The following is a 57,671-nucleotide window of genomic DNA, read 5'->3' as shown; positions in this document are numbered from 1 at the left end:
TGCGTCCTGGAAATTCAGGAAGATTAGACATCTATTCGAGGGATCTTTATGGTGTTTTTTAAACCACATAGTCACAATAGTTCACATAGGGTGCTTTCATCAGAATGATGACCCCCCAGCAAATTCTTGGTTTTGCTGAAAAAAACTATGTGTCCTATGTGCGCTATGTGGTTAATTCTTTTACGTCCTGGAAATTCATGAAGATTAGACATCCAATAAAAAGGACCACTGGTTTTTTGGCATTTATTTTTTATTTTGGCTCCTGGTAATTCAATGCCGAATACAAACCAAATAACCTGTTAAGCCCATGTCGTTCCCATCCAATTCCAGAAGAGATTTTCTCAAAAAGTCCACCCTCCTCACCGCAGGTATAGGACTCTCCCTTCAGCAGAGCAGCTTCGCAGCAGCCAAAAACCAATTGCCGCGCTGGCGGGGCTTTAATTTGCTGGATTTTTTTAATCCGGATCCGGATAAGGGACGCAAAAGCAAAGACGACTATTTCAAATGGATGGCCGACTGGGGTTTTGACTTTGTCCGCATTCCGATTTCCTATCCCAGTTACCTGGATTTTGACCGCAGCAAGCCCATTACTCCCGAAGAGGTGATGCAATTTGACGAAAGCAGGCTGGAAGAAATTGATACGCTGATCGATAAGTGCCACCAACAAAAGCTGCATGTCAGCCTGAACCTGCACCGGGCACCGGGCTTCTGCATCAATGCCGGGTTTCAAGAACCCTACAATCTCTGGGAAGACGCCAAAGCACTGGATGCTTTCTGTGCCCACTGGGAAATGTGGTCCAGGCGATATAAAAATATCTCTTCCAAAAAGCTAAGTTTTGACCTGGTCAATGAGCCCTTTAAACGGGAAAATCCAAACGATCAGCACTCTCCCGGAGGGCCGGTACCGATAGAAGAATACCGGAAAGTGGCTCAGGCAGCGCTGAATACCATCAAATCGGTCAAAAAAAACCGCCTGGTCATTGCCGATGGAAACGGGGGCGGGGGCATGGCGGTGCCCGAACTGGCGGACCTTGACCTGCACCAGAGTTGCCGGGGTTATTTCCCCATGCACATTTCCCACCACAAGGCCTCCTGGGTGTACAAAGATCCGGATAACCTGAAAGAGCCGGTTTGGCCCGGCATGCACAATGAGAAATATTACAGCAGAGAAGACCTGGAGAAACACTATGCTCCCTGGGTCGCCTTGCTCGAAAAGGGCGTGGGTGTACATTGCGGGGAATTGGGCTGCTACAACAAAACCCCCCACGATGTATTCTTGTCCTGGTTTGAAGACATACTAGATATCCAACATGCCCATGGGATTGGTTTTGGTCTGTGGGAGTTTTCGGGTACTTTTGGGGTATTAAACTCTGGCAGGGAGGATGTGGAATACGAAGATTGGAATGGAGAAAAACTGGACCGTAAATTATTGAACCTACTGATGAAATATGCCTGATATAGCGTTTTGGAAAACAGGTAAAGGAAAGCCGCTGGTTTTGTTGCCGGGTTTTGGTGAAACCAAGGAAATGTGGCAGGAATTTGTGCCTGCAATTAGTGATGCATGTGAAATATGGTGCCCTGATCTACCGGGTATTGGAGAAAGTTCAGCCCTCAAACAGGAATTTTCGCTACAAGATGCAGCACTGGTTTTGGCGGATTGGCTCCGTTTACATGGAATCGAAAATGCCAGCCTGATCGGGCATTCGCTGGGAGGCTATATAGCCCTGGAGATGGCAGCCAAAACAGCTGCAAAACCAAAAGCCCTTGGTTTCTTCCATTCTACAGCCTTTGCAGACAGTCCGGAAAAAAGAGTAAACAGAGACAAGACCGCTGAGTTTATCGAAAAACATGGAGCTCCTACCTTTATTCAGTCCTTTGTGGCCCCCTTGTTTGCAGCGAAAAACCGGGAAACCTGCCAGGCAGAGATTGAAGCGTTGATCCGAAGGGGTAGCCAAAACAGCAAGGAAAGTCTGATCGGCTATACCATGGCCATGAAAAACCGGGCCGACCATATGGCTACATTGGCACAGTTTAAAGGCAACAAACTCATGATCTGTGGTGAGCAGGACCCTGCTGTGCCCCTGGAAGCCAGCCTGAAACACCAGCAGGCAGTTACAGCCTTTCACCAGTTGCCGGATTGCGGGCATATGGGCATGTTTGAAAAACAAGTTGAATCCCAAAGCATAATCAAGGATTTTATGCAGTCCCTCGCTTTCAATAGGTAGCCCTTCCCCCGGATAAATCAAAGATGAAACCTGTGGTAAAACTGGCTTCATCCGAACATATCCAGCAGGCAATGGCGGCAGCTTCTTCCACCGTACCCAGGCGGTGCATGGGGATTTTGGAGGCCATGTATTCCAATTGTTCCGGAGCGGTATCGGCATTCATGGGGGTCCTGATCACTGCCGGTGCCAAACCATTCACCGTGATGCCCGTGGTAGCATACTCCTTCCCCAGCGCTTTTACCAGACCAATCACGCCTGCCTTGGTAGCCGAATACCCGACCATGTTCGGGTTTCCTTCTTTTCCGGCAATGGAGGCAATCAATAATATCCGGCCTTTACCACTTTTTTCCATCCAGGTCAGGGCATACTTGCTGGTTAAAAAAGACCCCTTTAGATTGACACGATAGATTTCATCAAAAGCTGCCGTAGGATAATCGGTGATTTTGGTCTGGGTAGGACCAACAATGCCTGCGGAATTGACCAAAATATCCAGACGACCAAAGTGTTCGACTGTTTCCCTAAAAGCTTTTTCTACCGAAGCTTCTTCGGTAATGTCTACGATGGTGGCTTTTACCGGAATCCCTTTTGCCCGCCATTCGCTTTCCAGGGCTTTCAACCGGGTTTCCTTAATGTCCCATAGCGCAAGGCTGGCTCCCTCTGCAGCCATGCGCGCTGCAATTGCCTTACCTATTCCATCGGCTGCGCCAGTGATCACAGCCACCTGATCGGTATATCTTTTTTTGGTATCCATCAAATTCGTTATTAGGTTTGTTTTTCTAAAATAAGAAAATACTGTGAAATCATCAGAAAAAGCTGCTTTTTTTAAATCAGTTTTACTTTTAAACCGATTACCTCAATGTCGTTTTCCGAAATACCGAATTTACTACGGAGATAGCTTTTGCATAAGTCTATTTTATGCGGTTGATAAAAGAATTAAAAGGTAAAAAAAATTGATTAGTGGGGAATTTTATATTTAATTGGGTAATTCATAGCGAATTCCGTTACCTATCGTTTATTTATGGAAAAAAATCCCAGGGAAGTATCCAAACATGCGGTAGTCAGTGGATGGGTGGACGCCCATGGTGACTATCTATACAGTTGGGCCTATCATAAAACAGGCAACCGTGAGGTAGCGGAGGACCTGGTTCAGGAAGTTTTTCTGGCTGCTGTAAAAAACTTTGAAGGATTCAAAGAAAAGAGCAGTGCCAAAACCTGGCTGCTGAAGATTTTAAACAATAAAATCATCGACCACTACCGGAAGTCTGCCAAAAAAACCGTGCATTTGGATGATCAGGCATTTCAATTTACCGAAACACTTTTTAATGCCCATGGAAACTGGAAAGCCAATGGCCTGGAAGATGCCTGGTCGAACGATACGCACTTATTGGACGACCCTGCCTTTAATGATGTGATGAACGTCTGCATGGAGGATCTCCCTCCCAGATGGCGGCTGGCGGTAATCTCCAAATACATTTTTGATAAAGAAACACTTGAAATCTGTCAGGAACTGGAGATCAGCAAGACTAATTATTGGCAGGTGTTACACAGAGCCAAACTGCTGCTGAAAAAATGCCTCGAAGTCAATTGGTTCGGCGCTAACTGATCCCTTTCCTATGAATCTAGAAAAAATCATGACCAAACTGTTTCTTTCCTGTAAAGAGGCTACTTGTCTGATTGAGAAACAATCGGTATTCCCGCTTACCTTTAAAGAAAAATGCAGGCTCTACGTGCATGTAAAGATGTGTGTGGTGTGTAACCTGTACCGGCACCAAAGTAAAACCATTGAGAAGGCCCTTTCCAAATGGATCAACTCGGAAGGAGCTACCGGAGACCTACTGCCTCCTAAAACGAAAGAACGGATTATTGAAAAAATAAAAGAAGATTAAAATTTTTTGTCAGGAAACACCTGGTTTTCCGACTATTCTATCAGCAATTAAGATAACCAACAATTATCCTGGCTGATGGAAATTTAGTGAACAGACCGTTGCCTTTTTAACGGTCACCCTTTTAAATTTTTTCTCAGTTTCAGGATGGTCCCTTGAATCAATCAAACATGAAACTGAATACCTTTCAACAACAACTTAATCAGGACAGCCCCTATGATTTTTCGGGGTTAAGTGCCATTTTTCTCAACTGCACCTTAAAAAAATCTCCGGAGCAATCCCATACCGAAGGGTTGATTCGAATGAGTCAGGCCATCATGGAAGCCAATGGGATTCGGACAGAAATAATCCGGCCGGTGGATCGCCGGATTGCTTTTGGGGTCTATCCCGACATGACCAACAAGGGCTGGGAGGTGGATGATTGGCCTCCCATTCAGCAAAAGGTAATGGAAGCGGATATTTTGGTCCTGGGCACACCAATTTGGTTGGGAGAAAAATCATCTGTTGCCTCCATGGCCATTGAAAGGCTATATGGGTTTTCGGAAGAAATGAATGAAAAAGGACAGTATGCCTACTATGGAAAAGTGGGTGGTTGCCTGGTGACCGGAAATGAAGATGGTGTCAAGCATTGCGCAATGAATGTCCTCTACTCACTCCAGCACCTAGGGTATACCATTCCTCCGCAAGCCGATGCCGGATGGATCGGCGAGGCCGGGCCCGGGCCCTCGTACCTGGATAAGGGATCCGGCGGACCTGAAAACGACTTCACCAATCGTAATACCACTTTTATGACCTGGAACCTGATGCACCTGGCCCAAATGCTGAAAAAACAAGGTATTCCAGCTTACGGAAACCAGCGAACAACCTGGGATTCCAGAGAGGTGAAAGATCATCCAAATCCAGAATACAGATAATAAAAGACAAACTAAAATATCAAAATCATGAAAAAAAATAGTTGCTATCGTATTGATTGTTCTCGGCCTGGCAATGATTGTCATGGGCATTGGGAATTTTATGATTCCTCCAGCTTTGACCGGGATAGGCTTTATCGCCATTGCATATGTTTTTATTAAAGAAATTCAACACAAAAACTTTGAAAAATAACTCATGAAAAATCTATTGAAATTTTACCTGTTTCTCACTGCTTTCCTATTAGCTGTCAACTGTGTGAAGGCACAGGATGCTACTATACCAAAAAAAGAGGCCAATTTTGATCTTGCACTTGGTATGGGAGAAAACAGCAGTTTTTCTTACGCCTTGTCCTGGAACCAAAGCCACGGCATGTTCTCCTCCAACAAATTTCGACTGGGATATGGTCTGCGATTCTCCGGATTTACCGGTAGTGAACTGAATTACATTACCGCACCGGCAGACCTTACGGGGGATGAGGCCACCATCGATACCCTGCTGATCAGTAATCCCCATACCCTTGGCTTAAGTGCATTGATAAACCTGCAATATCAACTCAGTTCGAAATTTAAGATTGGATTTAATATTGATGCCATTGGATTGGGTTTTGGCAGTACCAGTGATGGCCGGTTTATTTCTTCGGAAAATACCGGACAATACCCCGAAATGGTGAAAGCCAGTCCCAGTTCCTTTAACCTCCTTTTGGTTGGGGATAGAGACCTCGGGCAGCTAAAATCGGAATTTTACGTCGCTTATGCCCTATCAGAAAAAACCTGGCTCAGGGGAGGCATGGACATGACCTTTACCGAATACACCACCAACCAGGAACTTACCAACGCCAACGATCGATTCAGGTACAAGCCCGTACTTGTTTTTCTTGCTGTCTCCTACAACCCCTTTAACTAATCACTAACTCCATTTAAACCTAATTACCATGAAAATATCATTCTTAGTAGTACTTTGGTTTTGGACCCTCAGTCCTCAACCCGGAGACAGCCATGCAATATGGGAAGGAACTCAGGAAGAATCGCATATCAAATTTAACATAAGGAATCTGGGACTAAATGTAGAAGGTGTGTTCGAATCCTTCACCACCCAAGTTGACTATGATAATAATCAGCCTTCAAACAGTCGCTTTTCTGCAGAAATAGCCGTTAGCTCCATCAACACAGGGATTAACAAGCGTGACAACCACCTGAAACAAGAAGAATACTTTCACGTGGAAAAGTATCCAACCATCAGCTTCCAATCCACAAGTGTAAATACTTCAGGCTCAAATAAACTAAAAGTTAAAGGTGACTTAACTATCAAAGGGAAAACACTACCCATTGATTTGGAAGTAAACATTTCGGAATCGGGAGGAAAAACTGCTTTTACCATCTCTGGCCAGTTGGACCGCCGGGATTTTGGGGTAGGTGGCAGTAGTTGGGTCATGTCTGACGATGTGTATTTGGATCTGTATGTAGAAAATTAAGTGGAATTGATGGAAAAAAACCAGGCATTGTATGAATTTTCGGCATTTACCATAAACAGTAAAAGTTATTTGAAATTGGAAAACGATACCTATATGGGCATTTCCCTGCAAGGGCAGTGGCTGCAGCCAGAGTTTCCAGAAAATGAACCCCTATTTGATGATATAAACATCACAAATGGCAGGAGGGGTTATAATTACCTAAGCCTTGGGCCTTCTTTTATGTGGGACAGGAGAGATCATATCCTCTCGCCTTCTGAAGGAAGTTTTCTGGAGTTTACGCCCACATTTGGGTTTGGCCAATCGGACCAGGAACCCATCTATTTTGGATTGGCCAGCCTGGATATACGGGATTATTGGAAACTAAGCGAAAATTCCACCTGGGCCAACCAGTTTGTTGCCCAATTTTCGATGGGTCAGGTTCCTTACCGGGTATTGCCCACCCTGGGAGGCCCCTTTCTGCACAGAGGCTATTATCAGGGAAGGTTCCGGGACAGACACCTGATGATCTTACAGTCTGAGTTTCGCCAGCACATCATCGGAAGGTTTGGGATAGTGGCCTTTGCCTCCGCCGGCCGGGTTTATTCCAATGTAAGCAATGATTTGGTAAAGGACATCCACCTGGCTGCAGGCGGGGGGCTAAGGTTCAGGATCAGCAAAAACGACCGGACCAATGTCCGCTTTGATTATAGTTTCACTCCGGATTCCAACGGCTTTTACATTTATTTCGCGGAATCTTTTTAACTTTCTCTGATGCCCAAACTAACAAACTTTATCACCAAACTTCTACACTGGGAATTTTGGCCCACCTGGATCGTCTATTTTCCGTTATTTTTCTACTACCTTTGGCTATCCTTAAAAGCCAGGAGCCTATTTTTCTTTACCACAGCCAATCCTGATATGGAAAAGGGCGGACTCTACAATTGCAGCAAATACAAACAACTGAAGCACCTTCCTGTTGAACTAAAACCTACGACCCTATTCGTAAAATCCGGATCCAGGCTACCCCTGATACGCGCCAAATTACAGACGCTTGATCTGGACTTTCCTATCATCGCCAAACCAGACAGGGGGGAAAGAGGAAAGGGCGTTGCCCTGCTGAAAAATCTTTCCCAGCTAAAAAAATACATGGAGGATAGCCCAACAGATTTTTTAATCCAGGAATACATCTCAGACCCTTTTGAAGCCGGCCTTTTTTACTATCGATTCCCGGATAAACATTCCGGAAAAATTCCCTCTATTGTGTTGAAAACCTTCCTCTCAGTCACCGGAGATGGTAAATCGACACTAAAGGAACTGATACAGCAAATTCCCAGGGCGCGGCTGGTGGCCAACAAATTGTTGAAAAGAGAAGATGTAAACCCTCAGGAAATATTACCCTCAGGTACAAAAAAATTACTGGAACCCATAGGCAACCATAACAGAGGGACCGAATTTTCTAATGGCAACCAATTTGCCAACCAGGAACTGCTGTATTTTTTTGATGCCTTGAGCTACCATCTCCCCCATTTCCATTATGGGCGCTTTGATCTCAAGGCACCCTCGCTGGAAGATTTCCTCAAGGGCCATGGTATCAAAATTTTGGAGGTGAACGGTGTAAATGCTGAACCAGCACATATTTATGACCCGAAAGGCAAGTACTTAGATGCCATCAATACATTGTTCAGGCATTGGAAAATTATTTTCCTGATCAGCAAAGGAAACCGGCAGGAAGGTTTTTTACCTGCTACATTTGAAATGGCGTTAAAAAATTTCAGAGAATGGAAGCAAAACTAAAATCAACCCTCACATGTCCAAACTGCGGACACCAAAAAGAAGAAACAATGCCTATTGATGCTTGCCAGTATTTTTATGCCTGTGAATCCTGCGGTAAGGTGTTAAAACCCAAGAAAGGTGACTGTTGTGTGTTTTGTAGCTACGGTACTGTAAATTGCCCACCCATGCAGGAAAATGGGGGGCAATGCTGTTGAAACTATTCTTCATTTCAGGCTGTGGACCTATTTATTAAAACGAGAACAATTATTTTTCATACATCCCCATGCTGTTCTTAATATAAGTAAAAGATATATTGCCCATTATATATTTTATGATACCCTATTTTAAAAGATTTTAATATTTAATTTTTTATTTTTAGAAATAGAAACTTCCCGGAAAACAATCTAAACGTATCAATGGCTTAAAACCGGCAAAATTTGTTCATGATTTTGTCAGGATGAGCCGAACTATCCGACTAATAGAATGGAAAGAAAAAATGAATATGTTGATACGGTTTTCCTGGCTATTTACTTTGCTGTTTATCCACTGGTATTCATCAATGGGTCAACAGGTTCTTTTTACCATAGAACGAAGCCTGAACGAGGACCAAATTGTCTACTTTCTTCATCTGAACGAAAATGGGCTGCCTAAAAAAGGTGAGCCGATCAGCCTAAAATGGCTGGACAACGAAAAATCGGGTGGGCTGGTGCCAGTAAACTGGATCAAGAAGAAATTCGGTTATGGTTTAGACATCATACAACAGGAGGAAGATAAGGTGAACTTCAAATTCGTTTCCTATGATAAAAAGGTTTTTACACTGAAAAAAGATGCTTCAGGAAATTACGGCGTTTTTGGGAAAATAAATGATAAGCGAATGAAAATCAGACATATTTATTTAAAAATGGAAGGTGGAACCTTCTGGAATCCAAATATTACAGAAGTAGCCGTAATGGGCTACCATGAATTGGCCAATACCCATGTAAAAGTAACCTTTAACCCCTAAATCCATGCAAGTTGAATGTCAGGAAAATCTCAAAAGTATTTCCGCCTTACTGAGAAGCCTAAATGAGGACCAATATCAATACCCCTCCACTTATTTGTCAGGAGCTACCATTGGGCAGCATATCCGACATATCATTGAGTTTTATACTTGTATTACCAGCGCCTTTACCGAAAATTCTCCGGTAAATTTCGATGCGCGGAAAAGAGATCCTGCTTTGGAGAAACACCCCTTGGAGGCCATTAAGGCCATTGACCGGATCATTGACTACCTGGAAACCCAAAAAATCCTGGGAAATACGGCACTGCTGGCAAATTATACAGTAGATGAATCGGAAACTTGTAGCATTCCCTCTTCTTTCCAGAGAGAATTGGCCTATTGTCTGGAACATAGCATTCACCACCAGGCCCTGATAAAAATCGGTCTTTTAGAACAGGGATTGCCTGAACTTATATGTCCTGATTTTGGGGTGGCCCCATCTACCATCAAATTTCGCATGGCCAATGACAGCTGAAAATGCATAAATACTTTAACCTGGAGTCCCTGGAAGGAAGTTTTCATTTGGCAGATGGAAATGAATTTGAAAAAACGCTAAAAGATACGGAGAACCACCTCAAGTTCTTTTGGAATTTTGGAGCTGTACCTTTAAAATTTGCTATCGATGGACAACAGCTCATGCTGCAGCCCAATCGGGGTTTGGAAAACCTCAAAGGTCAGGATGACTTTAACCTTTGGGGTCTTTGGGACCCCGAAGGTTTTTTCGTCTTCGCTTCGAGTCAGACCTTCGGGGTTGGAAAAACCCCAAAGGTCAGGATGACTTTAACCTTTGGGGTCTTTGGGACCCCGAAGGTTTTTTTCGTCTTCGCTTCGAGTCAGACCTTCGGGGTTGGGAAAACCCCAAAGGTCAGGATGACTTCAACCTTTGGGACCCTGAAGGTTTTTACGTCTACGCTTCGAATCAGACCTTCGGGGTTTGGAAAACCCCAAAGGTCGGGGAATCTATTCATTCAAACTCCAGTCGTAGTCCTTAAAACTGATTTTGGTATTGGGGTCCAGGGGACTATTTGCGTAGCGGTTGATAAATGCTATCAAGCTGCCATTTCTGGTAAAATCCTCCTTAAACCAGGAAAATATACTGGATATTTCATTCCTTTCCAGGTCATTCTGGTTGGGATCGTTGATAAATTCCTTGGTAACCTTCTTCAATTGAACTTCCAGTTTATCTGCGGTAAAAGCGCGGTTTAAAAGCTTGGGGCAGGATACGGACGCACAATTGATGGCAAAGTGAATCCTCGGTTCTTCAAACTCCTTCCTCAGAATTTTATGCTCAATTTCATCGAGACTGGATGGCTTTCCGCCAATTTCAAAAAACTCCAGGTGCCAGACGGTGTTTACCAAAGGGATTTTTAAGGAAGGACCTATATCCTTAATGCTTTCTACCGGATAGTGATCGATGACCAACTTGATGGTAAAGGCGTTGTAGGCATTGATCCAATAAGCGAGTTGCTCTTCTTCTGACCAGAGGCTACGATCCGGGGGACGCTCACTAAGCAGCCGAAGATACTTGTCTAAGTTCTCCTCATCCCTGATAAACCCCTTGTAATCCACCATCCCTTCCTCGTCTACATGTTGCTGCAGCAAGGCATCAAACAGGTCATGGGAGGGCGGTTCGGTATTTTCACCTCCCAGCTGGGAATGACCACAGGAGATGTTAAACAAGAAAAAGACGATTAGAATGACGGATTTCATATGTTTACAATTGTGTTTTCAGCGGTCATATGCCCGCCAGGATGATGCCAGTCGGACAGGGATCTCGCATGTTGGTTAATCATCCCTCCGAGTGTCGCTTGCGTCATGCCTGTCTGCCTCGGGCAGGCTCGATTTCATGTTTGATTTGTAAGATATTCGTTAAGGAATATTTTCTTATTCGGCGGCAACTGAGCGATATGCTATGGATTATGACAGCAAAAATTCAATACACCTTTTTTCCCCTCTCCAGCCACAGACCCCACATTTTATTGTAGGTATGCACCCGATCGGTCTGAATAGTGTCGGGTGTAAAAACCGGATTCTCCTCGTTGACCCAGTGAAAGATCCCTCCATACAAATTGTATACATGTTGGTATCCGGCCGCCTTCAGTTTTTTGCCAATTTCCTGACTTCGGGCCCCAATGGAGCAATAAACCACAATGGTCTCGTCCTTTGAAATTTCGGACACCGCGTCCATCGAAAAAGTTTCGTACCCTACCCATTGGGCTGATTCAAGGTGGCTAACGGTATATTCCTCCCGTTCACGGGTATCCAAAATCACCGCCTCCTCCAGCAAATCTTTCTGCTCGGGATAGACCAGGGGAAAATCCTTGTCATAGGTGGTCTTCAGCAAGGTTTTAAACGGCAGGCTTTGCGAAATTGCTGGAACTGCAAAAAAAGTCCAGATAATAAAACAAATTAACCGTGGAAAGGATGCATTCATGGGTTGATAACACAGGTTTCCAGGCAATAATTTCCCAAAAACAGCAAAATATTACCCTATTGACATCTTTTAGCGGGACATCTACCAGCCAACATAGCCGGGTGCCGATACCCCCTTCATTCGAAGGTATACCAGGCATTGGGCGCGGTGATGGGCCTGGTGATCACGCAGCAGGTAAAAAATATTTTCCTTGGTCATTGAAACGCCCCCGAATTCAATTTCCTCGTTTAACAAGGAACCGGAGGCATTTCGTATCAAATCCAGCACATGGGCATTGGCCTGATCCAGAATTGCCAATACATCTGCTTTATTGAAGCCGGTAGCATCATCTTTACGGTAAAAATTTTTACGATCACCGGTAATGCGTGAAGTCAGCATGCTGATATTATCTGCCACGTGAAGCCATTGCTCCTGAAACGACATGGCACCCTCTGCTGGTCTGAAATCGTAGTTCACTTCCGGCATGGCTTCCGCCACGGCTTTCGAATAGCTTAGGTTTCGTTGCCAGACTCCGGCATACTGTTTTTCAAAATATTCCTGTGCATGTAGATTCGTTCCAGCCATAATCAGTAGCAGTACCATCAATCGAACTACCATATATCATCCTTTTTGTAGCCATGCAATAAACTGAACTTTTGATTAAAATCCAATTGGGATTACCGCAAACCCAAAACTGCGGCAAGATAAACTTCGTTATCCATTACAAAAACATTTGCATGAGAAAGAAAAACACTGCTGGGATAGGTATAATAGTATTCTTGTTAGGAATATGTACCGGATGTTTTTCATTCCGTGAAAGTGACCATTCCCTAAATCACACCATGGCTAAAGCAGGCTTACCCTATAAAATTCACTACGATCCTACCGGTACGCTTAGGTGGCTATTGTATAAAAATGAAAAAGCCGAAGTTCCGCTGTTGCTTTTTATCCATGGGGCACCAGGCTCTTCCTCCTCATTTTTGCCCTACCTGAAAAATGAGCGTTTGCGCGAGGCTTATTCCATCCTGATTGTAGACCGGCCCGGTTACGGCTACTCTTCTTACGGCGATTATCAACCTATACCCATCCAATTCAGCACCATCCAGCATATACTTCGCTATTCTGGGATAGATTCGAATGTGGTTACCATAGGCCATTCTTTTGGCGGTACCATTGCCGGGTATATGGCCATACAAAATCCGGATTGGCTGAAAGGTACCATAATGATCGCCCCAGCAATAGACCCGAAGCAGGAAAAGTACCTATGGTTCGGCAAGCTGGCACTTTATAAAAGCACGCGCTGGCTTACCCCTCGTTCTATACGGGTGGCTGCAGATGAAAAATATAGCCACGAAGATGAACTCAAAACGTTTATCGCAGATTGGGGACGAATTCGCATACCGGTGCTCCATATCCATGGAGATGCCGATGGACTGGTACCCTATGGCAACGTAGCCTTCTCCGAAAATAATATCCCCAATAAATGGCTGGAAATAAAAACCTTCGAAAATAAAGGGCACCTAATCCCGTTTACGGAACACGAATCCATTGTGGACGAAATCATCCGTTTTGTTTCCAGCCTGAAAACAACTTCTGGCGAGTGACTTTTTCTATGTATTAATTCACCAAGTTGGCCAAATCGGTCATGGAAAATGTCGGAAAAATAGACGACAAAGTTCTGGAAAATTTCTTTGAAGCAGGATATTACAAGGAAAAACTGGTGGATAGCATAGTGGCCATTGGCGAAAAAGCCATTACCAACATGCTGCCTAATGTCACCAAGATTCCAATAGATTTTCCTGAAGCCGCTCCTTTGAATTAAAACTGAAAACTTATTAAAAAATTCATTAGTTATACGGCAGATTAATTGGAAAAATGCCATCCTTGCAGGAGCAATAGCAGTACACAGGGAGGAAAGCGATCATGTGGATGATAAAAAAGCCAGGGTCAGTCGTTTTACCCAAAGCCTTGAAATAACCGGAGATGTGGACTAAGCCCAGCGAAAAAGACTTTTGGAAATTGCCAATAAATGTCCGGTACACAGGACTTTAGAAGAGGACATTGTCATCGACACCAGCTTTAAAGACCATCCCAATGAAAAATAAGTGGATCTTATTCCCAAATGTGACCCTTGTCACCTTTTACCATGGTATGAATAGGTAAATTTAGTTAATGAAAAAATTGCTCAGGTTAATTCTGGTCTGCCTCCTTTGTCTTTCCATTATTTATGGCCTGGTAAAGTTAATTATTCACTTAAACACATCATCATGAAAAAGAACATGGGTACTACCGATAGGATTGTCAGAACCATCATTGCACTGGTGGCCATTTACTTGTATTATACAGGAGCCGTAACTGCTACCCTGGGTATAGTTTTAATCGTGGTTGCCGCCATATTCCTGCTGACCAGCCTGGTTAGTTTTTGTCCCTTGTATACCTTATTTGGGCTGAAAACCTGTACCACCAGGGAAGAATAACCCCAGCTCATAAATAACAAGCCAGGGTTATTGGTTGAAGTTTACTTTAACAAGGATTTTCATTCAGGATCCAAAATGCCTTTGATCCTTTCCAGGCTGTCTTCCAGGTGAATCTTGCTCATCCTGTCGGAAGTCCTGGGAATGGCCTGTTCAAGCTGACCTTGTAGGGTTTTGAGGCTTGCCCTTGCCGCCGGGCGGATATCCGACTGGGAAGCATTCAGGGATGCGGCAGATCTCCCGCTGGCATCATCGGTAAGCAATACCTGCAGTCTTTCAATATGGGCCCGTTGCAAACTCCTGCGGCTTACGTCAATGGATTTTCCACCAGGTAATTCCGACCATATTCCTTTTCTCAGATCCTCCATTAGCTCCAGCAGGCCATAGGCCTCCTGACCGTTGATGGCCTCATTCTCCATCACACGGCCCAATCTACCCCATTCCAGAACAGCATTCAGGGTGTTTACCTGCAACTTTCTGATGCGGTCCAGCAGCCCGAAATCTTCAATTCTACTGGTAATGGCAGTATCGCTGAGCCAATCCTGGCTGGCAAACAATTCCCTGTTCAAAAAAGCCATGGCCTCCTTTTGGGTAGTCTTATTTACATGGGTATATACCGGCTCATCCTGTGCGGCAGCTTTATAGATTTCATATACGCCTCCTATATTGGTCTTTACATGACCCATATACCGGTTGAATTGCCCCAATACCTGACCATATAATTCTTCCAAATCACTGTAATCCTTAAATGGCTTGTCTTCATCGGCAGTCCATTCGATCAGGTTTGGCAGTATCCTTTTCAGGTTTTTGATCCCATATTCCGAAGCTTTCATGGCATTATCGCCCAGGTCCTCACTTTGGGTACTGGGATCATAGGCATTGCCCTGCCTGCCATATCTAAAAACAGGATCACCCTTTTTCTCTACAATCCACTGGTCCAGAATAGCCTGCTCCTCTTCAGGCGTATTGGCTTCGGGAATAGGCCTGTAACCCCAGCCTACTGCAAATTTATCATAAGGGCCTACTTCGGGGTACAAATGCACCCCCTCATCCTCTGGCTGAGCAATATAATTGAAACGGGCATAATCCATGATGGATGGGGCGGTTCCATATTCGGCCGTAAACGTTGCCGAGCGCAGGGAATCTACCGGATAAGCAAAGGAAGAAGCAAAATTATGGGGCAATCCGAGCGTATGTCCGACCTCATGTGCCGATACAAAACGGATCAGGCGGCCCATCACCTCATCCTTAAATTCTGTACCTCTTGCCTCCGGATTGATGGCAGCCGTCTGAACAAAAAACCAGTTGCGCAGCAGGTTCATCACATTGTGGTACCAGCCTATATCCGATTCAATGATTTCACCAGAACGGGGATCTGATACATGTGGACCATAGGCATTTTGTATGTCTGAGGCAAAGTACCGGATTACCGAGTACCGGGCATCTTCAGGATGCCAATCCGGATCTTCCTCCTTACTAGGGGCATCTTTGGCTACAATGGCATTTTTAAATCCTGCTTCTTCAAAAGCCACATTCCAATCCTCAACTCCTGCCTTGAGATAGGGTACCCATTTTCGGGGAGTGGCTGGATCAATGTAATAGACAATTTGCTTTTTGGGTTCAACCAATTCACCGGCTTTGAATTTCTCCAGGTCTTCCTCCTTTACCTCAAGCCGCCAACGATCCAGATAGGTCCTTTTTCTCGCCTTTTGGGCATCTAATCCATAATCTGTAACCCCTGTGCTGAACCAGCCTACCCGTCGGTCTGCCAAACGCTGCATCATGGGCTCCTCCGGCAACAATACCATACTGCTGTTCATTTCTACGGTTATCAATCCCGTGCTGGCATTGGAAGGAGGCTCGGAAGCAGCATAAGTAAGCACATATCTTGCCTCTATATTGGTGGGATAGGTACTTATTCGTTCCAGGTAGGTCCGGTCTGTATCCAGTCTGGATACTTTATACTGCTTCCGACGGCTATTTTGCAAGCCCAGTGCCTGAACATCCTTCGAAAAAAGATCGGTTACTTCAATTACCCAACCTTTGTCATCCTTACCCCTTGCCTCCACATCAAAGCGATAAAGAATGGGTTCCAGGTTGGAATTCCTAACTGCATCATAAATCGGCAGGGAGTCAGCGGCGGTGTTGGAATAGGAAACCACCTTGAGTAAAATGTTCTTGTCGTTTTTGTCCCAGCGCAACATTTGGGTATTGGTCCTTTCACCTCCATAGCCGATTCCCGTGGCCGTTTTGGCGATAGTAGTAACCATCAACATCTCCCTTCCCAGCAAATCTTCCGGAATTTCATAATAGTATTTACCTTCTACATTATGAACGATAAAAAGACCACTTTTTGAAATGGCCTTATCAGTAATGACATCACTGTATGGCTTTAAACCATCTTTCGTTTTAGGCTTTTCCTCCTCTTTTTCGGCTTCCTTTTTGTCCTTTTTCTTAAAAATCCATTGTGCCTGGGCCTGATCTGCTAAAATAAGGTTTAAGCCCAGGGCTGCACAAATCAACAAAAAAAAGGAGATCCTGAAATTCGGGATATGTTTCTTCATTATAATTTGATTTAATTGAATGCCGAAATTAAAGTTTTAAATTGAAACCAATACTAAATTTTTACCAGAAATAAATCCGAATACCTTAAACCATAAGGATAGATAATGGTTAGATCTTCGAACATGTTTGAAAACCACATTATAATCGTAGGAGGAGGTTTATCAGGTCTTACTGCTGCCTATCTTTTGGCCAGGCAGGGCAGGAGTGTGTTGGTAATTGAAAAAAAGGCTTATCCCTTCCACCGGGTCTGTGGGGAGTACGTTTCCAATGAAGTAAAGGATTTTTTGGTCAAAGAGGGGTTATTTCCATTCGAGCATTATCCAGCCAGCATCAATCATTTCAGGTTAAGTGCAGTAAATGGTGATCAAGCAGACTTCCCTTTGGAACTGGGTGGCTTTGGCATCAGCAGGTATATTCTCGACAACCATTTCTACCAAAAATGTCTGGGGGAAGGGGTAAAATTTCTCCAAAAAACCCAGGTAACAGCTATTCAATTCTTACCTGAAAAACAACACTTCATGGTGGAAACCAGTGAAGGGTCATCACTTCCCGCAGCCTTTGTACTGGGAGCATATGGAAAAAGGTCAAGAATTGACAAGCAACTCAACAGAGATTTTGTCCAGCAAAGAAGTCCGTACATCGGGGTCAAATACCATATAGAAATAGCCGATCAGGAAGACCATATAGTAGCCCTTCACAATTACAATGGGGGTTATCTGGGGATCAATAAGATTGAAAATGGCCGTTTTAACCTTTGCTACCTGGGCAGCAGGGAACAACTCAAGGCTACGGGCAGTATAGGGGCCATGGAAGAAAAACATTTATTTGCCAATCCCCATATCCGGGAAATATTTAAAAAAGCTCATTTTTTATGGGACAGGCCTGAAGTCATCAATGAAATCAGCTTTGCGACCAAAGCTCCGGTAGAAAACAACATCCTGATGCTTGGAGATGCCGCAGGCATGATTACCCCACTTTGTGGTAATGGTATGGCCATAGCCATACACACGGGCAAACTGGCTGCAGATGCCTTCCTGAAGCACAATAAATTAGCAGACATTCAGCAATCCTATCAAAAAAATTGGAAAGCTTTTTTCCAGTCCCGTCTAAGATTGGGCAGGAATGTTCAAAAACTTTTCGGTGCCCCTGTGGTATCTTCCCTCGCTGTTGGTCTGCTGAAAAACTCCTCTTTTCTTTCCAAAAGACTAATTCGCCAAACCCACGGAAACCCTATCCGGTAAAAAGAAACCCCAAAAGGTAACCTTTTGCCTTTTGGGGTTGGAAAAATCAATCCTACCTGGGATTATCAAAACCGGATGGAAACACCGCCCAGAAAATTGGTGCCCGCCATGGGATAATAGTAGTTTTCAGTTACCAGTTCCCTGCCATTGGCCCCTTCATTTGGTACAAAATAGCTAAAAGTATACCCATTTGGTTCGTACAATTCATTGAAAACATTGTTCACCTTTAATGAGAAATTCAATTCCCTAACCCATCCGGGGGACCAGTTATAGGACAGCCTGAGGTCAGTGGTCCAGAAAGGGTCAAGACTTCTGTCTTCTTTTTGTGTATTGTCCAGGTACTGCCGGCCCACATATTTGTTAAGCAGACTGATTTCCATATTTTCCAGAGGCCTGAAATCGATGATAGCACTACTCACCAGGCCAGGGGAAAAGGCAATATCCGTGTCCGAATAGGTGGTGCTTTCCTGACCTGCGAAACCCCAATTTTCATCATATACGTCATTGTATTCTGTAAAGGAATCGATCTTGTTTCTGCTCAGGGCAATGTTTCCACCAAGGGTCCATCGGGGCGCCACCACCACTGCGGCATCCAGCTCTATACCGGCCCTGTAGCTACTAGCCACATTTTCACGGATATATGCCCCAACATCATTTAGCTGACCTGTAAGTACCAGCTGATCCTTGTAACCCATATAATAAAGGTTGGCACTGTACTGATACCTGGTCTTATTTACCCTGAGTCCTGCCTCCACATTATTCAATTTTTCCGGTCTGGGGATTTCAGTCAAGGGGGAATCCGTAAAATCCGCACGTACTGGCTCACGATTGGCCACTGCATAGGAAGCATAAAGGGTTTTCCCATTTCCTGTTTCATAGGATATCCCCAATTTGGGATTGAAGAAGTTATAATCCTGGCTACCAGAGATATCCCTGAGATCACTGTTTATCCCGTTAAAGCGGTAATAAATATTCCGCCATTGAAGGTCTGCAAACAGGTACAGCCTGTCTTGTACTTCGTAGGTAGTTTTCAGATACAGGTTACGGTCATCTTTTACCGCTACATTGTCATAATACCTGTCTCTGATGTTGGTACCACCAGTGACTCCCATCCAGATGATTTCGCCAAAATGGTCCCCATCATACCGGTTGGCTCCCCCACCCACAATGGCATCCAACTTGCCATCAGTGGAAACGTAGTTGAGCGAAAAAACGGCTCCATAAAAATCATTGTCCAGCCATCTTCTACGAATGATATCGGTACTGTTGATCAGCTCATTGCCAATGGATATGGGCTCAATCCCATAATTATCTGGCAGGTTGTCGTCAGGTCTGAACTGTTCGTAGTATCCCTGGCCCTGAGTGTAGTGCAGCGCAAAGTTGGCTTTCATGTTGCTTCCCCAATTCCCCGCGTAAATGAATTGGTAATGGTCTTGCTGGTAATTATCCGTTTCATTTTCATAGGTATAACCATTGTAGGTGCGGTTGCTCTTAAGCAGGTTTTCGGGCACACCATTCCATGCCTGATAGGTTTGTTCCGATCCGGAGAAAACATTGACCTTGAATACATGGTCATCGCCAAAATATCCTCCCGAAACGAAATAAGACTTCAGATCGGAAAATGCACGGTCTATATACCCATCGGAAGAAATTCTGGAAAGCCTTGCATCCACAGCCCATCTATCGTTGATCAGGCCTGAACCTGCCTTGACCGTATGCTTTCTGGTATTGAAGGAGCCAAAGGAGTGGTCTGTTTCTGCATAGGCTTCCTCCTTTTTGGTATCGGTTTGGATATTGAGGCTGGCACCAAAAGTAGCCGCACCATTGGTAGAGGTACCCACTCCTCTTTGAATCTGTATGTTTTCTACGGAAGAGGCAAAATCGGGCATATTGACCCAGAACACACCATGAGATTCTGCATCGTTTAGGGGAATACCATTCACGGTAACATTGATTCTGGTCTGGTCAGTGCCCCGGATCCGCAAACCTGTATATCCCACACCGGCTCCGGCATCTGAATGGGTTACAATGGAAGGGGTATAATTGAGCAGCAAAGGCAAATCCTGGCCGAGGTTGTTTTTTGACAGTGCTTCTTTGTCTATCATCTGGAAGGTAGTAGGAGTGGTGGCCGATGCCCGGGTACCTGTCACGATAAATTCCTCGGTGGTCAGGGTCTGGGGAATCAGGCGGATGAGAAGCGATTTTCCGGAAGAAACCGGGACAGTAAGTCTGTGGGTCTGGTACCCTACAAAAGTTACCCTTAAGGTGTAATTCTCTTTATTCAAACCCTCCAGACTAAATTGCCCTTCCCTGTCAGCGACAGTACCCTTTTCTATTTCTTCGATATAAACATTGGCACCAGGAAGGGGCATGCCATTATCGGCATCAACTATTACCCCTTCAATATGGTCTTGGGCCTGGGCCCAATGGCTTAGCAACAGAAAAACGGCTGCCAGGTACATTCGAAACATAACTTAAATTGTTTTCTTCGGTTAAACATGAAAGGAATAAAGGGGTATTCCTTCTTTTAGTTGTTTACCCAATAGCATTACGTACGATTAGCTATTTCTCATTTCCCTTCGCCGGCACTACCCGGATCAGGTAATATGGGTATGATCTCAGCCCGTGATATTGGGGCACCCCTAATGATCTATTGACAAATGTAAGCGGTAATAATGGAATTGGCAAGCCTGCCAGGAGAAGTTAGGCTTTACCCAGAACCCTCAAGTGTCTGAAATGAGACAAAAAGGCCCATCGGAGTTTCTCATGCTCCAGATAATTGATGTTATAATCCTTACAGGCCTGCTTGATGATTTTGCTGATTGCCGGGTAATGGATATGTGAAATTTTGGGAAAAAGGTGGTGCTCCACCTGATAATTGAGGCCTCCCAAAAACCAGGTCAACAATTTATATCCCGTAGCAAAATTGGCTGTGGTACGGATTTGATGGATCATCCATTCGTCTTCCAGGCTATTGGTAGCCGGAGAGGGTACAGGAAAGGCAGTTTCTTCCAGGCTATGCGCCAATTGAAAAACCATGGTCAGTAAAAGACCGGCAAATAAACTGTAGACCAAAAACCCAACTATCCACTGACTCCACCCCATCATGTACACAGGAATAGCTACAAATAATATCAAATGAATGGCTTTAAAGCTCCAGAAGCTAATGTGGTCAGAAAGTTTCATCTTCTGAATAGGAACCATGCCCACTTTTCTGGTCACATATTTTTTATAATCGGTAAAAAATACCCAATACAAATACAATAATGCATAAGTTAAGGGGAAATAATAATGCTGGAAACGGTGAATTTTGAATTTCTTCTGACTCGGCGAAAGCCTTAAAAAAGACCCGGCATTCAGATCATCATCCACCCCTTCCACATTGGTATAAGAATGGTGTACCACATTGTGTTTGGTTTTCCACATGAACACATTTGCACCAAGAAAATTGATGGAAATGCCAGCCATTTTATTAATCCAGGCTTTATCACTGAAGCTGCCATGGGCGCCATCATGCATGACATTGAAACCAATAAAAGCCGTCAAAGCGCCTAAAACCAAACATTCCACCAAGGCAATGGCCCAATGGGGTGTAAAGAAAACCAGATGGACATATAAAAAGATAAACGACAAAACCATGACCCCTGCTTTTAAGTAAAGTGGACTGTTTCCAGAGCGGGGTAATTTCTTGTTTATGAAGTAGTCTCCAACCCTTTTTTTCAGGTCCTGATGAAAGGAAATGGTAGACTTGGAAAATTTTGGCGTTGCCATATATTATTATTTAAATTGTAATCGGGTGATTGTGAGTGTATGGAAAGTACAGAGGTGGGGCTGGGTGAAAATAAACCTAGATAGGCCTATGGACACAATTCCTTGTAAGGTAAACAATTAATCTGGCACAATCAATCAAATTCAACAGTATTTATCAGGTGCATCATATCCTTTTTGATGTATTCGATGATTGGTGCGAGGGAATCATTTTTTACGGCTGTCCTGAAATACAAGGCTCCACGCAGAAAGTGCTGGGTAGAGTCAGTTACAAAAAACTGAAATTGGGTAGGTACTTCACCGCTTAGTTCGGCGACCAAACCAGTATACCCTGTAGGAGTTCTGACTATCCCTTCATCAATACCATAAGCTTTTATCTGATGTTTGAAAGTCAAGTTAAGGGCATCGTCGAGGTACGATTTGAGTTTTTCCTTTTTTCCTTCTATGGCTTTATAAGTAAGGTGTACTCTGGCATTAAGAGAAGTATAATGCAGGTTTATCCAATTTTTTTCTGCCAAATTAAAGGAGTCAGGTTCGATTTGCAGGTGCCTGGAATGCTCAAAAGAATAGGGAAGATCCATATCCAATGACTCAAACTCATGGTCGGGAAGGTCTATCCGATTATACCCTTTGGGTTTGGGAATAAAATCTTCACCACAGGCACTGAACAGCAAAATGACCATGAAAAACCAACAGATGCTCCTTGCAGGCTTAGGGCCATATTTTTCCAGGAACCTCATTTTTCCCTAATCCAGGTTACTTTTTCAGAAATTGGATTTCGTCTGCCCTCAGGCCAGCGGTCGGAAGCGGGCTTGGCCACATAGAAAAACCCCATCAGCATGTCTTCCTCTGCCAGGCCAAAAAAAGGTTTGGCTTCGGGCCAGAAAGTGGGACCACCAGTACCCCAATAAGCCGCCAGACCATGGGCACTTGCAGTCAGGTACATGTTTTGAACTGCCATCGACACGGCCGCTACTTCTTCCATTTCAGGAAGGTTGGCCCTCAAATCCTTCTTCATGCAAATGGCAATGATGTGGGATGCCTTCAGGGGGTTTTCCCTGAACTTGTTGTAGGTGGCGGCTATAAATTTACCGGATTTCTCACTTCGCTCTTTGTAAAGGTTCGATTGAAATTCAGCAAGTTTGTGCAAGCCTTCACCGGAAAAAACCACAAATCTCCAGGGCTCTGTCAGCTTGTGCGTTGGGGCCCAATTGGCATTTTCCAACATTTCCAAAATGATGTGCTCATCAACAGGGTCATTTTCCTTAAACTGGGCCACAAACTGTGACCTCCTGTTCCTGATGATTTTATTGACTTCTTCTATATTAAATATGGGTCTGTTATTCATAATCATTCTAAATGCTAATACTTTAAACCAACCTTTATTCCTCCATAAAAGTTTCTTGTCGCCGCAGGCTGAAAATACCTGCCACCAAAAGGATTCAGGTCATTGCCCAGACTGTAACTGGCATTCGATAGGTTTTCCACCCCGGCGAAAACTTCTACATCCAACCTGGCACTTGCGCTACCCCTCCATCCGGTCCTTGCATTCATCAGGTGATAGGCCTCCTGATAGACCGTATTCGCATCATTGAGCGGTATATCATCCACAAATTGATGGGTAAAATTAAGGTAAAACCCAGGCCTGGTCCGCAGATCCACCTGATTAACCAGGGTATGGGGGGCAACTCCAGTCAGGTCATTTCCGGAATAGTCATTTTCGCCCTGTACGAAATCTGCAAATGTAAAATAATGTCCTGCAAATGTATGGGTAAGTTTCAGTTCTTGTACAAAAGCCAATTGATTCCGAATCAGGGCATAATCCACCAATACTTCAATTCCCTTTTGATCGGTAGCACCTGCATTCCGAAACAAGACTACTCCCTGTTCGTTGGTAAAAGTGGTGATGGTTTCATCCAGTTTGAAATAAAAAGCAGAAGCATCTACATTTACCCTACCCTGATTGAAGCTGGAGCGATAACCTATCTCATAGTTGATCCCCTTTTCTGCTTCCAAATTCAGGTTAATGGTGCCTTCGTTGGTCCTGACCTCATCAATGGTCGGGGGAGAAAATCCCGAACTGATACTGGCATGCAGTGCGGCTGTGGGGTTTAATTTTGCGGATAAGGCGATCCTGGGAACGATTACCGGATCAAAGGTGCGCCTGGCCGTGGAAGGCATCCCATTGATCGCATCAATATTTCTGGCAATATCAAACCTGGAAAAATTTTCGCTGAGGCCCAGTGTCATCAAAAACCTGTCTGAAAGTTCTGCTTCTATCTGCTGAAAAAGGAATGCGGTGGTGGTAAGCAATTCATCACTAAACCGGACCGTGTCGGCCTGTCCGCCCCTGTTGCCAAAATTCTGGGCCGCAGTTTTGGAAAACTGGTACTCTCCCCCGCCAATAAGTCTCACTGGAACAGGGCCCCAGGTAGCATCATAGGTAAAGCTGGACCTGCCGCCATAGCTAAACTGAGTCTCCTTTTTATAATCCAGGTTAAATGGATTTTCAAAATCTACTGTATTGATATAAATTGAAGTTTTATTGCTGAAGTTTGGGTTGAATTGGTAATCGTGCGACAAAATACCATACATGGACTGCTGATCAATGGATGCATTTTGGGCAGCCGATCCGGGTCTCGCCTGACGGGGATTTTCTTCCACCTGGGCCGCTGTCAGCGCACCCGGCAATTCGTAATAAAGGTCGGAATATAACAACTGTGTGGTCAATCTTTGCTTATCAGATGGCTTGAAATGGCCGGTCAGCTGAAGTACTTCTCTATCCATGGCGGTATGATCGCGGTAGCCATCTGCTTTTTGTTTGACGTAGGCCACTTTGATCCCACCCTCTTCCATTTGCTGGTCTACTCCTATACGGTACCGAACCATGCCAAAATCGCCGAAAGAAAGATCTGTACTGATTTTATTTTCTGTTACCTCCTGATCACTACTGAAACTGATCACTCCCCCGTTACCTGCGCCATAAATGCTTCCGGCAGGTCCCTTGATGATTTCCGTATTCTGGATGTTGGAGAGATCCAGCATGTTGAGGGGGGTGGTTCCATCTGCTGCTGTAAAAGGCATACCATTCCAGTAGACCTTAACATTTCTAACACCAAAAGGAGCACGCAGGGAACTTCCACGTATTGAGATCCTATAGCTGGCAGGAGCCCTTTCTTCTACCCTGATACCAGGTTTGGTATTAAAGGCATGGACCAAAGAAGTTTCATTGAACCGATACAAATCGGATTCACTAACCCTGGCAATCCCTGCGGCCTGTTCTAAAAGTGGTCTTTCAGAATCAAAAGAACTCACCACCACCTCTGTCAGTGAATTCTCGGCCCGCTGCAAAGAAACGGTCAACAGGCCGGAAACAGGAACCAACACCCGCCGGCTCTCAAAGGCCACATGACTCAATTGCATTTCTGTAGGTTTATCCAGGCTGAGGCTGATACTTCCATCCCCATCAGCTACATAATTTTGCTGGTTATTTCCTCTCAGAGAGGCAAAAGGAACAGGCTCCTGGGATTGGGCATCGAGAACTTTGATCGTGGTCTGAGCCTGAATGATCCATGGCAATAAAAATAAAAGAATAAAGGTTACGGTTCTAAGCATCAATTTTAGATTTTAACATTGATTATATGGAATGTCAAAATTACCCCATTTTCGCTTTAATCCACCACCGATAAAAAAAACCTGTGGCGCTTAATCAAAAAATCAATAACTTGTCGACACAATTTCAATTAATCTACCAATAACGATGGATAGAAGATCAGCCATGAAGCAATTGGCGGTCCTCACAGGAGGTGTAATCATGATACCATCCTGCGATTTCAGCGAGGAAGCCATTTTGCAAGCCTATCAAAACCTAAACATTACCGCTTCCCAAAAAGCGCTGTTGACAAGGGTCACCAATACCATTTTCCCCGGGACTACCTTGAAAAGGGCGGAAGAGATTCAACTTCAGGATTTCGTGCTTGTCATGTGCAATGATTGTCTCAAAGAAAACCAACAGCAAAGCTTTGTATTGGGTTTGAAACAATGGGATGATTTCACTAAACAAAATTTTGGCCAAGCCTTCTCAAAAATGGATCAGAATGAAGCAGCGGATGCGATCCGGGAGACCATGAGCTTGGAAGCCGCTCCAGAGTCTGATGCCGCCCTCCTGGGGAGGTTTCTGGCCATCACCAAACAATTTGCACTGCAGGGCTACCTGAGTTCGGAATACTTTATGAAGGAGATCAAACCTTATGAATTGGTTCCCGCCCGTTTTTTCGGAAGCAAAAAGATTGAAAACGCATAAAAAGAAACATACGCCATGGCGAATTTGAATATAAAAAGCAAACAAGAAAATACCTATGATGCCATCGTGATCGGATCCGGCATGAGTGGAGGCTGGGCAGCCAAGGAGCTTTGTGAAAAAGGGCTGAAAACCCTGGTACTGGAAAGGGGAAGGGAAGTAAAACATGTACAGGATTACCCCACCACCAACATGATGCCCTGGGAATTTGAACACCGGGGCAATATCCCGGAGGCTGTCAAAAAGGAAAACCCGGTAGTCAGTCGCTGTTATGCGTTCCGGGAAGATGCCCAGCATTTTTTTGTCAAAGATACCGAACATCCCTATGTCCAGGAAAAGCCTTTTGACTGGATCAGGGGCTATCAAACCGGTGGAAAATCCCTGCTTTGGGCCCGGCAGGTGCAGCGTTGGAGCGATTTTGATTTTGAAGGCCCCGCCAGGGATGGTTTTGCCGTTGACTGGCCTATCCGGTATAAGGATATCGCTCCCTGGTACAGCCATGTAGAAAAATTTATCGGTGTTTCTGGTAACAGGGACGGTAAACCAAATTTGCCAGATGGTGAGTTTTTACCTCCTTTTGAACTCACGGCGGGGGAGCAGTACTTTAAGGATTTCCTCCGGGAAAATTATCCGGAAAGGGAAATCATTGTGGCCAGGTGTGCCCACATTACAGGTAACCAGGAGTTTTATGCCAAGCAGGGAAGGGCACTTTGCCAGAATCGCACCCTTTGCCAAAGAGGCTGTCCCTTTGGAGGCTACTTTAGCAGCAATTCCTCTACCTTGCCCTGGGCCGCCAAGACGGGTAACCTGAGCATGCAACACCACGCTGTGGTACATTCCATCATTTACGATGAGGATAAAGGAAAAGCGACGGGGGTACGGGTAATAGATGCACAAACCAAAGAGACTACCGAATACTATGCTGATGTCATCTTTGTAAATGCCAGTGCCCTGAACACCAACCTGATATTGCTCAACTCCACATCAAACCGCTTCCCCAATGGTCTGGGCAATGACAGCGGCGTACTCGGCAAATACGTGGCATTCCATAACTATCGGGCAGGAATTTCAGGCGAATATGATGGGCTGAAGGAGTTTACTACCGAAGGAAGAAGGCCTACATCCGGTTATTTCCCCCGCTTCAGAAACGTTTACAAACAGGAAACTGATTTCCTCAGAGGCTATGCGGCAGGCTTCAGTGCCAACCGCAGCATGATCAATGACTACTCCGGAATTGGTGATGAACTGGAAAAAGCCATGACCCGGGAAAAATATGGCCCATGGAGGGTAGGATCACACATGATGGGAGAAACCATTCCCAAGGAGGAAAGCCAGGTTAGTTTGGATCCCAACCTTAAAGATGCCTGGGGAATTCCCCAGCTGAAAATATCCATGGATTACGATGCCAATGATGAGGCGATGATCAAGGATTACCTGGAACAAATGACCGAAATGTTTGAGGCGGCGGGCTTTACCAATATCCGCACCCGCGACGACAAGCGGGCACCCGGCTTGGACATACACGAAATGGGAGGAGCGAGAATGGGAAAAGATCCCAAAACCTCGGTCCTGAACGAGTGGAACCAGATCCACAGCTGCCCCAATGTATATGTAACGGATGGAGCCTGTATGACCTCCACAAGTACGCAAAACCCCTCTCTGACCTACATGGCTTTTGCTGCCCGTGCAGTGGATCATGCAGTGAAGAACCTGGGATAGGGAGCTGCCATAAAATCAGGTTTCAAGCCCGTACTGTGTTTATTCGGACAGGAGAAGGTTTTAAAATCCAATCGCTTTTAAGTACCTTCGTTTTTTCAATCATCAACCAGCAAACATGGAAATATCAGGAAAAATCATTCAGGCACTAGAAGAGCAATCAGGCAATGGCAGGAATGGGACCTGGCGAAAAAGGGATTATATCATGGAAACCCCGGGTCAGTATCCAAAAAAAGTCTGCCTTACCGTTTGGGGCGATAAAATTGACCAGTTTAATATACAGGAAGGCAGCGAACTCACCGCCAGCATAGAAGTGGAAAGCAGGGAATACAATGGAAGATGGTATACAGATGTGAAGGTTTGGCGGGTAAACAGTCAGGAAAATAACAATGGAGGAGGAGGAGGAGCTGCAGCTGGTACCCAGAAAAATGACCAGCCCGATGTCAGCACCTTTAGCGATGACAGCGAAGGAGATATTTTGCCTTTTTAAAAATTCGACAAGAGCTTTCCTCATGGATTGACCAAAACAAATCTGTAGATTTTTTGGTCAATCCATTGCAGGATTTGCACCCATTATCAATAGATAAGTTGCTAAATATTTAATGTCCTTTATGGGCATTAATGGACCAATCCTTGATTTGGCAGGGGTTCGAAATTCTATTTTTTGCCGGATGGTGGCACCTTCTTTCATCCTCTTTTTTTAGACTTTAGCTCAGCAATTAGGGAAAAACAGGCAAAACCCAAACAAATTGCTGTGAGTTAGGAGTGTTCTGGTGCAGTTGACAGATTTATGTATTTTTTGATTATATTTAATGTATACTGCTCAATGAGAATACATTATGTCCTTAAGCCTGTCCTTTAGATCCAATTTTACCTCCGAAGTAGTATTGTGCCGGCGAAACGGTTTCTCTAGTTTCCGAATGCCGCCATTCCTTGTATCATTAAAAACTAATTCTTTAACAAATCTCCAATATCATTATGAAAAAGCTATTCAAACCCGCCAGTCTGCTATTTAGCTTGCTTTCCCTTGTTGTCTTCTTTTTGATTGGAATGTTGTATGCAGGTTGGATTGATGCGGGAAAGGGCCAGGGTTTGGCCGGTGGGGCCATAGTATTGGGCTGGGGGGTGATTTTTGCTTTGATCGCTTTTGTGGTCTCTTTTTTCTTGACCTACCGCATTGTACACAAAAAAATAATTGTTCTAAACTGGGTTTTGTTCGCCCTTCTGCTTGCAGGCTATGGTATCATCCATTACAACTATGTACAAAGGGAAAAATCAAAGGAAAAAAATGACATTCCCCCAATGGAAAAACCAAATGCGCCCAGCAAAACAACGGATCCGGCAAGTATGTTGACTTCATTTAATACCGTTAAGGAGGAAAAAAAGTTAAGCCCGCAAAATATGGAATCCATTACCGGAATGGGTTTTTTTTCGCCTGATTTTTATGAAAACCAGGTCCTTTATTTTTACAGCGAGCCAAATTTAGAAAAACCCATTCAAGAGCATGCAGTATATGACAGCATCACTTTCCGGCAAAATCAACACCGGCAATTTGAAATCGCCACAGCACCCCCCTGGCTGGTTCCGGATATCATGAAGTTGGATTATGACATGCTTTATTTCAAAATCAGCAGTGTCAGCGATGAATGGGTGGAGATAGTGGTGAATGCCCAAAATGGGCAAACTGCTTATATCAGTAAATATGCTGGGAATGTGGTGTATTGGCCTGACTTTTTACTCTCTGTAAATTCTGTAGAATTCCTCCCGGGTTCGGAAGAAAAAGTCAGGGCCCGTCCGTTTTCTGCTTCGGGAATTATCCGAACCCCCTACGAATTTATGAAGCCCTTTAAAATAAAAGAGGACTGGGCAGAAGTCTTTCTGCTGGATGGGGGGTTTCAAAGGGTTGGCAAAGGCTGGATACAATGGAAGAAAGGAGATAAATTACTCGTCCAATTTAATTTATTGAGTTAAAATTACAGCCCGATGATTAAAAATGAGCGATGGTAAATAGTACGAAAAAATTCATACCTATTAATTACTCTTCCTCAATGCATGGAAAGTAATCCTTATATAGGCTGTCCTGTTTCTCTGCCAACAGGACATTTCTAAATAAGAAAATCAAATAACAGGCCGGAGAAAAAATAAAGAAATTCGATAAACCTAAAGGAAAACCATCAAAATAATTGAGGAAAATTTAGTAATGTTTATCTCAAAAATCATGAAAAATGGACAAGGTTGAAATCTGGCAAGGAATAATAATCGGTGCCGTTGGCGGTGCCATCGCAGGATTGGTCATTTGGCTGGCTGAATTGTCGCGCCAGAAATACCTGAAATATTGCCATACAAAACGGGTATTGAAATGGCTGGAAGAAAACACAAAACCAAAACATTCGGAGGTATGGCGTTCCACAAGAGCCATAGCAAGTCATAACAATCTACCGGAAGACAGGATCCGTTTTATTTGCAGCCATTCTGACAAAATTCAACTGAATACAAAAGACGGAAACGAATCAAAAGAACTTTGGAAACTAAAGCAATTATGAAACTCCAATTCGATCCCATCAAGATTACCAAAAGCAAGCAACCCCATTGTTGTCTTTCTTGACGGGCAGCCTTTAAGCAGTAGTGAATTGGATTTCACTTTAACGCAAGACAGTTTAAGCCTCACTGAAAAAGGAGTTGGGAACAATATCGTGCTGATGGATAAACAAACCCTGAAAAACGTACAAGAACGATTAAAGATCAAATGCGGAGCAGCCCATTTTGACCGATTTGGAGAAACCATCTATTAATCGGGAACAAATGTGGAAGATTTGCTTTGACAACGTCAATTTTCTTGATTATTTTCAACACTCATCTTAAAATTCCTCCTTGTCGATAACCTAACAATTCACCATGACCTACCTTTTCCGATTTTTCCTTTTATACTTTGTGACCCATGTCAGTCATGCACAGGGCACCTATACCCACCAACCCCCAATCGAAGCCCGGGCTGTTAATCTTTTACATGAAGGACAATTACGTTTCAAAGACCTCAACAAAAACAAGCAACTGGATGGCTATGAGGATTGGCGCCTGCCGGTGGAAAAGCGGATCGAAAACCTGCTTGGCCTGATGAACTTGGAAGAAAAGGTGGGCATGCTGCTGATCAATACGCTGAATGCAGGAGAATACGGAGAAATGACAGCACAGGCAGTCCAATTCATAGAAGATGAAAAAATGACCCGCTTTGTATTAAGGAATGCGCTAAAGGAAAAGCCAAACCGATCCGCTGCAGGCAACTCTTTTGGTGGTGTGGAGATCAGTCCCTTTGAGGCTGCGCAGTTTACCAATTCCATCCAGGAACTGGCAGAAAATACACGGCTTGGCATACCCGTTGTTTTTAAGTCCAATGCCAGAAACCATGTGGACTTTGATGCCAGGGCGGGAATAAATGTTTCCTCCGGGTCTTTTTCCGGCTGGCCCAAAGAAAGTGGTTTGGCAGCGACAAGGGATATGGCATTGATTGCTGACTTTGCCAAAATCATGGCCAAAGAATGGACTGCCGTTGGCCTGCGTGGCATGTATGGCTATATGGCTGACCTGTCTACCGAACCACGCTGGTACAGGGTGCATGAAACCTTCACCGAAGACAGTGAGTTGGCCTCCAATATCATTTCGGTATTGGTCAAAAACCTGCAGGGCGAATCCCTGAATGCCAATAGCGTTGCCCTGACCATCAAGCATTTTCCCGGTGGAGGTCCACAGGAAGGAGGAGGAGATCCCCATTACGATTTTGGGAAAAACCAGGCCTATCCATCGGATAATTTTGACTATCACCTGGCACCCTTTCAGGCGGCTATCGAGGCAGGCGCATCATCCATCATGGCCTATTATGGCATTCCTGTAGGCCAACCCTACATGCCCAACGATGTAGGAATGGCCTTCTCAAAGGGAATCCTTACGGATTTATTGAGGGATAGACTTGGATTCAAAGGTTATATCAACTCTGATACCGGCATCATTGGTGATCGGGCCTGGGGTCTGGAAGACAAAAGCATAGAGGAGCAAATCCTCATTGCAATTGAGGCAGGTACAGATGTGCTTTCCGGATTCAACGACAATAAACAATTATTGGGCATGGTTCAATCCGGGAAACTTTCAGAAAGCAGGGTGGATCTTTCTGTAGAAAGGTTATTAAGGGAACAATTCGAATTGGGATTGTTTGAAAATCCTTACGTGGACCCCAACCGGGCGGCTTACCTGCTGGGGAATCCGGCACACCAAAGGAAAGCCGATATCGCCCAGAGAAAATCGATCGTACTGCTGCAAAACAAAATGAACTTGCCCCTGGCAATGCCTGAGAAAGGTGACTCACTCGTGGTATATACCATGGGTGTCAATCATGAAGTCTTTGCTGACCCAACATGGGCAGCCATCAAGGCAGTTTCAGGTGATCAGCAGGATGAAAATGACGGCGTTGTGCAAATCAGCGATGATATTGACTATGCCATCATCCGGGTAAATGTTTCGAATAGCGGCAGAGAAAGCGGACGTCGCTTTGGAGGTGCAGCTCCCGAAGAACTCGATTTGCTGTCATTTTCAGCTATGGAGGGATCCACATCCTGGGAAATCAGCCCTTCTTTGACTGAAATAAAAGGTATTATGGATATGGTTGGTCCTGAAAATACGGTTTTGGCCATTGATTTCCGGCAGCCCTATGTGCTGGATGAAAATTGTGGTTTTCTCAATGCAGGCGCAATTCTGGCTACTTTTGGCGTCAATGATGCTGCCCTGCTTGATATACTGACCGGAAAATTCAAGCCTGCGGGAAAGCTTCCCTTTGCCCTGGCCAATAAGCCGGAGGCAATTGTCAATCAGGCTCCCGATGCTCCGGGATATCCTGAAAAGGACACCCTCTATCCTTTTGGGTTTGGCTTGACTTATTGAAATGATTTTACTGGAAAAAATAAAATAAACGCAGGTATCCTTACAAAAACCACCAAACTTTCTCTTTCTCTAAAACCAGGCCCAAAATTAATGCATAAAAAAATGACATGATAAGCCGTTCCCTACTTCTCTTTTTTGTTTTTCTGTTGTTTTCTGTCACAGGGACCCATGCCCAAAGCGATTCTTTGTTGGTAAAAAACAACCAATACCTGATTGGAGAAATCAAATCTATGGAAAGGGGTGTTTTGGTAATCGAAACACCTTATAGTAAATCAGATTTCAGGGTGAAGTGGGGAGAAATTCTGGCCATCTATTCTGAAAGACTATTCATTACCTCGAGCAAGTCAAGCAATAGGATCTACGGGAAAATCAGCAGTCCGGAAACAGGGTTTTTGAAAATTATTTCTATAGCTAAAGATGAATATATTTTTCCTGTAGCAGATATTTTGTACATCAAGTCGGTCAACAGGGGATTTCTCGACAGGTTAAGTGCAAGTGTGGATTTTGGCTTTACCCTGACCAGGGCCAGAAATCAAAGGCAATTCTCTGCCCGAAGCCATCTTGGTTACATTGCTCAAAAGTGGTCCTTTGATGCGGCTTTTAATAAACTGGTAACTGCACAAGATGAAATAGAAGACATTAACCGAGGTGACGGAAACCTGACGGCCATATATTTTCCAAGGCGGAATTGGTTTGCCTTGAATAGGTTAGAGTACTTGTACAATACGGAGCAAGCCCTTGATTTGAGGTTCAATACACTGTTTGGGGCAGGAAGGGATTTTTTTAAATCCAACACCCTTTACTGGAGGGTTTTTGGCGGTCTGGCATTCAATAATGAGAATTTTTCAGGAGAGTCTATGGACCGGAGGAGTGCTGAAGCATGGGTTGCCTCTGAATTGAATATTTTCGATATGGGTGATGTAAGCCTGCTTAGCAATATTTTTGTTTACCCAAGCCTAACGGAAAAGGACAGGGTAAGAATTGATTACAGGTTGGACCTCAAATATGACATGCCATTGGATTTTTATATCAAGACGGGCATGACTTTGAATTACGACAATCAGCCATTTCAATCTTCCCGTTCAGTGGATTATATATGGCAAACAACCCTGGGATGGAGTTGGTAATGGGGAGAAATTAAGCATCAGAAATGATTTATCTTGGATAATTTGACGGATTCACAATTGGAATAAACGGAATATTAGATAATAAGGGCATGATTAATGCTGAATGAAAATATTACCTGAATAGCAGGTAACATTTATTTTTTTTGAAATGATAAGAAGAAAAAGTGCCCAATTAAAAAAGCCTGGAATATTTAAGATCGTCCATTTACCCGGGCTTTTTTGGAAAGCGGCCAAGATCTGGAATGACAACAATCCCTGGAGACTAGGGGCTGTGGTGGCCTACTATGCTGTATTGTCTCTTCCGGGATTACTGATCATCATTATCAATACCGTGGGAGCTTTCTGGGGAAAAGAGATCGTTGAAGGGCAAATTACAGGAGAAATTTCAGAAGCTTTAGGTGCAGATGCAGCCTATGCAGTAATTGCCATCATAGAGAACACTCAAAAAGATGGAAGGACCTTATTTGCTACCATTTTTGGAATTGCGGTGTTGGTATTTGGTGCTACAGGCGTATTTTACCAGCTTCAGATATCTATGAATGAAATTTGGGGGGTGAAAATTGATCCTAAAGCCGGATACTGGAAAATTATCAAAGACCGGGCTTTGAGTTTGGCATTTGTCATGGCCATTGCTTTTTTATTGATCATTAGTTTTGTAATTTCTACCGCACTGACTTTGGTCAGTACCTACCTGGCTCGTTTATGGGAACCCGGATACGTGGAAATTGCTTATGTATTGGAGTTTTTGTTTTCCACAGGTGTCCTGGGAGGCTTGTTTGTTTTGATTTTTAAATTTATGCCCGACATGAGAGTCCGCTGGCAGTCGGTTTGGCTGGGAGGATTTATCACGGCCTTTCTTTTTAACCTGGGTAAAATTCTGCTGAGCCTTTATTTTGGAATTGCAGAGCCCGGATCTACTTATGGAGCGGCAGGCTCTGTGGTTCTGGTTTTATTATGGGTATCCTACTCCTGCCTGATCTTGTTTTATGGGGCAGCATTTACGCGGGTTTATGCTGAAAAGTATGGTCCAAAACTGCATCCTGAGGACCATGCCATGATTGTGGAAAACAAGGAAGTGATCATTGAGAGGGGAAGAAAAAGTTCGTGATTAAAGCAAAATAAGCTTTCAAAATTGATTGGCAGTAATGAAATAAAGGACCATAAAAATAGCAGCATTTTAAATGCCCACCAAGAGGGTTTTATTATGGGAGTGGATTATTAATCAGGAGGAGTTTTCTGGCTTTTGTTCAATTTTTTATACCCATACTGGTTTTGATAAATTCATTCAATTTCAGGTTATTGGAAATATCCCAGCTTGTTAAAGGTCTTTTTGGGATTGCACCGGGCCGAAGAAACCGGATTGCAAGAAAGATGCATTTCCAATCGGGTTCCATTCTCAATTAATTTCAGGTCAGCCGATGTCTCAGCGTAAGGACTCACAGGACTAAGTTGATCCAATTGCCCATAAAAAGTGCCTCCAACATGGAGCAGGCGTTTGCTTTCCCGCATCATTAAACGCCTCCCTTCCAGCAGGTAAATACCTTCTGCATAGTGCCTGTAACCCAGCATCACATTGGTTTCTGGATCCCGATAACCCATCCAGTGCTCATAGGCACCATTATCGTAAAAATTAATGGTCTCTTCTTGTAACAATTGACTGTCCTGGTTTTCGAGGTCAAATCGTTCTATCCAGGTACCCGTCAGTGCCCCTGGGAGAATGGGGGCTTCCGAATCTGTACAGGCAATATGAAAAAGGAAAAAAGCTAGCATCGGATACGCAATTGCAGATTTCATGGGAGGTATTGTTATAGTTATACAGAAAAGACGGATAAATTTCCCCTTTTGTCCCATTTCTATGGTGAAAATTCAATTCCCCTAAAAAAACCACTAATATATATGGAAATATAAAGGCTATAAAATACGACCTATTCCCCCAAAATTTCCCTCCAGCCCTTTTGTTCTACTTCCTCTGCACTGTCTTCCACCTTTGCCTTCATGGACCTTTTGAAAGCTTCCATGCGATTTCCCACCGTCTCATCAAAAGCCCCTACGATGGAAGCAGCCAGGATACCGGCATTCTTTGCCCCATTCAGTGCTACTGTGGCTACCGGAATACCGGAGGGCATCTGAAGAATTGAAAGAATACTGTCCCAGCCATCGATGGAATTGGAGGACTTTACAGGCACCCCAATTACTGGCAGGGTGGTCAGGGATGCCACCATTCCCGGGAGATGGGCTGCTCCCCCTGCCCCGGCTATAATTACCTTAATGCCTTTTTCCCTTGCCTTTCCGGCATAATCGATCATCCGATCCGGTGTTCTGTGGGCCGAAACGATCGTTAGCTCGTAACCAACTTCGATCTCCTCTAAAAATTTCGCTGCTTCTGCCATGACTGGAAGATCCGACTGGCTGCCCATGATAATGCCTACCTTGATATCGCTCATGCTTTAATTTTAATTAATTCTTTTATTCGCTGAGCTTTCTCTCTCAGCTTTTTCATGTCTTCTTCCAACACCGTCACATGTCCCATTTTGCGAAAAGGTTTGGTCAGTTTTTTTCCATAAAGATGCAGGTACACCCCTTTTTCCTGAATCGCTTCATCCAATCCCTCCACTAGTACTTCGCCTGTAAACCCGGCTTCACCCAGTAAATTGACCATTGCTGCTGCACTCCGAATACCGGTATGCCCCAAAGGCATGCCCATCACCGCCCGAAGATGCTGTTCAAACTGAGAGGTGAAATTTGCTTCTATGGTGTGGTGCCCGCTATTGTGTGGGCGGGGGGCAATCTCGTTGACAAGAATTTCCCCGCTTTTGGTAACAAACATTTCCACTGCCAACAAGCCTACCATACCCAACTTCTCGATCACCTCGATGGCCAGGTCCTGCGCCTTATTGTCTGTTTCAGGAGAAATGGTTGCCGGTGAAAATAAAAATTCAACCAAATTGTGTTCGGGATGGAAGGCACATTCCACAGAAGGGAAGGTTTTTACTTCTCCCTGTTCATTTCTGGCGACTATCACAGCCAACTCCTTGTCAAAATCCACAAACTTTTCGAGTAAACCCGGCGCATCAAAGGCCTTGTCCAGTTCAGCGGTCTCCCGGATGAGCTGTACGCCACGACCGTCGTAGCCCTCTTTCCCCAATTTATGCACCGCAGGCAAAAACTCCACATGTTGCCTCACATCTTCTTTGTCATCGGTCAGCAAAAATGGGGCTGTGGGAATACCGTGGTCCAGGTAAAATTGCTTTTGTTTCCTTTTATCCTGAATCATTTCGATGATATGGGGCTGGGGAAAGACATTTTTACCTTCCTTCTCCAGTTGATAAAGGGCCCGGGTGTTGACGTGTTCAATTTCTATGGAAACCACATCACATGCCTTTCCAAAGTCATAAACAGTCTGGTAGTCCTTCAAATCTCCCTGAACAAAATGGTTGCATAGGTTTTTACAGGGAGCGTTTGCATCAGGATCAAGAATATGAATGTTCAGGTTGTAATTGATCCCGGATTGAATGAGCATCCTGCCCAATTGCCCTCCACCCAAAATACCTAAGGTTTGTTGCTGGTAATTTATGTGCACGATATTGCTGGTTTACTATCTATTGAAAGCAAAAATAGGTATAATATACGATTGGAAACAAAAAAAGCCGCCCATTTGGGCAGCCTTTACTTAAATATTATGAATACGGCTATACAGATCTTCCACCTATTAGGCGAAACAAAACCGCAATCACTGCCAAGACCAATAGTATATGAATCAGTCCACCTACGCTATAAACAAATGCTCCAAAAATCCACCCTATAACAAGGATGATGGCAATCAAATATAATAAAGAACTCATAGTGGTGTTGGTTAAATTAATTTATATATTTTATACATAAATTACCAAAATGTATGCCAAAAAAATTAACCGGTTATTTTTCGCCTGTTTCAATAGATCTTTATACCCATTAGTTCCATAAGTTTTTGAGCGTTAAAATTTGGGCAGGGTCCTCGTTTGATGGTATAATCAAAAACAATTTTGTCCTGCTGAATATCATGGTGAAAACTATAGTTGACCAATGAAGGCATGCGGTTTTCCAATTCGCTCAATTCTATGTCATGTGTGGAAATGATGCCTTTGGATGCACTTTGAGCCAGCTGTCGTATCAATGCCTCACTACCCGTGATCCTATCCGAGGTGTTGGTACCTTTTAATATTTCATCCAAAAGGTAAAATATGGGCGTACCATTGGCAGCATGATCCAGTAATCCTTTGATCCTGGCCAGCTCGGCATAAAAAGAACTCACACTTTCACCCAGGCTATCCGTATTTCTCATGCTGGTATACAATTGAAAAGGGCCGCATATAAAGGTTTCCGCAAAAGGGGGTACGCCCATTCCAGCCAATACCAAATTGATGCCCACTGTGCGCATGAATGTAGTCTTTCCGGACATGTTGGACCCTGTGAGTAAGACTACTTGCTCCTTTTCATTTAGGGAAAAATCATTGGCAATACAGGTCTCTGGTTTAATCAAAGGATGTTTTACCGCTTTCATGGTCAACACTTTCTCCCTTGACCAGCTGGCAGGGTTGGTCAGCTTCTCCTCTTGTATAAAAGAAGCCAAAGAGACCAGGGCTTCCCAATTCTCAAAATTTTCTTCCCAGTCTTTCATGCTTTTTCCTACCTTTTCTTTCCAACTGGCCAGACGGTAAAGCAGATAAAAATCTGTCCAGAAAAACACATTGAAAATCAGGTACATTAAATTGGTTCTGTTCTGAATCAAGAATGTCAGGCTTTCCAGTTGTTTCAAAGCCTCGGAAGCAAAAAATCCATGACTTTTTACCGGCTCCTGATAGGTTTGCAACAAAGGATGGTCAAAGCTCTCTTCCTCCAACAAACCAGCCCATGCCTGGAAAGTCTTCAGGTCACTGTCATTGGGCATGGCTTTCATGGCCTTCATCAGGGGTTTGAAAACCAGGCTCAATACGCCCAGTCCGATCAAAATAAACAAACTCAGGTAGGCAGCAGGGATATACCCAAACAAGACCCCAATCAAGACCAGTAATCCCGAAATCGGTCCCAGGATCATTGGCAGGAGATAAACAGGCCTCCAGGTAACCTGACTTTTCAGCCATTGATAGAACAGTTCCTTGGATTTTTCCTGCTTCAGAAAAGCTTTTCCCAGTGCTTCAAAGACAACAAGAAATTTTCCTTTTTTACTCAATTCCATCAAAGCCTCCTGTTTTCTCCCTGCCTCCTCCCGCGGCAGCGCAAATCTCATCCATTGAGCAAGTTTCTTGCTTCCTCCTTTGCTTACGGTATGATTGATCAATTGAAAAAGGGAATGCTCACCAAAGAGGTCAAGATCACTTGAAAAGGGATGTCTCGGATCTATAAATTTGGACCCGGAATCGAAGCCTGACAATTCCCTCTCCTTCCGTTTCTGTTTCATGTCGGCAATTTCCTTTACTGCCAGATAAAAACCTTCCACATCTTTTTGGTGATTAAATTGAAGGATAAGCCAAACAAAAAGAATACTCAAGGGTATAAAAAACAAAACGGTCCAATGGGCTTCAGCAATTCCCACCACCAGGACTGTTCCCATCAGAAAAAATAAAATCAACCTGCCTATGGAAAGTAGTAGTATTCTATTTCGGGCCAATTCCAGAGATTTGTCCGGATCGGTAAGCTCAAATGAAGTATTCATGTATGCTGTTGGTTCATGGATCAGGGGCCAAAGATAAAATTAATTTTTGGGCTTACAGATAAGCCTTCAAAAACAAGACTTAGTCGCTTTTATGCGTTGGCCATTTACCCCTAATCAGACCTCATGATTTCACGTAAAACTGAAAGGTCAAAAATACTGAAAAGCCATAACAGTAATTTTTAAACATTAAATTACACATTATTAACAAAAAATAGCACCAACAAATCGGAATAACCAATAATATTAATTCAAGCTGCATTTTTTAATTTGGAAAACACACTTTTAAGTGGATTTTTGAAAGTATACCTATTTTTTTGTTTTTTGAAATCAAATATATGTTTTGTTAATTTTTATAATTAATTAATTTGTTTTTTACTAGTTTAACAATTTATTCAGTATTACTTTTCGATTACAAACAAACGATCATTGACTTAAGCAGAAGGATACAGATGGGAAACCCAAAACTATATTTGGTGAAATGGTTGGTTGCAATCTTTCCTTTCTTTCTTTTTTCCTGTATTTCAGCGGAACAGGAGGGCCCGAATTCAACATCAGCAATGATTCCCACTATGGAGGTTTCTGAAATGATGGGATTGATAGAGGAAGTGGATCTTTTGGTACTTTCCGCAATGCAACAGGATTTAACCCAGCAAAAAATAATGCCTTTGCTGGACGAATCAAGCTGCCCCGGTACCAGAATTAGCAGGGATGAAAAAAACAAAAGGATAACAGTAGATTATGGCGAAGGTTGTGTCAGCAATAGAGGTTTGGAAAAAAAAGGTATACTTACCATTTCCTACACCGCTAATTTCCTGCATAAAGGTAGCCAATTGACCATTGGATTTGAAAATTTTTCCTTAAACGGGAAACAAATGGAAGGTCAGCGAAAATTGGAAAATAAAGGATATCAGACAGAAAGCAGAAGCTTAAGATTTGCTTCTGAAGCCATAAATTTCCAGCTGACCAATTCGAACAGACAAAAGTTCACCATAAACCAGTCGTATATCAGAGATTTACAGCTGTCTACAGAATATGCCGGTTTTAGAATTTACTTATCCGGATCAGGAACATTGTCAACGGACGATTATTCCAAAACATCTTTTGAAATCGTAAAATCAATCGTTTTTCTGCAGGAATGTATGGAATCTGGTGTACCTGCACCTTCCGAGGGAAGCATGCAACTGATCAGCGATAAAAATGAAAAAATATTGATCAATTATGACAGGGATGGATGTTTATTAAATCATCCGGAGTAAAGATTTTATTTTTTAGAAAATAAATTACGTGTGCGGTTGGATGAGAAGTTGATTGAATTTTGGTAGTTGGTTATTTTTTAATGTAGGGTTTGCCCGGAGCCTCTTTAACTTGGTAGTGTTGGAGGCTCCGGCTTTTTCACCCTTTTGATAAGATTACCCTTTAATTTCTGGCTTTCCTTCCGGAAAAAAGTGATGCACATCCCGCTGAGGAAAAGGCACTTCTATGTCGTGCGCTTCCAGAGACTCTTTAATAGATTCCATATTATCCCAAAATACCGGCCACAAATTATCTGCATCTGCCCAACACCTTACTGACAAGTCCAGTGAATTATCGCCAAAATTAGTGAAATAAACAGCAGGAGCAGGATCTTCATGGATCCGATCATCCTTTTTCAAGGTATCCAAAATGACCTGCCGGGTCTTTTTTAAATCCGTTCCATAAGCTACACCCACAGCCATTTCCACACGGCGGGTGGGCTTGACAGAAAAATTGGTAATACTGTTGTTTGCCAGGGCTCCGTTAGGAATAGTTACCACTTTATTGTCAAAATTCCTGACTGTGGTATAAAGAATGGCAATGTTTTCTACTGAGCCTAAGGTTCCCTGTGCTTCAATGGTATCTCCCACTTTAAAAGGCTTAAAAATCAGTATCAGTATTCCTCCTGCAAAATTGGCCAATGAACCTTGAAGGGCCAGACCAATGGCCAAACCTGCAGCACCCAAAATGGCAATGAAGGCCGTAACTTCAACCCCCAGGGTGGACAATACCGCCAGTATCAACAAAACATAAAGTAATCCCTTTAAAAAGCTGCTTAAAAAACTTGATAGGGAGGGATCTACATCATATTTAACGAATATTTTGTCGATTGCCTTAAGTGTAAAATTAATTACCCATTTACCGATGAAATAGATAATTACAGCGATCAAAATACTTTTTAGTGCAAGTAAAATAAGTGGCAGTGCATTTTCCATCATGCCTGCAAAATCAATGGTATCCATATCCATAATTTATTGTATTTATTGGTTTAAATGATTCAAAATACGAAAATTTACTCAGAACCAGCAAATAACCTGCCACCTGAAGGCCCAATGCCAGGAAATTTGGAATTTTTCAACTCCTGAAGCTTTTAGAATTTTTTCCCAGTCCGATTTGGAAAAAGCCCTCAACACAGAAAGAGGGGCGTCATTCTTTACCATTCCAGACCTTGAAAACAATGCCGTCAGGCCCATTATGCTATAATAAGCCAGGAAATGACGGTGCAAGTCATTGATCACCAATCCCAGCCTGCCCACAGATTTGAAGTTTGCTAAAAGTTCGATGAGTTCTTCATTTGTAAAATGATGGGTAAATAAGGTACATGTCAAAATATCCGCTTTTTGCTTCAGAAATCCGGGATCAAACACATTGCCCACCCTGAAGTCAACATCCACCTCTGCCGCCCTTGCATGCTGCTTTGCAAGGTTTATAATGTGCGGGTTGGCATCTACCCCGATCACCTGGCTGGAGTAGCCCCTATCGCTGGACCATTTTTTTATCAGCATGGCCATATCGCCTCCTCCACAACCCAGGTCTGCAATGGTATAAAGCTCCTGGGGTCTTTCACTGATCAGTTGTTCCAAACCAGAGGTGGTAACGCTGTTGCCACCCAGCAGCCTGTTGATGGTTTTCAGTTCCCGAAGCGTCTGTTCCAATTCCATTCCATTGCATTGCAAATCGTCCATTAATTCTTTGGCCTGACTCCTTCGTGAAAATTTACCCATCATTTTTCTACCAGTAATGTTTCCAATGTTAGCCCCGGGCCAAAACCCATGGCCAATATTTCCCCCTGAATGGTAGGGTCTTCCAGAATAGCAGCCAAGACGAATAAAATGGTGACGGATGACATGTTTCCAAATTTCTCTAAAATCCGGTGGGAATGAAAGTTCTGTTTTTCTCCAATACCAAAGGCAGCTTCTATTTTTCTTAAAATTTGTTTCCCGCCGGGATGAATGGCAAACTGACTGATCCGGGAAATGCCAAACTTTTTCTCCAAATTGATCTTAAACTCCTGTATACCATTGCTCAATAATTCTGGTATGTACTTACTGAGCTTCATTTCAAATCCAAAATCCCCAATGGACCAGGCCATTTCTGACTCCCCCTCTATCAAAATATTGCTTTGGTATTGCTTGATGCCAAGGCCCCCGGCAGAAGTTTTTATGAGCACCGCTGCAGCCCCATCACCAAACAAAGCATTGGCAATTACATTGTCCTCATTGTAGTCTTTTTGAAAATGAATGGTGCAAAGTTCCACACCTACCAGCAATACCTTTGCTTCCGGTTCGCTTCGGCATATCCTGTCGGCCAACTTAATCGCATTGAACGCCGCATAGCAGCCCATAAAATGAATCGCATACCTCTCTATGGTATTGCTGAATCCCATTGCCTGAATAATGTCCATTTCCACACCCGGGGCATACATTCCGGTGCAGGAAACCAATACCAGATGGGTAACATTTCCAGGCAATTCATCCGCTTTCAGCAGGCAGCGCTGAATGGCAAGGTTTGCCAAAAGGGGTGCCTCCTTCCGGAAAACATTCATCCTGCTGGCTGTCCCCGGAAAAGGCTCCAGGGTATTGTTGTTGGGAAAAAAATTAAACTTATCCGGATCTTCATGATTAAAATCCTTTAAAGCACTGTAACGTTGCCGGATTCCGGATTTGCGGTAGACAAAACTTAGTTTCCTGCTTTCACTGCTATTCAGTCCATGAGCCATTTGCATAAAACGACTGATGTTTTCCTGTGGAATGGGATTTCCCGGGTTGGCCAGCCCAATACTGACGATATGGCTTTGCATGGATTTCAATTTAGCTGAATTTTATTGTAATTTTCAAGATAAGTAAAAAACAGTTGCCTTGGCGAAAAGTTATCAAGCTTTCCAGTTATGTTTAAAAAATCCAGTTGGGAACACTTAAGAATCCCCTTTTCTTTTTACCTGATGCCCGTATTTTTGTTTGCATTGGCCACTGTTCCCGAAGTGGATACTTTCCGGGCCATTTGGGTATGGGTCATCCTTCATTTATTGCTATATCCCTCCAGCAATGGCTACAACAGTTATTTTGACAAGGACGAAAAGAGCATTGGCGGGCTGAAAAACCCCAAAAAGGTAACCAAAGGGCTTTATTATCTCTCCCAAACATTCTTTTTCCTCGCCCTTTTGTTGTCCACACTTTTGGGTCCTGTTTTTTTATTCATGGTATTGGTTTACGGTTTGGTGTCCATGGCCTACAGTCATCCGGCTATCCGGCTAAAAAAATACCCTTTCATCAGCTGGCTTACTGCGGGCTTTTTTCAGGGGGCATTTACTTTCGGGATGTGTTATGAGGGGTTTTCAGGGTCTGGTTTAGCTGAGTTGGCACAAAAAGAGGTCTGGATACCGGCCATGCTTACGAGTGTGCTTCTATTGGGATCCTATCCGCTAACACAGATATACCAGCATGAGGAAGATCTTAAAAGAGGGGATATCACCCTAAGCATCAAACTTGGGATAACAGGTACTTTTGGTTTTGCAGCCATCTGGTTCCTGCTGGGAGGCCTGGCCTTTGTGCAGTATTTTATGAGTATGAATTTATCTTCAGCCATTTGGGCTTTTTTATTCGCCATGTTGCCGGTGGTGGGCTATTTTTCGCTTTGGTTTTTACTGGTCCAAAAAAATCCGCAAAAATATGTCAGCCACCAGATGGCCATGTGGATGAACAAAATATCCGCTACAGCCCTGAATTTGTTTTTCATTTATTTGGCAATGCATGGCTAATCGTTTCTTTTTTGACTTTGTTGTACCTGAAACAGGCAAAACTTTCCACTCAGGTTCCAGGGGTATTTGCTGAAAATCTAATTGGAGTGGATGTTTAAATGGTTTGGCATATCAGAGAATTACCCATTTTCCTGGCAAAGAATTAGCATCCGAAATTCGAACGCTTTTGTAATCAAAATGGGGTTTAGGGGCATTTAAACTAAAATATTGATAAACGGAAGCTACATAAAAAAGATATTCTTTATATTGCTGCAAAAATCAAACAAAGTATGTATATCAAACGCGTGATAAAGGGCTTTATGGCCCTTTTGTTTGCCGGGCTTTTTATAGGGGCCTGTTCAACCAGATCCGGAGACCCAAAAGTATTGGTTTTCTCCAAAACATCGGGTTATTACCATGAATCCATCCCGGATGGTATTCAGGCAATTTTAAAATTAGGAGTGGAAAATGGTTTTCAGGTAGACACCACCACCAATGCAGCATTGTTTACTGAAGAAATTCTGGAACAATACAGTGCGGTTATATTTCTTAGTACCACTGGAGATGTACTTAACCATTACCAGGAAGCGGATTTTGAAAGGTACATACAAGCTGGAGGTGGTTATGTAGGCATCCATGCTGCAGCGGATACTGAGTATGATTGGGCCTGGTATGGAAAAATGGCTGGAGGGTATTTTTCTGATCATCCGGGCATCAATGACCCACATCCCAATGTACAGGAAGGGCTAATTGATGTAGTAGATAAGTCCCACAGCAGTACTTCTTTCTTACCGGACCAATGGACCAGAACCGATGAATGGTACAGTTACAAGGATTTCAATGAAAGTGTACAGGTATTGATGACCCTGGATGAGGACAGTTATCAGGGAGGAGAAGACATGGGCGAGCATCCCATTGCCTGGTACCATGAGTATGATGGTGGAAGGGCTTTTTACACCGGAGGAGGACATACATCGGCCTCCTTTGAAGAGGAACTGTACCTGCAACACCTGCTTGAAGGTATCAAGTACGCCATTGGAGCAAATAAGAAGCTTGACTATTCAAAAGCCATTAGCAAGAGGGTTCCCGAAGCCAATCGGTTTGAAAAAGTGTCCATGGTAAAGGGCGAATTTACCGAACCCACTGAGATGGCCATTCTCCCCAATCTGGATATTTTGATTGCACAAAGAAGAGGGGAAATCCTGCATTATAAAGCAGGTGATTCCACCACCACTCAATTGACAAGCCTGGATGTTTATTGGAAAACAGATGTGCCCAGGGTAAATGCAGAGGAAGGCCTGATGGGTATTCAGGTAGATCCTGACTTCGAAAATAACCATTGGGTATATGTTTTCTACAGTCCCACGGGCAAATCCGTCAACCGGCTAGCCAGGTTTAAATTTGAAGAGGACGAATGGAAAATGGATTCCGAACAGGTCATTCTGGAGTTTTATTCCCAGCGGGATATTTGCTGCCATACTGGCGGGTCCATTGCCTTCGACAGTGAAGGTTTGCTCTACGTATCGGCAGGCGACAATTCAACGCCATTTAATCAACCAAACCAGGAGCATACCTTAAGGGGATATGCTCCCCTGGACGACAGGCCCGGATTTGAGCAGTACGATGCCGCCAGGTCTTCCGGAAATACCAATGACCTGAGAGGAAAAATAATCCGGATCAAAGTCAATGAAGATGGAAGCTACAGTATCCCTGAAGGAAATCTTTATCCCGAGGGGATGGAAGGAACCAAACCGGAAATTTATGTTCAAGGTAACCGAAACCCATACCGAATCTCTGTAGACAAAAAAACAGGTTATCTGTATTGGGGTGAAGTAGGGCCTGATGCAAGGGCAGACAGCTTGGGAGTAAGGGGCCCCAGGGGATATGACGAGGTCAATCAGGCCAAGAAAGCCGGCTTTTTTGGTTGGCCATTCTTTGTAGGAGACAACTACCCCTACAATGCCTATGATTTTAATACTGGTGAACCAGGTATACAATTTGACCCTCTTTCCCCGGTAAACCTATCCAAAAACAATACCGGTTTGCGGGAGCTTCCTCCAGCCCAACCGGCCTTTATCTATTATCCTTATGACCAATCAGAAGCATTTCCGCAGGTAGGGACCGGCGGAAGAAATGCCATGGCAGGTCCCGTTTATTATTCCGATCTTTATCCAAACGGTGGGGGTCTTCCGGATTATTACGATGGAAAGCTATTCATCTACGAATGGATCAGGGGCTGGATAAAAGTGGTTACCATGGATGAAAACGGGGATTATTTGAAAATGGAACCCTTCATGGAGGGTGTCAGGCACAATGCCCTGATCGACCTTGAACTTGGTCCGGATGGTAAGTTGTACCTGCTGGAATATGGAAATGGCTGGTTCAGTGCCAATCCGGATGCTGCGCTGTCAGTAATCAACTATAATCCTGGCAACAGGGCTCCGGTCATTGCAGGATTATCCTCCGACAAGACCTCCGGAAGCCTGCCCCTGGAGGTAAGTCTCAAAGCCGATGTTATGGATCCGGAAAATGACCCACTGACCTATAACTGGGATTTGGGAAATGGAGAATCCATTACTACGGAAGTACCGGAGTTGACGTACACCTACAATGCCATTGGGGATTATGACATTTCCCTTCAGGTGAGCGACCCGGACAATGAAACGGCCAATAGCAATACGATTAATGTATATGCAGGGAATGTGGCTCCGGAAATCAGTATTGAATTTACCAGCAACGGCAGTTTCTATTTTCCAGGTAAGATAGTAGCCTATGAAGTCAGTGTCAACGATCCTGACGATCCCAAAGCAGGGGAAGACTTATCCTCCCTGTATGTTTCGGCAGATTACATCGACGGCTTTGATATGGCAGAAGCCTCCATGGGTCACCAGGTCATGTCAGAAGCCATGGCCGGCAAAAGTATCATGGAATCACTTACCTGTAAAACCTGCCACAAGGTAGATGCCGCTTCCATAGGGCCGGCCTATACAGCGGTATCCAAAAAATATGAGGGAGATGCCGGTGCTGTGGATCATTTGGTCAATAAGATCCTCAAAGGTGGCTCTGGGGTTTGGGGGGAGACCATGATGCCTGCCAACCCGGATCTCAAGGAAGGAGATGCGAGAAAAATCGTTGCCTGGGTGTTATCACTGGGAGATCTGGAGAGCCTGGCGGCTTCGCTTCCCGCTAGCGGTGTAATAGAGCCGGCACTGGGTAAAGAAATGGCCCCCAATGGCGTAATGATACTGAATGCCAGTTATACAGATCGCGGGGCTGAAAATATTAAACCCCTGAGTTCTTCTACCTCGGTATTCCTGAGAAACAGTAAAATCAATTTAGGGAATGTGGACGAAATTGAAGGATTCAATACCTATGATGTAAATGGACAACAAATTTTATTGGCACCTACCTCAAAAGGCCATTTTGCATTAAAACAAATTGATTTGGATGGCATTTCAGGTATTTCCTTCCTGGCAGGTTCCCAAAATCCTTTTGATTTCGGTTACACGGTTGAAGCCCGGGTCGGCGGTCCCGAGGGCAAATTGATCGGACAGGAAATCATCAGAAAAAAGCCGGCCGAAGGCATGGCACAGTATCCTTTTGAGCTGTCTTTTAAAGATGCTGGCAATCTGGGATATCAGGATCTTTACATTGTGACGGCTGCTTTAAACGAGGAAGAATCCGTCAATATGGCAATCATGTCAATGGAAATGATACCGGAATAATAGACAGAATAGGTAATGCGTTAAGGCAGAAATATATACTTGCCACCTACAGCTAAAACCACCCTTTACCACTATGTGTTCGGGGTGGTTTTTTGTTTTTCATTGCCCTCACCTGTTTTGCTCAGATTGCTCCCGACGCTTTTCTATCGTTTTTTCTCGTTCCCTTATTTTCTCTTCAATGATTTCCATCTTCGCTTCCTGTTCTTTACTCCACTCCTTCATTCTGGCTTCAAAAGCTTCGATCCGGGGTTCATTTGCTTTTCTCCAGGCCTCCATTTTGGCCTCAAATTCCTCCATTCTGGGCTCGTTTTCCTTTCTCCAGGCATCCATTTTTGCTTCAAACTCTTCCATCTTTGGTCTAAATTCGGCTTCCCAAGCCTTCATCTTTTCCTGAAAAACCTTTTGAGATTCAGCCATTTTCTCTTGAAATATCTGCATTTTTTGCTCAAATTTTTCCTTTTGAGCCAGGCCATCGGGAGTAGAATCTCTATGGAACTGAACAATTTTTAAGGCATAAGTACGGATACTGTCTCCAAACCCATCCATAAAGGTGTCGGAAATAAAGGGATCGGCATCAGGAAATAAAGGTGCTGCGGGAAAGGATGGGAATACCGGAGGTGGGGGAATCGACAGGGATGGCATATCTGGAAGGCTATCTGTATATACAAATTTGTCTACTACATTACCAATTGAGTCAATCTCTACATCCACATCCAGTTGAATGTTCCTTGCCGCTGAGCCTGGCAGGCTGTCTGTAGAATCAATATCCAGGCGGAATGTTAAGGGCATGTCCTGATCAACCTTATAAATTGTGGTGTAACTGAGCCGGGTTTCCAGCCAATTTTCCCTGGGAAGATCGTCCTGTTGGGCCGTTCCCAGCAATAGCACAAAGCTTAGCAGACTAGTAATCATCATGGTTTTAGTAATCAATGGTGTGTTGGTTATTGAGGACGGTTTCATTCCCATCATTCTCTGTATCCTGCGAAGGGTGGGGAAACCCGATTTTTTTGCGGCCATGGCCAGTTGGGGGGCCTGTATGCTGGTCCTGTTAACGAGGTGGGCCAGGGCATGTGCCAGATCGGGGCCTTTTGCTCCACAGGCTATCGCTAAATCATCAGTAGCTTGCTCTCTGGACTCCCTCACTGTCTCATTTATCCACCAAAAGCCCGGGTGGTAGAAAAAGATCATTTCAAGAAAGGACTGAAATAGGTTGAGCGCAAAATCATGGCGGCGCACATGGGCCAGCTCATGCGCCAATATGGCCTCCAGTTGACCAGATGGCATACTGACAAGCAAGCTGGCTGGGATCAGTATCATGGGTTTAAGTATACCGAAAACCAGGGGAACTTCTATTTCATCGCTCTTCCTTACGGAGACCGGAAGCTTAATTCCCATCTTTTCCAGACAGGTTCTGGTACTATCTGAAATCCATTCCGGTAAATCTGCAGAAGACCTCCTTTTGATTTGCTGCAAGTTGACAAAATTACCCAACAGGCGCAGCATATAAAAAACCACGCCAATAAACCAGACATTGACCAGGTAGGGAATCGCCTTTTGGAAAAAATCGACAGCCAAAGTTGTCAACTCGGGCTGTTTCCCGGCCGATCCGGAAGGCAGGGCCAGGTATGTCGGTACAGCCGAAGGCATGGCAGATACGGCCACCAGTTGCAGGTATTCATACCAGACGGTGGACAGAAAACACAATAACATCAGGATCAGGCCGGAAAAACCTGCCAGGTAGCGGTATCGGGGTATACTGAATATCGGAATACGCAATATCAGGGCGTATAAACCGGCCAGCAAAAGAAATTGCCACAAGGAATGAAGCAAAGCCCAGCCTAGTACTTCCGGTAAGTTCGAAAAAAACCAGTCCAGTTTCATGAGCCTTTGTTTTCTATTTTATCCAAAAACGCACGGATCTCCTCGATTTCCTCCCTCGATGGATCACTTTGTCCAAGGGCCTGCATGACCAGCTTTTTTGCTGATCCCCCAAAAGTCTTGCTGATAAAACTTTTCACAAGTGATTGCTGGGTATCCTTCTGACTCACCACAGCACGGTAAACATGTTTTCTTTTTTGATCATCCCGGCTGAGTAAACCTTTTCCATGCATGTTTTGCATGATTTTCAAGGTGGTCGTATAACCGGTTTCCTTATCCCGGGCCAATTTCTCGTGCACCTCCCGAACACTGGCTTCGCCCATATCCCAGATAATGGCCAATACTTCCAATTCTGCCGCTGTAGGTTTTTCCTTCATCTTACAATACGATTGATTTCGTACCAAATATATACGACAAAAATCGTAAGTCAAAATTTTATACGATTTTTGTCGTATTAAAATTTGTTAAAAATTTTCACTATTGGTTTTTTCTGTAGCATGCTTCTCGTTTAATTTGTACATGTGTTTGATTACTTTTAGTTGGCTGCAGCATCCGGATTACAAACTGATATTGGTGGCCAACAGGGATGAATACTTTCAAAGGCCTACCCAATCCCTTCACCAGTGGGAAAATGGGATCTATGCGGGCAAGGATTTGAAAGAAGGGGGTACCTGGCTGGGTTTCCACCCGAAGGGGCGTTTTGCCGCATTGACCAATTTCCGGGACATGTCCAGGGAAAGGCCGCGGGAAAGATCCAGGGGGGAATTGGTATCTGGTTTTTTAGATGGCAAACTTTCGCCATTGTCCTATTTGAAGCAGGTAGAAAAAGCCAGAGAAAACTATAATGGATTTAACCTGCTGCTGGGGGAAGGAGATGCATTGTATGTTTATTCAAACTACGGCGGAGGCATTCAACGGATAGCACCTGGGGTACATGCCATATCCAATGCCTTTCTGGATACTCCCTGGCCAAAAGTAATTCGGGCAAAAGAGCAGTTGAAAACCATGCTTGACCACAAAAAACCCGGCCTTGATTCGTTGTTGGATTTGCTTCAATCCAAAATGCCTGCTTCTGAAAAAGACCTTCCTGAAACAGGGTTATCCAAAGAATTGGAAAAGGCCGTATCCGCCCAGTTTATCCGGGTAGACGACTACTATGGAACGGTAAATACCACGGCTGTACTCTGGCACCAGGACGGAACTGCAGAGATAAAAGAAATCCGTACCGTACCTCAAAGGGAAATTAACGAATTTGCGATTCAGGTAAAATAGCTACAATCAGGAACTATGATCCAAAAATCATGTTAATAATCATATGAAAAAGTTGGAATTGTTGATTATTGGGGCCGGGCCTATAGGATTGGCCTGCGGCATAGAAGCCCAGAAGAAAAATCTGGACTACCTGATAGTAGAAAAAGGGGTACTTACCAATTCAATTTTTAACTATCCTGTCAATATGACTTTTTTTTCCACCTCCGAGAAGTTGGAGATGGGAGATATACCCTTCATGTCCATCTCCAATAAACCTACCCGGCCTGAAGCACTGGAGTATTACAGAAGGATAGTCAAACATTACCAGTTGAAAATCAGCCTATATGAGGAAGTTCTTCTATTGGAGAAAAAAGGAACTGGCTTTTCCGTCAAAACATCCAAAGGTGAATACCAGGCAGAAAAACTGGTCATGGCCACAGGATTTTATGATTTGCCCAATACCATGAATGTTCCTGGGGAGGAACTACCAAAAGTAACCCATTATTATAAAGAACCCTGGCCTTATATCGGGCAGAAAATAGTAGTGGTCGGTGGTGGCAATTCGGCTGTAGATGTGGCTCTGGAAACCTGGCGAAAAGGTGCGGAGGTGACCATGGTGGTCATGAAACCCCAAATTGACCAAACCGTGAAATACTGGGTTTTACCGGACATAGAAAACCGGATCAAGGAAGGATCGATCAAGGGCTATTACAATACCACCATCAGGGAAATCAGGGAAAAGGAAGTGGTGCTGAACACACCGGAAGGTGAAATAACCATCGAAAATGATTATGTGCTTGCCATGACCGGATACAAGCCTAACTTTGCCTTATTGGATCAATTGGGGGTGGAATTGAGCCTGGATGAAAAAAGGCAGCCCTGCTATGACGACAGCAGCCAGGAGTCCAATGTGCCAGGTTTGTATTTGGCAGGGGTTGTTTGCGGGGGATTGAATACCCGGGAATTTTTTATTGAAAATACCATTGTACATGCCCGGGCCATCATTGATGACATTGTAAAAAAGAAAGCCATACCTTCAAAAGTGGAAAAATAAGGGTTTTGGGTATCAAATATCAAGACAAAAAACCCTGTCCCCAGCATTGCATCTGAGAGAATTCAGGAAAGGCTATTGACCACCGTCAATCCAGGTTCATTAGTAAACACCACCCACTTATCATTTAAATTTTCGTTAATTATCAAATTTGACAATAAAGCTACCTGTAAATCAGAGTCCCCTTGGTTCGAACACAAGAAAATGAATATAGGTGTCTGATTTTTTATAGGTAACGCAAAATGTTGTACAGGTGGTAAGCTATCTTTTTTTGTACTTCCCAGGTGCTATAGAATTGGAAAAGGGGAAGAAGGAGCCCTAAGTGGCACTACAGAAGCAGGGTTGAAAAGGACCAAAGAGCAAGAAGCTTTGCTTTCCGAAATCATCAATGTACTCAATGACCGCTTCGGGACCAATTTTGAAGAAGCTGACAAGCTATTTTTTGACCAGATAGAATCGGAATTGATGGAAGATGAAACCTTACAGACCCAGGCAAGAGTAAAAAAAATGGACACGTTCAAATTTGCTTTTAACGATAAGTTCATTGACAAGCTCATTGGACGCATGGATCAAAATCAGGAAATCTTTGAAAAAATCCTGGAAGATAAAATCTTTGGCGACCTGGTAAAGCAATTGATGATGAAGAAAATTTATAAAAAGCTGAATGAATGATGGCAAGGCTGACCGGGCCTTTTTCCATAATCCGGTCGGGTTCAATATGGGGTTAAAAGCTGGCTTTCAGCTTGCCTTCCTGAAGCATTTAACAATTACTGGTGGAATAAAGTAAACACAAATAGAAGGAAAGGACATAGCAACAAAAAGCAAGTCCAAATTTTGAACCTGCCTTTTCGATCAAACTGCTAAATTCGTTTTTTTAATAAATACGATAATAATTTAGACCTTACCTTTATCAAGCAGCCATTTAAAAACATAATAGCTCAGGTAATACCAAAGAACTGCAGCTCCTATTGAAGTATAAAAACCGACTTCAAGAGGGCTAAATGATCCATATGAACCAAAGGCCATAAATATTATTGCCATTCCAATGCTGCCAATAATAAATCGTTTTTTAGTCTTTTTAGGTTGGTTAATATTCATAATTAGATTTTTCATTTAATTTTTTTTTACCCATGTTTATTTTTATCTAAAACAAGATAAAAGTAAACCGGAAATAATGCTGTAGGAAGCACCAGAAATAAAACCACCTGCCCCACTTACCATCCCAGCGCTGACGCATCCAGTAACAGTACCTACAACTGGAAATGCGACAGTCCCGGCGGTTGCACCTGCATAACAACCAGCGGTCGCTCCTGCGGCAAAACCAACAACTGCATCACCCCAAACATTTCTCATATTAACTGAACAACCTGCAACCTGGTTTTCATTATCAATACTGTCCTTTATTTTATCCCTGATCTTTTCAATTCCGTCATTAAGAATAAAATCCGAAACAACTATAGCTCCAGATGAAAGTGAAAGCAATGAGACCTTTTCGCCATAGTTTAATGAAGATTCTATGATTTCCCTTTCAAATAAATTAGCGACGCTTTTTGCGTCAGTGGGGTTTTCTGTTGTAAGTAATTTCTGAAAAAAAGGTTCAGTCATTTTTATCTGGCTTTCATTAAAAATGTTTGCATCACTTAACAATATATTTTTAAGCCTATTATTTGGCCTATTTGTTAGGTTCAACAATTCATTCATTCTGAAGGAATAAGTGTTAAAACCATCGCTAGGTAAAGAAAAAATTTCATTGTTTAATCCATCCAGGATTCCCATGAGTAATCTTTCCTCCAAATCATGATTACTTTGAAGCTTTACAGGAACGCTTATTTCCAACTGTTCAATTGCCAAATCTAACCCTGTATTATAAAAGGCTTTCATTTGTTCAATTTCCTGAGTATATGTTCCCTGGAATTGATTTTCCAGGGAAGGATCAGATCCTATATCATTACATGATATAAGAGACAAAATAATTATAGATATATAATAAATCCGTGAATTTTTCATTGTAAACAACAATTAAATAAAACATCAAAACTTCAAAAAACCTGTTAATCCGATTAAATCGGAACCGATACAAAAAACGATGATTTAAACCTTTAATAGTATACGAAATTGTTAACAACAGTATTAAATTATATAAAAAGAATGATTTAAACAAAAAAAATAAATAAAAAATTTATAAAAAATTTTTTCGATCCAAAGCATAAGTGGGAGAACTAAATGGCAGGAACCAGTAGAAACGGTTTTCTCTTCTTTCACAAACCCCCTAACCTACTAACTGAATTTTTTTATCCAACTCGAGATTTGGTTGTTAATTTCAAGGATGCTTTTCCAGTCCCAAATATTCGCCGAAATTATTTTCCCTTGCTAGGGTTTGTTTCCGGATGAACCTTGTCCTGATGGAGCAGGATGGTGGAGGTAGGGTAGGCAATGCGGATATTGTCTTCGGGATCCAGTCGTTCCAGTACGCTTTCCGTAATGGCATGCTCAAACATCCTTCTTTTTTTTGGATCGCACAAATAGCGCATGGAAAGCTGAATGCCCCGTTCGGTAATCTTCGTAAAAATCATTGGCGTAAACTGCTTGTAAACGATTAAGTGATCCTGCTTGGCTTTTTTAAACACCCGCTCTGCCAGCTTCAAATCTTCTTTCAGGTGTTCATTTAGGATTTCCAATAAAATCGCCTTTGCCTTTTTGAAATCACTCCTGAGGGTGATGTAGATATTTTGTTCGTTCCAGATATAATTGAAGCCGATGGAGTAATTGGCCTGTGCATCCATAAAAACCTTGCCGTTGGGTACATGGATAACCCTCCCTGTACTTTGGTCGGCATCCACCCAATTGCCAATTTCCAGCAAGGAAAATTGAAACAGCCTGAGGTCTATCACGTCTCCCTGAACTTTCCCGATTTGAATCCGGTCGCCCACATCAAATGGCTTTCTCAGGTAGATAAAGGCCCATCCGGCAATATTGACAAAAATATCCTTCAGGGCAATGGCTATTCCTGCTGATAGCAAGCCAAAGAAGGTGGTGACGGATTGAAAATTATTGATCCAAAGATTGCCAATGATCAATATTCCAACAATAAAAGAAGTGTATTCTATGACCTTTCGCCAATGGTACTGCCGTTTGAGTTCCACTGCATCCCCTCTGTAGATCAGCCTCACGGAAATTTTGTTGATCAACCACATGATAAAAATGATCAGGAGGGTCTGGAGGATCCTGTTCCTCAGGGCTACATCAATGTCAAAATCTAAGAGGTTGTCAAACATGTTAATGGCGTAATCAAAATCAAGCTTTAAACTAGGCAAATAAATAGCAATAATTCAACGTAGAAGAACAATTATTTTGAAAGCCTTGATTTACGGTTGCCAATCCAGACTCCAATGATCACGGCAAAGATCCCGAGATAATGCAATGGAAATAATTTTTCTCCATCCCAGACACCCCAGAAAATGGCCACCAATGGTACCAGGTAAGTCACCGAGCTGGCAAAAACAGGCGTCACCATTTTGACCATGGTATTGAAAAGCACCAATGCGGCGGCAGTACCGATAATCCCCAAGACCGTAACATAGCCTGCTGCCGTCCAGGCACCATCCACATGAAGGAGCTTAAATGAAAATCGGGTATAAGCCAATAAATAAATAGCTGCCAGAGGTAAAACCATCATCAAAGAAATGGCTGTAATCGTTTTTGGTTTGATCTCCGGTACGCGGTACTTGATGATATTTACATTCAGCCCATAACATACCGTAGCGCAAACTACGAAAAGTCCGTAAAAGTTAAAGTCTGAAAAAAACGAAAATCCACTGTTGGAACCGGCCAATACCAATACCCCTACTCCCAGGAATGCAATGATCAAGCCCAGGGAGATCCTCCAGGTAATGGTGGCGTGAAAAAACAAGGCTCCCACCAGCACCACCATCAGAGGGGTGAGTGCGTTGATTACCCCTGCCAGAGAAGAAGATAGGTTGGTCTGGGCAGTAGCAAATAAAAAAGAAGGGATAAAACTTCCCACAAAACCGATCACCAGAAGGTACCCCATCTGCCGCCCGTTCAGATGCTTTAAAACCGGCATGGCCAAAGGAAGCAAAACCGTACCTGCTGTAACGATCCTTAAAGCGCCCACCTCACCAGCTGAAAAAACCAGAAGGGCTTTTTTGATCAAAATGAAGGAACTCCCCCAAATCAAAGCCAGGACAATCAACATCCCCCAGTTTTTGAGCTGTTGAAACTTGTCGGCTTCAGACATTGGCAGGAGAAATTTTCATTTAATAAACAAAATGTAAAATCAGAAATGAACAGATTTAGAATTCGGCTCCCGCAAATACCTTTGACACTTCATCAAGGATCTGAACTACGCCAGGGTAATCTTCAGTGGTAACCAGTGCCGTACGGTAAGGTTTAAAGTGAGGAAGCCCTCTGAAATAATTGGTATAATGCCTTCTCATTTCAAGCAGTCCCAGTTTCTCTCCTTTCCATTCCACAGAAAAATCCAGGTGTCTTTTGGCCACAGCTACCCTTTCTTCAAGGTCCGGACCAGCCAATAAATTTCCTGTTGAAAAATAATGTTTGATCTCGTTAAATATCCAGGGATAGCCAATGGCCGCCCTGCCGATCATGATGCCATCCACCCCGTATTTATCCCTGTAGATCCTGGCTTTTTCGGGGCTATCAATATCCCCGTTTCCAAAAACCGGAATTTTTATCCTGGGGTTATTCTTGACATCCGCCAGGTATTTCCAATTCGCCTCCCCTTTGTACATTTGCTTGCGCGTGCGGGCATGTATGCTGATGGCCTGAATCCCAATATCCTGTAGCCTTTCCGTGACCTCTTCTATCCTTATAGAGTTTTCGTCCCAACCCAGTCTTGTCTTCACGGTGACGGGAATATTGACCGCCTTTACGATTTCGGCGGTCATGGAAACCATCTTATCAATATCCAGCAGAATTCCTGCCCCAGCTCCTTTACAGGCTACTTTATTGACGGGACAACCATAATTGATGTCAAGGATGTCAGGGCCCGCTGCTTCGACAATACTTGCCGCTTCCCTCATGGAGCTTATTTCATTGCCAAAGATCTGAATACCTATGGGTCTTTCGTAATCGTAAACGTCGAGTTTTTGTACCGATTTTGCTGCATCACGTATCAAGCCCTCCGAACTAATGAACTCCGTATACATCAGGTCCGCACCGTTGCTTTTGCATACAGCCCTGAATGGTG

The 57,671-nt window shown here is 43.6% G+C and carries 56 protein-coding genes and 1 riboswitch (1 of these 57 cut by a window edge); of the genes, 31 read left to right on the top strand and 25 right to left on the bottom strand.

Going from position 1 to position 57,671, the window contains the following annotated elements; genetic code table 11:
• The first annotated feature begins 307 nt into the window (after window positions 1-307).
• Entirely contained in the window at window positions 308-1,456 is a 1,149-nt protein-coding gene (locus tag G9Q97_RS08970) for a cellulase family glycosylhydrolase (RefSeq protein WP_166145849.1), read from the top strand.
• Window positions 1,449-2,225 (top strand): alpha/beta fold hydrolase, encoded by a 777-nt coding sequence (locus tag G9Q97_RS08965; protein WP_166145846.1) that lies wholly within the window; start codon window positions 1,449-1,451, stop codon window positions 2,223-2,225. The genes G9Q97_RS08970 and G9Q97_RS08965 overlap by 8 nt, the downstream gene beginning before the upstream one ends.
• On the opposite strand, the gene G9Q97_RS08960 is transcribed toward G9Q97_RS08965, so the two are convergent.
• Window positions 2,215-2,976, bottom strand: a complete 762-nt coding sequence (locus G9Q97_RS08960; RefSeq protein WP_166145843.1) for an SDR family NAD(P)-dependent oxidoreductase — start codon at window positions 2,974-2,976, stop codon at window positions 2,215-2,217. The two genes, G9Q97_RS08965 and G9Q97_RS08960, sit on opposite strands and share 11 nt — an antisense overlap.
• A 267-nt stretch (window positions 2,977-3,243) precedes the next feature.
• Between G9Q97_RS08960 and G9Q97_RS08955 the strand changes: the two genes are divergently transcribed.
• The 10 genes from G9Q97_RS08955 (at window position 3,244) to G9Q97_RS08910 (ending at window position 9,757) form a co-directional block, all read left to right on the top strand.
• On the top strand, window positions 3,244-3,828 hold the full coding sequence (locus G9Q97_RS08955) for a sigma-70 family RNA polymerase sigma factor (RefSeq protein WP_166145840.1): 585 nt from the start codon (window positions 3,244-3,246) through the stop codon (window positions 3,826-3,828).
• A gap of 10 nt (window positions 3,829-3,838) precedes the next feature.
• Window positions 3,839-4,111, top strand: a complete 273-nt coding sequence (locus tag G9Q97_RS08950) for a hypothetical protein (protein WP_166145837.1) — start codon at window positions 3,839-3,841, stop codon at window positions 4,109-4,111.
• Window positions 4,112-4,278: 167 nt separating this feature from the next.
• Entirely contained in the window at window positions 4,279-5,022 is a 744-nt protein-coding gene (locus G9Q97_RS08945) for a flavodoxin family protein (protein ID WP_166145834.1), read from the top strand.
• A 193-nt stretch (window positions 5,023-5,215) separates the two neighbouring features.
• On the top strand, window positions 5,216-5,923 hold the full coding sequence (locus tag G9Q97_RS08940; RefSeq protein WP_166145831.1) for a hypothetical protein: 708 nt from the start codon (window positions 5,216-5,218) through the stop codon (window positions 5,921-5,923).
• 28 nt (window positions 5,924-5,951) lie between these two features.
• A complete protein-coding gene (locus tag G9Q97_RS08935) occupies window positions 5,952-6,491 on the top strand; it encodes a YceI family protein (RefSeq protein ID WP_166145828.1) in 540 nt (179 codons plus the stop codon).
• A gap of 9 nt (window positions 6,492-6,500) precedes the next feature.
• Window positions 6,501-7,232 carry a BamA/TamA family outer membrane protein gene (locus G9Q97_RS08930; protein WP_166145825.1) on the top strand — a complete coding sequence of 244 codons (732 nt, stop codon included), beginning with the start codon at window positions 6,501-6,503 and terminating at the stop codon, window positions 7,230-7,232.
• Window positions 7,233-7,241: 9 nt separating this feature from the next.
• The gene (locus G9Q97_RS08925; RefSeq protein ID WP_166145822.1) at window positions 7,242-8,264 is read left to right on the top strand and encodes an ATP-grasp domain-containing protein; all 1,023 of its coding nucleotides are present in this window, start codon (window positions 7,242-7,244) and stop codon (window positions 8,262-8,264) included.
• A complete protein-coding gene (locus G9Q97_RS25020; protein WP_166145819.1) occupies window positions 8,249-8,458 on the top strand; it encodes a GDCCVxC domain-containing (seleno)protein in 210 nt (69 codons plus the stop codon). The genes G9Q97_RS08925 and G9Q97_RS25020 overlap by 16 nt, the downstream gene beginning before the upstream one ends.
• 281 nt (window positions 8,459-8,739) lie before the next feature.
• The gene (locus tag G9Q97_RS08915) at window positions 8,740-9,246 is read left to right on the top strand and encodes a DUF4833 domain-containing protein (protein WP_166145816.1); all 507 of its coding nucleotides are present in this window, start codon (window positions 8,740-8,742) and stop codon (window positions 9,244-9,246) included.
• Between the two features lie 4 nt (window positions 9,247-9,250).
• Window positions 9,251-9,757: a DinB family protein gene (locus G9Q97_RS08910; protein WP_166145813.1), complete on the top strand. Its 507-nt coding sequence runs from the start codon at window positions 9,251-9,253 to the stop codon at window positions 9,755-9,757.
• 485 nt (window positions 9,758-10,242) lie between these two features.
• On the opposite strand, the gene G9Q97_RS08905 is transcribed toward G9Q97_RS08910, so the two are convergent.
• From G9Q97_RS08905 to G9Q97_RS08895, 3 genes are all read right to left on the bottom strand, one after another.
• Window positions 10,243-10,992: a DUF547 domain-containing protein gene (locus G9Q97_RS08905; protein WP_166145809.1), complete on the bottom strand. Its 750-nt coding sequence runs from the start codon at window positions 10,990-10,992 to the stop codon at window positions 10,243-10,245.
• Between the two features lie 223 nt (window positions 10,993-11,215).
• Window positions 11,216-11,626, bottom strand: a complete 411-nt coding sequence (locus G9Q97_RS08900; RefSeq protein WP_317168740.1) for a rhodanese-like domain-containing protein — start codon at window positions 11,624-11,626, stop codon at window positions 11,216-11,218.
• A 171-nt stretch (window positions 11,627-11,797) separates the two neighbouring features.
• The gene (locus G9Q97_RS08895; protein ID WP_166145803.1) at window positions 11,798-12,313 is read right to left on the bottom strand and encodes a DinB family protein; all 516 of its coding nucleotides are present in this window, start codon (window positions 12,311-12,313) and stop codon (window positions 11,798-11,800) included.
• A gap of 224 nt (window positions 12,314-12,537) precedes the next feature.
• On the opposite strand from G9Q97_RS08895, the gene G9Q97_RS08890 reads away from it, so the two are divergent.
• The 3 genes from G9Q97_RS08890 (at window position 12,538) to G9Q97_RS08880 (ending at window position 14,172) form a co-directional block, all read left to right on the top strand.
• Window positions 12,538-13,299, top strand: coding sequence for an alpha/beta fold hydrolase (locus tag G9Q97_RS08890; protein WP_166145800.1), 762 nt, complete (start codon window positions 12,538-12,540; stop codon window positions 13,297-13,299).
• Window positions 13,300-13,340: 41 nt separating this feature from the next.
• On the top strand, window positions 13,341-13,517 hold the full coding sequence (locus G9Q97_RS08885) for a carboxymuconolactone decarboxylase family protein (RefSeq protein ID WP_166145797.1): 177 nt from the start codon (window positions 13,341-13,343) through the stop codon (window positions 13,515-13,517).
• A gap of 445 nt (window positions 13,518-13,962) precedes the next feature.
• Window positions 13,963-14,172 (top strand): YgaP family membrane protein, encoded by a 210-nt coding sequence (locus G9Q97_RS08880; protein ID WP_166145795.1) that lies wholly within the window; start codon window positions 13,963-13,965, stop codon window positions 14,170-14,172.
• Window positions 14,173-14,231: 59 nt separating this feature from the next.
• Here the strand turns inward: G9Q97_RS08880 and G9Q97_RS08875 are convergent, their stop codons facing one another.
• On the bottom strand, window positions 14,232-16,733 hold the full coding sequence (locus G9Q97_RS08875; protein ID WP_166145792.1) for a zinc-dependent metalloprotease: 2,502 nt from the start codon (window positions 16,731-16,733) through the stop codon (window positions 14,232-14,234).
• A 105-nt stretch (window positions 16,734-16,838) separates the two neighbouring features.
• Between G9Q97_RS08875 and G9Q97_RS08870 the strand changes: the two genes are divergently transcribed.
• Window positions 16,839-17,975, top strand: coding sequence for an NAD(P)/FAD-dependent oxidoreductase (locus G9Q97_RS08870; RefSeq protein ID WP_246255544.1), 1,137 nt, complete (start codon window positions 16,839-16,841; stop codon window positions 17,973-17,975).
• 65 nt (window positions 17,976-18,040) lie between these two features.
• Here the strand turns inward: G9Q97_RS08870 and G9Q97_RS08865 are convergent, their stop codons facing one another.
• From G9Q97_RS08865 to G9Q97_RS08845, 5 genes are all read right to left on the bottom strand, one after another.
• The gene (locus G9Q97_RS08865) at window positions 18,041-20,446 is read right to left on the bottom strand and encodes a TonB-dependent receptor (RefSeq protein WP_166145789.1); all 2,406 of its coding nucleotides are present in this window, start codon (window positions 20,444-20,446) and stop codon (window positions 18,041-18,043) included.
• 86 nt (window positions 20,447-20,532) lie between these two features.
• Window positions 20,533-20,629, bottom strand: a riboswitch (TPP riboswitch).
• A 49-nt stretch (window positions 20,630-20,678) separates the two neighbouring features.
• Window positions 20,679-21,746: a fatty acid desaturase family protein gene (locus tag G9Q97_RS08860; RefSeq protein WP_166145786.1), complete on the bottom strand. Its 1,068-nt coding sequence runs from the start codon at window positions 21,744-21,746 to the stop codon at window positions 20,679-20,681.
• Between the two features lie 131 nt (window positions 21,747-21,877).
• Window positions 21,878-22,483, bottom strand: a complete 606-nt coding sequence (gene gldD / locus G9Q97_RS08855) for a gliding motility lipoprotein GldD (RefSeq protein ID WP_166145783.1) — start codon at window positions 22,481-22,483, stop codon at window positions 21,878-21,880.
• On the bottom strand, window positions 22,480-23,091 hold the full coding sequence (locus tag G9Q97_RS08850) for a nitroreductase family protein (RefSeq protein ID WP_166145780.1): 612 nt from the start codon (window positions 23,089-23,091) through the stop codon (window positions 22,480-22,482). The genes gldD and G9Q97_RS08850 overlap by 4 nt, the downstream gene beginning before the upstream one ends.
• Window positions 23,092-23,105: 14 nt before the next feature.
• Window positions 23,106-25,358 (bottom strand): TonB-dependent receptor domain-containing protein, encoded by a 2,253-nt coding sequence (locus tag G9Q97_RS08845; RefSeq protein WP_166145777.1) that lies wholly within the window; start codon window positions 25,356-25,358, stop codon window positions 23,106-23,108.
• 145 nt (window positions 25,359-25,503) lie between these two features.
• Here G9Q97_RS08845 and G9Q97_RS08840 point away from each other — a divergent pair, with 145 nt between their 5' ends.
• The 9 genes from G9Q97_RS08840 to G9Q97_RS08800 all read left to right on the top strand — a co-directional run bounded on the left by G9Q97_RS08840 (window position 25,504) and on the right by G9Q97_RS08800 (window position 34,923).
• On the top strand, window positions 25,504-26,046 hold the full coding sequence (locus G9Q97_RS08840; RefSeq protein ID WP_166145774.1) for a gluconate 2-dehydrogenase subunit 3 family protein: 543 nt from the start codon (window positions 25,504-25,506) through the stop codon (window positions 26,044-26,046).
• Window positions 26,047-26,061: 15 nt separating this feature from the next.
• Window positions 26,062-27,762, top strand: a complete 1,701-nt coding sequence (locus G9Q97_RS08835) for a GMC oxidoreductase (RefSeq protein ID WP_166145772.1) — start codon at window positions 26,062-26,064, stop codon at window positions 27,760-27,762.
• A gap of 115 nt (window positions 27,763-27,877) precedes the next feature.
• Window positions 27,878-28,249, top strand: coding sequence for a DUF3127 domain-containing protein (locus tag G9Q97_RS08830; protein ID WP_166145769.1), 372 nt, complete (start codon window positions 27,878-27,880; stop codon window positions 28,247-28,249).
• 488 nt (window positions 28,250-28,737) lie between these two features.
• Window positions 28,738-29,730, top strand: a complete 993-nt coding sequence (locus G9Q97_RS08825) for an MFS transporter (protein ID WP_166145766.1) — start codon at window positions 28,738-28,740, stop codon at window positions 29,728-29,730.
• 254 nt (window positions 29,731-29,984) lie between these two features.
• Window positions 29,985-30,302: a hypothetical protein gene (locus tag G9Q97_RS08820; RefSeq protein ID WP_166145763.1), complete on the top strand. Its 318-nt coding sequence runs from the start codon at window positions 29,985-29,987 to the stop codon at window positions 30,300-30,302.
• Window positions 30,303-30,389: 87 nt separating this feature from the next.
• Window positions 30,390-30,551, top strand: a complete 162-nt coding sequence (locus G9Q97_RS08815; RefSeq protein ID WP_166145760.1) for a hypothetical protein — start codon at window positions 30,390-30,392, stop codon at window positions 30,549-30,551.
• 103 nt (window positions 30,552-30,654) lie between these two features.
• On the top strand, window positions 30,655-32,688 hold the full coding sequence (locus G9Q97_RS08810; protein ID WP_166145757.1) for a glycoside hydrolase family 3 protein: 2,034 nt from the start codon (window positions 30,655-30,657) through the stop codon (window positions 32,686-32,688).
• A gap of 107 nt (window positions 32,689-32,795) precedes the next feature.
• Entirely contained in the window at window positions 32,796-33,815 is a 1,020-nt protein-coding gene (locus G9Q97_RS08805; RefSeq protein WP_166145754.1) for a DUF481 domain-containing protein, read from the top strand.
• 148 nt (window positions 33,816-33,963) lie between these two features.
• The gene (locus G9Q97_RS08800; RefSeq protein WP_166145751.1) at window positions 33,964-34,923 is read left to right on the top strand and encodes a YihY/virulence factor BrkB family protein; all 960 of its coding nucleotides are present in this window, start codon (window positions 33,964-33,966) and stop codon (window positions 34,921-34,923) included.
• 188 nt (window positions 34,924-35,111) lie between these two features.
• Here G9Q97_RS08800 and G9Q97_RS08795 read toward each other — a convergent pair whose 3' ends face one another.
• The 5 genes from G9Q97_RS08795 to G9Q97_RS08775 all read right to left on the bottom strand — a co-directional run bounded on the left by G9Q97_RS08795 (window position 35,112) and on the right by G9Q97_RS08775 (window position 39,507).
• A complete protein-coding gene (locus G9Q97_RS08795) occupies window positions 35,112-35,609 on the bottom strand; it encodes a hypothetical protein (RefSeq protein WP_166145749.1) in 498 nt (165 codons plus the stop codon).
• A gap of 131 nt (window positions 35,610-35,740) precedes the next feature.
• The gene (purE, locus tag G9Q97_RS08790) at window positions 35,741-36,259 is read right to left on the bottom strand and encodes a 5-(carboxyamino)imidazole ribonucleotide mutase (RefSeq protein WP_166145746.1); all 519 of its coding nucleotides are present in this window, start codon (window positions 36,257-36,259) and stop codon (window positions 35,741-35,743) included.
• Window positions 36,256-37,395 carry a 5-(carboxyamino)imidazole ribonucleotide synthase gene (locus tag G9Q97_RS08785; protein WP_166145743.1) on the bottom strand — a complete coding sequence of 380 codons (1,140 nt, stop codon included), beginning with the start codon at window positions 37,393-37,395 and terminating at the stop codon, window positions 36,256-36,258. The genes purE and G9Q97_RS08785 overlap by 4 nt, the downstream gene beginning before the upstream one ends.
• Before the next feature lie 109 nt (window positions 37,396-37,504).
• On the bottom strand, window positions 37,505-37,657 hold the full coding sequence (locus G9Q97_RS08780) for a lmo0937 family membrane protein (protein WP_143155874.1): 153 nt from the start codon (window positions 37,655-37,657) through the stop codon (window positions 37,505-37,507).
• An 89-nt stretch (window positions 37,658-37,746) separates the two neighbouring features.
• Window positions 37,747-39,507 carry a MutS-related protein gene (locus G9Q97_RS08775; RefSeq protein ID WP_166145740.1) on the bottom strand — a complete coding sequence of 587 codons (1,761 nt, stop codon included), beginning with the start codon at window positions 39,505-39,507 and terminating at the stop codon, window positions 37,747-37,749.
• 557 nt (window positions 39,508-40,064) lie between these two features.
• Here G9Q97_RS08775 and G9Q97_RS08770 point away from each other — a divergent pair.
• Complete coding sequence (locus G9Q97_RS08770) at window positions 40,065-40,763, top strand: hypothetical protein (protein WP_166145737.1); 699 nt, start codon at window positions 40,065-40,067, stop codon at window positions 40,761-40,763.
• A gap of 153 nt (window positions 40,764-40,916) precedes the next feature.
• Here G9Q97_RS08770 and G9Q97_RS08765 read toward each other — a convergent pair whose 3' ends face one another.
• The 3 genes from G9Q97_RS08765 to G9Q97_RS08755 are packed head-to-tail and all read right to left on the bottom strand — an operon-like array spanning window position 40,917 to window position 43,600.
• Window positions 40,917-41,762, bottom strand: coding sequence for a mechanosensitive ion channel family protein (locus tag G9Q97_RS08765; RefSeq protein WP_394352983.1), 846 nt, complete (start codon window positions 41,760-41,762; stop codon window positions 40,917-40,919).
• A gap of 54 nt (window positions 41,763-41,816) precedes the next feature.
• Window positions 41,817-42,527 carry a methyltransferase domain-containing protein gene (locus tag G9Q97_RS08760; protein WP_317168739.1) on the bottom strand — a complete coding sequence of 237 codons (711 nt, stop codon included), beginning with the start codon at window positions 42,525-42,527 and terminating at the stop codon, window positions 41,817-41,819.
• Window positions 42,524-43,600, bottom strand: a complete 1,077-nt coding sequence (locus tag G9Q97_RS08755; protein WP_166145731.1) for a type III polyketide synthase — start codon at window positions 43,598-43,600, stop codon at window positions 42,524-42,526. The genes G9Q97_RS08760 and G9Q97_RS08755 overlap by 4 nt, the downstream gene beginning before the upstream one ends.
• Before the next feature lie 87 nt (window positions 43,601-43,687).
• On the opposite strand from G9Q97_RS08755, the gene G9Q97_RS08750 reads away from it, so the two are divergent.
• Together G9Q97_RS08750 and G9Q97_RS08745 are read left to right on the top strand one after the other, a co-directional pair.
• Entirely contained in the window at window positions 43,688-44,557 is an 870-nt protein-coding gene (locus tag G9Q97_RS08750) for a UbiA family prenyltransferase (protein WP_166145728.1), read from the top strand.
• 269 nt (window positions 44,558-44,826) lie between these two features.
• Window positions 44,827-48,261, top strand: a complete 3,435-nt coding sequence (locus tag G9Q97_RS08745) for a ThuA domain-containing protein (RefSeq protein WP_166145725.1) — start codon at window positions 44,827-44,829, stop codon at window positions 48,259-48,261.
• Between the two features lie 108 nt (window positions 48,262-48,369).
• On the opposite strand, the gene G9Q97_RS08740 is transcribed toward G9Q97_RS08745, so the two are convergent.
• Window positions 48,370-50,142, bottom strand: coding sequence for a M56 family metallopeptidase (locus G9Q97_RS08740; protein ID WP_166145722.1), 1,773 nt, complete (start codon window positions 50,140-50,142; stop codon window positions 48,370-48,372).
• Window positions 50,139-50,516, bottom strand: a complete 378-nt coding sequence (locus tag G9Q97_RS08735; protein WP_166145719.1) for a BlaI/MecI/CopY family transcriptional regulator — start codon at window positions 50,514-50,516, stop codon at window positions 50,139-50,141. The genes G9Q97_RS08740 and G9Q97_RS08735 overlap by 4 nt, the downstream gene beginning before the upstream one ends.
• 142 nt (window positions 50,517-50,658) lie before the next feature.
• Here G9Q97_RS08735 and G9Q97_RS08730 point away from each other — a divergent pair, with 142 nt between their 5' ends.
• From G9Q97_RS08730 to G9Q97_RS08720, 3 genes are all read left to right on the top strand, one after another.
• Window positions 50,659-51,411, top strand: a complete 753-nt coding sequence (locus G9Q97_RS08730) for an NRDE family protein (RefSeq protein WP_166145716.1) — start codon at window positions 50,659-50,661, stop codon at window positions 51,409-51,411.
• 43 nt (window positions 51,412-51,454) lie between these two features.
• Window positions 51,455-52,444 (top strand): YpdA family putative bacillithiol disulfide reductase, encoded by a 990-nt coding sequence (locus G9Q97_RS08725; protein ID WP_166145713.1) that lies wholly within the window; start codon window positions 51,455-51,457, stop codon window positions 52,442-52,444.
• A 339-nt stretch (window positions 52,445-52,783) separates the two neighbouring features.
• The gene (locus tag G9Q97_RS08720; protein ID WP_222851957.1) at window positions 52,784-53,113 is read left to right on the top strand and encodes a hypothetical protein; all 330 of its coding nucleotides are present in this window, start codon (window positions 52,784-52,786) and stop codon (window positions 53,111-53,113) included.
• Between the two features lie 222 nt (window positions 53,114-53,335).
• On the opposite strand, the gene G9Q97_RS08715 is transcribed toward G9Q97_RS08720, so the two are convergent.
• From G9Q97_RS08715 to dusB, 5 genes are all read right to left on the bottom strand, one after another.
• Window positions 53,336-53,554 carry a hypothetical protein gene (locus G9Q97_RS08715; RefSeq protein ID WP_246255543.1) on the bottom strand — a complete coding sequence of 73 codons (219 nt, stop codon included), beginning with the start codon at window positions 53,552-53,554 and terminating at the stop codon, window positions 53,336-53,338.
• 27 nt (window positions 53,555-53,581) lie between these two features.
• A complete protein-coding gene (locus G9Q97_RS24770; protein ID WP_222851956.1) occupies window positions 53,582-54,448 on the bottom strand; it encodes a hypothetical protein in 867 nt (288 codons plus the stop codon).
• A 350-nt stretch (window positions 54,449-54,798) separates the two neighbouring features.
• Complete coding sequence (locus G9Q97_RS08705; protein WP_166145710.1) at window positions 54,799-55,716, bottom strand: mechanosensitive ion channel family protein; 918 nt, start codon at window positions 55,714-55,716, stop codon at window positions 54,799-54,801.
• A 71-nt stretch (window positions 55,717-55,787) separates the two neighbouring features.
• Entirely contained in the window at window positions 55,788-56,699 is a 912-nt protein-coding gene (locus G9Q97_RS08700) for a DMT family transporter (RefSeq protein ID WP_166145707.1), read from the bottom strand.
• Between the two features lie 55 nt (window positions 56,700-56,754).
• Window positions 56,755-57,671, bottom strand: the 3' portion of a protein-coding gene (dusB, locus tag G9Q97_RS08695; RefSeq protein WP_166145704.1) for a tRNA dihydrouridine synthase DusB. 73 nt of this gene lie beyond the right edge of the window; only the last 917 of its 990 coding nucleotides appear in the window; the start codon falls outside the window, past its right edge; its stop codon occupies window positions 56,755-56,757.

This window comes from Cyclobacterium plantarum (assembly GCF_011290685.1).
GTDB classification, from domain to species: domain Bacteria; phylum Bacteroidota; class Bacteroidia; order Cytophagales; family Cyclobacteriaceae; genus Cyclobacterium; species Cyclobacterium plantarum.
The sequence above is the reverse complement of the archived record's forward strand: the minus strand, read 5'-3'. Positions and strand labels throughout refer to the sequence as shown.

Bases quoted from the DNA above. Each gene is read 5' to 3' on its own strand.
- G9Q97_RS08970 (WP_166145849.1), top strand. From the start codon at position 308: ATGTCGTTCCCATCCAATTCCAGAAGAGATTTTCTCAAAAAGTCCACC.
- G9Q97_RS08965 (WP_166145846.1), top strand. From the start codon at position 1,449: ATGCCTGATATAGCGTTTTGGAAAACAGGTAAAGGAAAGCCGCTGGTT.
- G9Q97_RS08960 (WP_166145843.1), bottom strand. From the start codon at position 2,976: ATGGATACCAAAAAAAGATATACCGATCAGGTGGCTGTGATCACTGGC.
- G9Q97_RS08955 (WP_166145840.1), top strand. From the start codon at position 3,244: ATGGAAAAAAATCCCAGGGAAGTATCCAAACATGCGGTAGTCAGTGGA.
- G9Q97_RS08950 (WP_166145837.1), top strand. From the start codon at position 3,839: ATGAATCTAGAAAAAATCATGACCAAACTGTTTCTTTCCTGTAAAGAG.
- G9Q97_RS08945 (WP_166145834.1), top strand. From the start codon at position 4,279: ATGAAACTGAATACCTTTCAACAACAACTTAATCAGGACAGCCCCTAT.
- G9Q97_RS08940 (WP_166145831.1), top strand. From the start codon at position 5,216: ATGAAAAATCTATTGAAATTTTACCTGTTTCTCACTGCTTTCCTATTA.
- G9Q97_RS08935 (WP_166145828.1), top strand. From the start codon at position 5,952: ATGAAAATATCATTCTTAGTAGTACTTTGGTTTTGGACCCTCAGTCCT.
- G9Q97_RS08930 (WP_166145825.1), top strand. From the start codon at position 6,501: ATGGAAAAAAACCAGGCATTGTATGAATTTTCGGCATTTACCATAAAC.
- G9Q97_RS08925 (WP_166145822.1), top strand. From the start codon at position 7,242: ATGCCCAAACTAACAAACTTTATCACCAAACTTCTACACTGGGAATTT.
- G9Q97_RS25020 (WP_166145819.1), top strand. From the start codon at position 8,249: ATGGAAGCAAAACTAAAATCAACCCTCACATGTCCAAACTGCGGACAC.
- G9Q97_RS08915 (WP_166145816.1), top strand. From the start codon at position 8,740: ATGAATATGTTGATACGGTTTTCCTGGCTATTTACTTTGCTGTTTATC.
- G9Q97_RS08910 (WP_166145813.1), top strand. From the start codon at position 9,251: ATGCAAGTTGAATGTCAGGAAAATCTCAAAAGTATTTCCGCCTTACTG.
- G9Q97_RS08905 (WP_166145809.1), bottom strand. From the start codon at position 10,992: ATGAAATCCGTCATTCTAATCGTCTTTTTCTTGTTTAACATCTCCTGT.
- G9Q97_RS08895 (WP_166145803.1), bottom strand. From the start codon at position 12,313: ATGGTAGTTCGATTGATGGTACTGCTACTGATTATGGCTGGAACGAAT.
- G9Q97_RS08890 (WP_166145800.1), top strand. From the start codon at position 12,538: ATGGCTAAAGCAGGCTTACCCTATAAAATTCACTACGATCCTACCGGT.
- G9Q97_RS08885 (WP_166145797.1), top strand. From the start codon at position 13,341: ATGGAAAATGTCGGAAAAATAGACGACAAAGTTCTGGAAAATTTCTTT.
- G9Q97_RS08880 (WP_166145795.1), top strand. From the start codon at position 13,963: ATGAAAAAGAACATGGGTACTACCGATAGGATTGTCAGAACCATCATT.
- G9Q97_RS08875 (WP_166145792.1), bottom strand. From the start codon at position 16,733: ATGAAGAAACATATCCCGAATTTCAGGATCTCCTTTTTTTTGTTGATT.
- G9Q97_RS08870 (WP_246255544.1), top strand. From the start codon at position 16,839: ATGGTTAGATCTTCGAACATGTTTGAAAACCACATTATAATCGTAGGA.
- G9Q97_RS08865 (WP_166145789.1), bottom strand. From the start codon at position 20,446: ATGTTTCGAATGTACCTGGCAGCCGTTTTTCTGTTGCTAAGCCATTGG.
- G9Q97_RS08860 (WP_166145786.1), bottom strand. From the start codon at position 21,746: ATGGCAACGCCAAAATTTTCCAAGTCTACCATTTCCTTTCATCAGGAC.
- gldD (WP_166145783.1), bottom strand. From the start codon at position 22,483: ATGAGGTTCCTGGAAAAATATGGCCCTAAGCCTGCAAGGAGCATCTGT.
- G9Q97_RS08850 (WP_166145780.1), bottom strand. From the start codon at position 23,091: ATGAATAACAGACCCATATTTAATATAGAAGAAGTCAATAAAATCATC.
- G9Q97_RS08845 (WP_166145777.1), bottom strand. From the start codon at position 25,358: ATGCTTAGAACCGTAACCTTTATTCTTTTATTTTTATTGCCATGGATC.
- G9Q97_RS08840 (WP_166145774.1), top strand. From the start codon at position 25,504: ATGGATAGAAGATCAGCCATGAAGCAATTGGCGGTCCTCACAGGAGGT.
- G9Q97_RS08835 (WP_166145772.1), top strand. From the start codon at position 26,062: ATGGCGAATTTGAATATAAAAAGCAAACAAGAAAATACCTATGATGCC.
- G9Q97_RS08830 (WP_166145769.1), top strand. From the start codon at position 27,878: ATGGAAATATCAGGAAAAATCATTCAGGCACTAGAAGAGCAATCAGGC.
- G9Q97_RS08825 (WP_166145766.1), top strand. From the start codon at position 28,738: ATGAAAAAGCTATTCAAACCCGCCAGTCTGCTATTTAGCTTGCTTTCC.
- G9Q97_RS08820 (WP_166145763.1), top strand. From the start codon at position 29,985: ATGGACAAGGTTGAAATCTGGCAAGGAATAATAATCGGTGCCGTTGGC.
- G9Q97_RS08810 (WP_166145757.1), top strand. From the start codon at position 30,655: ATGACCTACCTTTTCCGATTTTTCCTTTTATACTTTGTGACCCATGTC.
- G9Q97_RS08805 (WP_166145754.1), top strand. From the start codon at position 32,796: ATGATAAGCCGTTCCCTACTTCTCTTTTTTGTTTTTCTGTTGTTTTCT.
- G9Q97_RS08800 (WP_166145751.1), top strand. From the start codon at position 33,964: ATGATAAGAAGAAAAAGTGCCCAATTAAAAAAGCCTGGAATATTTAAG.
- G9Q97_RS08795 (WP_166145749.1), bottom strand. From the start codon at position 35,609: ATGAAATCTGCAATTGCGTATCCGATGCTAGCTTTTTTCCTTTTTCAT.
- purE (WP_166145746.1), bottom strand. From the start codon at position 36,259: ATGAGCGATATCAAGGTAGGCATTATCATGGGCAGCCAGTCGGATCTT.
- G9Q97_RS08780 (WP_143155874.1), bottom strand. From the start codon at position 37,657: ATGAGTTCTTTATTATATTTGATTGCCATCATCCTTGTTATAGGGTGG.
- G9Q97_RS08775 (WP_166145740.1), bottom strand. From the start codon at position 39,507: ATGAATACTTCATTTGAGCTTACCGATCCGGACAAATCTCTGGAATTG.
- G9Q97_RS08770 (WP_166145737.1), top strand. From the start codon at position 40,065: ATGATTCCCACTATGGAGGTTTCTGAAATGATGGGATTGATAGAGGAA.
- G9Q97_RS08765 (WP_394352983.1), bottom strand. From the start codon at position 41,762: ATGGATACCATTGATTTTGCAGGCATGATGGAAAATGCACTGCCACTT.
- G9Q97_RS08760 (WP_317168739.1), bottom strand. From the start codon at position 42,527: ATGATGGGTAAATTTTCACGAAGGAGTCAGGCCAAAGAATTAATGGAC.
- G9Q97_RS08755 (WP_166145731.1), bottom strand. From the start codon at position 43,600: ATGCAAAGCCATATCGTCAGTATTGGGCTGGCCAACCCGGGAAATCCC.
- G9Q97_RS08750 (WP_166145728.1), top strand. From the start codon at position 43,688: ATGTTTAAAAAATCCAGTTGGGAACACTTAAGAATCCCCTTTTCTTTT.
- G9Q97_RS08745 (WP_166145725.1), top strand. From the start codon at position 44,827: ATGTATATCAAACGCGTGATAAAGGGCTTTATGGCCCTTTTGTTTGCC.
- G9Q97_RS08740 (WP_166145722.1), bottom strand. From the start codon at position 50,142: ATGAAACTGGACTGGTTTTTTTCGAACTTACCGGAAGTACTAGGCTGG.
- G9Q97_RS08735 (WP_166145719.1), bottom strand. From the start codon at position 50,516: ATGAAGGAAAAACCTACAGCGGCAGAATTGGAAGTATTGGCCATTATC.
- G9Q97_RS08730 (WP_166145716.1), top strand. From the start codon at position 50,659: ATGTGTTTGATTACTTTTAGTTGGCTGCAGCATCCGGATTACAAACTG.
- G9Q97_RS08725 (WP_166145713.1), top strand. From the start codon at position 51,455: ATGAAAAAGTTGGAATTGTTGATTATTGGGGCCGGGCCTATAGGATTG.
- G9Q97_RS08715 (WP_246255543.1), bottom strand. From the start codon at position 53,554: ATGAAAAATCTAATTATGAATATTAACCAACCTAAAAAGACTAAAAAA.
- G9Q97_RS24770 (WP_222851956.1), bottom strand. From the start codon at position 54,448: ATGAAAAATTCACGGATTTATTATATATCTATAATTATTTTGTCTCTT.
- G9Q97_RS08705 (WP_166145710.1), bottom strand. From the start codon at position 55,716: ATGTTTGACAACCTCTTAGATTTTGACATTGATGTAGCCCTGAGGAAC.
- G9Q97_RS08700 (WP_166145707.1), bottom strand. From the start codon at position 56,699: ATGTCTGAAGCCGACAAGTTTCAACAGCTCAAAAACTGGGGGATGTTG.